This is a genomic window from Lacrimispora sp. 210928-DFI.3.58, from assembly GCF_020554865.1.
GTDB lineage: Bacteria > Bacillota > Clostridia > Lachnospirales > Lachnospiraceae > Enterocloster.
The window spans coordinates 1-46,646 of sequence record NZ_JAJCIC010000036.1 but is presented as its reverse complement, the minus strand read 5'-3'; the positions used below and the strand labels follow the sequence as shown (position 1 = coordinate 46,646).

At 50.6% G+C, this 46,646-nt stretch carries 36 protein-coding genes; 16 read left to right on the top strand and 20 right to left on the bottom strand.

Annotated features, from left to right (window positions below; genetic code table 11):
- Positions 1-130 precede the first annotated feature (130 nt).
- The 4 genes from LIZ87_RS18125 to LIZ87_RS18110 form a co-directional block, all read right to left on the bottom strand.
- On the bottom strand, positions 131-1,294 hold the full coding sequence (locus LIZ87_RS18125; protein WP_227148726.1) for a class I SAM-dependent methyltransferase: 1,164 nt from the start codon (positions 1,292-1,294) through the stop codon (positions 131-133).
- Positions 1,295-1,409: 115 nt separating this feature from the next.
- A complete protein-coding gene (locus tag LIZ87_RS18120; RefSeq protein WP_178316714.1) occupies positions 1,410-2,168 on the bottom strand; it encodes a pectinesterase family protein in 759 nt (252 codons plus the stop codon).
- A 465-nt stretch (positions 2,169-2,633) separates the two neighbouring features.
- A complete protein-coding gene (nifJ, locus tag LIZ87_RS18115; protein ID WP_227148723.1) occupies positions 2,634-6,170 on the bottom strand; it encodes a pyruvate:ferredoxin (flavodoxin) oxidoreductase in 3,537 nt (1,178 codons plus the stop codon).
- A 307-nt stretch (positions 6,171-6,477) separates the two neighbouring features.
- Positions 6,478-8,331 (bottom strand): VanW family protein, encoded by a 1,854-nt coding sequence (locus tag LIZ87_RS18110; RefSeq protein ID WP_227148722.1) that lies wholly within the window; start codon positions 8,329-8,331, stop codon positions 6,478-6,480.
- A 239-nt stretch (positions 8,332-8,570) separates the two neighbouring features.
- On the opposite strand from LIZ87_RS18110, the gene LIZ87_RS18105 reads away from it, so the two are divergent.
- Together LIZ87_RS18105 and LIZ87_RS18100 are read left to right on the top strand one after the other, a co-directional pair.
- The gene (locus LIZ87_RS18105; RefSeq protein WP_227148721.1) at positions 8,571-9,434 is read left to right on the top strand and encodes a PHP domain-containing protein; all 864 of its coding nucleotides are present in this window, start codon (positions 8,571-8,573) and stop codon (positions 9,432-9,434) included.
- Between the two features lie 111 nt (positions 9,435-9,545).
- Positions 9,546-9,782, top strand: coding sequence for a polya polymerase (locus LIZ87_RS18100; RefSeq protein ID WP_227148720.1), 237 nt, complete (start codon positions 9,546-9,548; stop codon positions 9,780-9,782).
- A gap of 38 nt (positions 9,783-9,820) precedes the next feature.
- On the opposite strand, the gene LIZ87_RS18095 is transcribed toward LIZ87_RS18100, so the two are convergent.
- Both LIZ87_RS18095 and LIZ87_RS18090 read right to left on the bottom strand, forming a co-directional pair.
- Positions 9,821-10,960, bottom strand: a complete 1,140-nt coding sequence (locus LIZ87_RS18095) for an AI-2E family transporter (RefSeq protein ID WP_227148719.1) — start codon at positions 10,958-10,960, stop codon at positions 9,821-9,823.
- Positions 10,961-10,996: 36 nt separating this feature from the next.
- Positions 10,997-12,172: an alanyl-tRNA editing protein gene (locus LIZ87_RS18090; protein ID WP_227148718.1), complete on the bottom strand. Its 1,176-nt coding sequence runs from the start codon at positions 12,170-12,172 to the stop codon at positions 10,997-10,999.
- 156 nt (positions 12,173-12,328) lie between these two features.
- On the opposite strand from LIZ87_RS18090, the gene LIZ87_RS18085 reads away from it, so the two are divergent.
- Positions 12,329-12,580 (top strand): hypothetical protein, encoded by a 252-nt coding sequence (locus LIZ87_RS18085; protein WP_227148717.1) that lies wholly within the window; start codon positions 12,329-12,331, stop codon positions 12,578-12,580.
- A gap of 122 nt (positions 12,581-12,702) precedes the next feature.
- Here the strand turns inward: LIZ87_RS18085 and LIZ87_RS18080 are convergent, their stop codons facing one another.
- The 7 genes from LIZ87_RS18080 to LIZ87_RS18050 are packed head-to-tail and all read right to left on the bottom strand — an operon-like array spanning position 12,703 to position 20,166.
- Positions 12,703-13,650 (bottom strand): FAD:protein FMN transferase, encoded by a 948-nt coding sequence (locus tag LIZ87_RS18080; protein WP_227148716.1) that lies wholly within the window; start codon positions 13,648-13,650, stop codon positions 12,703-12,705.
- 34 nt (positions 13,651-13,684) lie between these two features.
- On the bottom strand, positions 13,685-14,701 hold the full coding sequence (locus tag LIZ87_RS18075) for a hypothetical protein (protein ID WP_227148715.1): 1,017 nt from the start codon (positions 14,699-14,701) through the stop codon (positions 13,685-13,687).
- Between the two features lie 34 nt (positions 14,702-14,735).
- On the bottom strand, positions 14,736-15,710 hold the full coding sequence (locus LIZ87_RS18070; protein WP_442912249.1) for an ABC transporter ATP-binding protein: 975 nt from the start codon (positions 15,708-15,710) through the stop codon (positions 14,736-14,738).
- On the bottom strand, positions 15,691-16,713 hold the full coding sequence (locus LIZ87_RS18065; protein ID WP_178316052.1) for an ABC transporter ATP-binding protein: 1,023 nt from the start codon (positions 16,711-16,713) through the stop codon (positions 15,691-15,693). Before LIZ87_RS18065 ends, LIZ87_RS18070 begins: the two co-directional genes overlap by 20 nt.
- 11 nt (positions 16,714-16,724) lie before the next feature.
- Positions 16,725-17,606 (bottom strand): ABC transporter permease, encoded by an 882-nt coding sequence (locus tag LIZ87_RS18060; protein WP_227148713.1) that lies wholly within the window; start codon positions 17,604-17,606, stop codon positions 16,725-16,727.
- Position 17,607: 1 nt separating this feature from the next.
- A complete protein-coding gene (locus LIZ87_RS18055) occupies positions 17,608-18,555 on the bottom strand; it encodes an ABC transporter permease (RefSeq protein ID WP_178316051.1) in 948 nt (315 codons plus the stop codon).
- A 33-nt stretch (positions 18,556-18,588) separates the two neighbouring features.
- Positions 18,589-20,166, bottom strand: coding sequence for an ABC transporter substrate-binding protein (locus LIZ87_RS18050; protein ID WP_227148712.1), 1,578 nt, complete (start codon positions 20,164-20,166; stop codon positions 18,589-18,591).
- A gap of 55 nt (positions 20,167-20,221) precedes the next feature.
- Between LIZ87_RS18050 and LIZ87_RS18045 the strand changes: the two genes are divergently transcribed.
- Entirely contained in the window at positions 20,222-21,307 is a 1,086-nt protein-coding gene (locus tag LIZ87_RS18045; RefSeq protein ID WP_227148711.1) for a LysR family transcriptional regulator, read from the top strand.
- A gap of 79 nt (positions 21,308-21,386) precedes the next feature.
- Here LIZ87_RS18045 and LIZ87_RS18040 read toward each other — a convergent pair whose 3' ends face one another.
- A complete protein-coding gene (locus tag LIZ87_RS18040) occupies positions 21,387-21,539 on the bottom strand; it encodes a hypothetical protein (protein WP_227148710.1) in 153 nt (50 codons plus the stop codon).
- A 245-nt stretch (positions 21,540-21,784) separates the two neighbouring features.
- On the opposite strand from LIZ87_RS18040, the gene LIZ87_RS18035 reads away from it, so the two are divergent.
- Together LIZ87_RS18035 and LIZ87_RS18030 are read left to right on the top strand one after the other, a co-directional pair.
- Entirely contained in the window at positions 21,785-22,201 is a 417-nt protein-coding gene (locus LIZ87_RS18035) for a hypothetical protein (RefSeq protein ID WP_227148725.1), read from the top strand.
- Between the two features lie 39 nt (positions 22,202-22,240).
- Positions 22,241-22,522, top strand: a complete 282-nt coding sequence (locus LIZ87_RS18030) for a hypothetical protein (RefSeq protein WP_227148709.1) — start codon at positions 22,241-22,243, stop codon at positions 22,520-22,522.
- A gap of 44 nt (positions 22,523-22,566) precedes the next feature.
- Here the strand turns inward: LIZ87_RS18030 and LIZ87_RS18025 are convergent, their stop codons facing one another.
- Both LIZ87_RS18025 and leuS read right to left on the bottom strand, forming a co-directional pair.
- Complete coding sequence (locus tag LIZ87_RS18025; RefSeq protein ID WP_227148724.1) at positions 22,567-23,451, bottom strand: L,D-transpeptidase family protein; 885 nt, start codon at positions 23,449-23,451, stop codon at positions 22,567-22,569.
- Positions 23,452-23,611: 160 nt separating this feature from the next.
- Complete coding sequence (gene leuS, locus LIZ87_RS18020) at positions 23,612-26,014, bottom strand: leucine--tRNA ligase (RefSeq protein WP_227148708.1); 2,403 nt, start codon at positions 26,012-26,014, stop codon at positions 23,612-23,614.
- 264 nt (positions 26,015-26,278) lie between these two features.
- Between leuS and LIZ87_RS18015 the strand changes: the two genes are divergently transcribed.
- Both LIZ87_RS18015 and LIZ87_RS18010 read left to right on the top strand, forming a co-directional pair.
- Positions 26,279-26,917, top strand: a complete 639-nt coding sequence (locus tag LIZ87_RS18015; protein ID WP_227148707.1) for an orotate phosphoribosyltransferase — start codon at positions 26,279-26,281, stop codon at positions 26,915-26,917.
- A gap of 275 nt (positions 26,918-27,192) precedes the next feature.
- Positions 27,193-30,552, top strand: coding sequence for a UvrD-helicase domain-containing protein (locus LIZ87_RS18010; RefSeq protein WP_227148706.1), 3,360 nt, complete (start codon positions 27,193-27,195; stop codon positions 30,550-30,552).
- A 78-nt stretch (positions 30,553-30,630) separates the two neighbouring features.
- Here LIZ87_RS18010 and LIZ87_RS18005 read toward each other — a convergent pair whose 3' ends face one another.
- The 3 genes from LIZ87_RS18005 to LIZ87_RS17995 are packed head-to-tail and all read right to left on the bottom strand — an operon-like array spanning position 30,631 to position 35,310.
- Entirely contained in the window at positions 30,631-31,629 is a 999-nt protein-coding gene (locus LIZ87_RS18005; protein WP_178315493.1) for an isocitrate/isopropylmalate dehydrogenase family protein, read from the bottom strand.
- A 2-nt stretch (positions 31,630-31,631) separates the two neighbouring features.
- Positions 31,632-32,972, bottom strand: coding sequence for a citrate synthase (locus LIZ87_RS18000; protein ID WP_227148705.1), 1,341 nt, complete (start codon positions 32,970-32,972; stop codon positions 31,632-31,634).
- A 31-nt stretch (positions 32,973-33,003) separates the two neighbouring features.
- Positions 33,004-35,310: a hydratase gene (locus tag LIZ87_RS17995; protein ID WP_227148704.1), complete on the bottom strand. Its 2,307-nt coding sequence runs from the start codon at positions 35,308-35,310 to the stop codon at positions 33,004-33,006.
- Positions 35,311-35,670: 360 nt separating this feature from the next.
- Here LIZ87_RS17995 and LIZ87_RS17990 point away from each other — a divergent pair, with 360 nt between their 5' ends.
- The 8 genes from LIZ87_RS17990 to xdh all read left to right on the top strand — a co-directional run bounded on the left by LIZ87_RS17990 (position 35,671) and on the right by xdh (position 45,673).
- The gene (locus tag LIZ87_RS17990; RefSeq protein WP_178314036.1) at positions 35,671-36,321 is read left to right on the top strand and encodes a Crp/Fnr family transcriptional regulator; all 651 of its coding nucleotides are present in this window, start codon (positions 35,671-35,673) and stop codon (positions 36,319-36,321) included.
- Positions 36,322-36,416: 95 nt separating this feature from the next.
- On the top strand, positions 36,417-37,346 hold the full coding sequence (locus LIZ87_RS17985) for an NTP transferase domain-containing protein (RefSeq protein WP_227148703.1): 930 nt from the start codon (positions 36,417-36,419) through the stop codon (positions 37,344-37,346).
- Between the two features lie 106 nt (positions 37,347-37,452).
- Positions 37,453-38,076 (top strand): nucleotidyltransferase family protein, encoded by a 624-nt coding sequence (locus LIZ87_RS17980; protein ID WP_227148702.1) that lies wholly within the window; start codon positions 37,453-37,455, stop codon positions 38,074-38,076.
- A gap of 28 nt (positions 38,077-38,104) precedes the next feature.
- Complete coding sequence (locus LIZ87_RS17975) at positions 38,105-39,442, top strand: uracil-xanthine permease family protein (protein WP_227148701.1); 1,338 nt, start codon at positions 38,105-38,107, stop codon at positions 39,440-39,442.
- 238 nt (positions 39,443-39,680) lie between these two features.
- The gene (locus LIZ87_RS17970) at positions 39,681-41,807 is read left to right on the top strand and encodes a xanthine dehydrogenase family protein molybdopterin-binding subunit (protein WP_227148700.1); all 2,127 of its coding nucleotides are present in this window, start codon (positions 39,681-39,683) and stop codon (positions 41,805-41,807) included.
- Entirely contained in the window at positions 41,807-42,280 is a 474-nt protein-coding gene (locus tag LIZ87_RS17965; protein WP_227148699.1) for a (2Fe-2S)-binding protein, read from the top strand. Before LIZ87_RS17970 ends, LIZ87_RS17965 begins: the two co-directional genes overlap by 1 nt.
- On the top strand, positions 42,274-43,095 hold the full coding sequence (locus tag LIZ87_RS17960) for an FAD binding domain-containing protein (protein WP_227148698.1): 822 nt from the start codon (positions 42,274-42,276) through the stop codon (positions 43,093-43,095). The genes LIZ87_RS17965 and LIZ87_RS17960 overlap by 7 nt, the downstream gene beginning before the upstream one ends.
- 10 nt (positions 43,096-43,105) lie before the next feature.
- The gene (gene xdh, locus LIZ87_RS17955; protein WP_227148697.1) at positions 43,106-45,673 is read left to right on the top strand and encodes a selenium-dependent xanthine dehydrogenase; all 2,568 of its coding nucleotides are present in this window, start codon (positions 43,106-43,108) and stop codon (positions 45,671-45,673) included.
- A 131-nt stretch (positions 45,674-45,804) separates the two neighbouring features.
- Here xdh and LIZ87_RS17950 read toward each other — a convergent pair whose 3' ends face one another.
- Positions 45,805-46,506 (bottom strand): hypothetical protein, encoded by a 702-nt coding sequence (locus tag LIZ87_RS17950; protein ID WP_227148696.1) that lies wholly within the window; start codon positions 46,504-46,506, stop codon positions 45,805-45,807.
- Positions 46,507-46,646: the final 140 nt, after the last annotated feature.

Genomic DNA, 46,646 nt, shown 5'->3' with positions numbered 1-46,646 from the left:
GGTGCTAAAGAATTATTTGCAGTCAGTGTAACAAATGTTTGACAAACCTACATTTATCCTATAAAAATGAATAGGCTGTGGGGGCTCTCCTGTTTCTCATGACATGATCTGCAGAAGCAAAAGCTGCCTGTCAGTACCACCTCACCCGCGGCAGCTCATTGTTCACTCCTTTGGTGGCCAGGATCTGGTGCAGGTCGATGATGCCGTTGTGGAAGGTGGCTGCGCAGGAGCACAGATAGAGCTCCCACATGCGCACAAATTCCTCATCAAACATCTGGCATATCTCCTCCCTGTGAGCCTTGAAATTCTCCTCCCAGCAAAGCAGGGTTTTGTTGTAGTGGCTGCGCAGGTTTTCCACGTCCAGAATATGATAATCCCTGTCGCCCATCAGAGAGACGATCTCCCTCAGGCTGGGGATGACGCCGCCTGGGAAGATATATTTCTTGATCCAGGGATCTCCGTCATGTTCCTTTAGGCTACTGATAAAATGCAGCAGAAACACGCCGCCCGGCTTTAACACCTTATCTGCCCGGTCGAGAAACAGGCCGTAATTCTCCCTGCCCACATGCTCCACCATTCCCACGCTGACAATGCGGTCAAACTGGCGGCCGCAGCCTGCAAGATCCCGGTAATCAAGAAGCTTTACCTCCAGAAGATGCTCCAGCCCTTCCTCCTCGATCCTGGCCCGGAATCCGTCATACTGCTCCTTGCTCAGAGTAATGCCGGTTCCCTTGACCTTATATTCCTTTACAGCCCGTATCAACAGATACCCCCAGCCGCAGCCGATGTCAAGAAGGCTCATTCCCTCCTTTAAGGCCAGCTTTTTTAAGATATAGTTTGTCTTATTTTCCTGGGCTTCCTTTAAAGTATCCGTATCCGTCCTAAAATAGCCGCAGGAATAGTTCATAGTATCGTCCAGCCACAGCTTATAGAAGTCATTGCCCAGATCGTAGTGGGAGCATACCTCCTTTTTCTGGTTCTTCTTCGAGTTGGAAGGGTGGAGCAGCCCCTTTAGCCGCAGCTTGTTCACGGAAAATTTTCCCATCTGTCCTAAAAAGCAGTCCAGCGCATGGTAAAGGTCTCCTTCTACTTCAAGCTTCCCCTGCATATAGGCCTCTCCCAGTGCAAGGGAGGTGCTGTCCGCCAGCTTTCTTACCGGGATCATTTCCTTCACATTGACTGCAAATGCCGGACTGCCCTGTCCGATCTTGTCCTCATGTCCGTTCCATTTTACCAAAAAGGGGAATTCCCCAAACCTGCTCAGGAAATGCACCATTGCCCGCTCTTCCATCATCATACACACGTCCTCTCTGCTCCTTTAGGCAGTTTACAGCTCTGCCCGGGAGCTGGTGATTCTGTGTTCAGTATTCCCGTTGGAAGGGTGGATTATGCATCACTTCTGCTCTCTGTCAGCACACCTTTACATACTCAGGCCGCCCTTCCGGGCAGGCCCCCGGTCCATAGGATCCCTTTTCAATAAACTCCACCGTACTGTGTGCCTCTGATTTCCCCCAGTCATCCCAGCCAGCGCGGTTGATATGGGGCCCCAGATAGCAGTGTTCCAGCCGTACCTTCCCATGACTGCGCCAGGGCCTCCCAATATAGCACGATCCCGCTGGAACCTTTTCATCTGAGGTAAAACGGCAGTTTCTCGCCACAAATCCCTCCTCGACTCCCTCCGGTGTGCAGGGAGCGAACACATAGCCCGGCTCCACATTCCGGAACTCACAATTTTCAAAATAGGCCGTGGCTCCTCCAAAGATAAAGTCAATACTGCCCTCGATCAGGCAGTTTTTTACCCACACTTTCCTCTCTGCCCTGGGAAAGAACTGCTTTGGCCCCAGAAAACCATCCGGCTCCATCTCCTTTAGCGGCAAAGGTGCCAAAAACAGCGTATCCTGGTGTCCCTTAAGGATGCAGTCCTCCAGACGGATGTCCTCGCCGTCCAGATACAGTGCTACCGCCTGACCTACCTTTTCTCCTGAACCTGCCGTATTCTCAAAGAGGCAGTCTTTAAATACCAGATGGCTTCCCTCCGCCAGAAGGGTGTAGCTTCGGAAGGTATGGTAAGGCCTTCCATCGGGATGGATCTCCCTTGCATAGTGGGAGCCTGTAAAATGTTCTCCCTGTATGATCTCATTGTCTCCGTTTATGCGGATGCCTTCCATCCTGTTCCTCCTTCTCTCCCGCCTGGGCCCTACCCCTAAACGCAGGCTGCTTTTTGCTCAGGCACAGCGCAGAATACCAAAGCTTACGGTATTTCACGCCCTGCTGCTTTCCTTCTCCAAGGTTTCCAGGCTCTGCCCCTTCAGGACCCTCTCCAGCATTTCCGGCTGGCCGTCTCCGCCATGTCGGCAAGGGCAGCAGCATCCACTGCCAATCCCTACAGCACCCCCAGCGCATGGACGGCTGCTTCCGGCATCCCGCAGAGGAAGGCATCCACAAAAATGGCGGCTGCTCCTTCTATAGTATCTCCCAAAAGGGCAGATTCTAAACATACTTTACAGCGGCTTTTGACATCCTGATCCTATAATGCCAAAAAAACCAGGGATGTCCATTGAACACCCCTGGTCTGTCAGCAATGCTTTTAGACTTATCTTGTCTTATATTACATCACTTGTTCCCTATAAGAATTAGTCATTGCCGTATAAAGCAACCAGCTTGGACAGGTACTCGTAACGCTCCTTAGCCTCAGCCTCGTTGCGTGCGAACAGCTCTGCTGCTCTGGTTGGGTTCTTCATTGTCAGAGACAGGTAACGAACCTCGCCCTTTAAGAAGTCCTGATATCCTTCCATCTTAGGTGGCTTGGAATCCAGAGTAAACTTCTTCTCAGCTGCTGGGTTGTAACGGAAGTTGTTCCAGTAACCGCACTCAAGTGCCAGCTTCTCCTCTGTCTGAGCCTTGTCCATGCCCTTCTTGATACCATGATTGATACATGGAGCATAAGCAATGATCAGGGAGGGTCCCGGATATGCCTCTGCCTCGGAGATAGCCTTTACAGTCTGAGCCATGTCGCCGCCCATACAGATCTGAGCAACATATACATAGCCGTAGCTCATAGCGATACCAGCAAGGTCTTTCTTCTTAACGTCCTTACCGCCTGCTGCGAACTGTGCAACTGCACCGGTCTTTGTAGCCTTGGAGGACTGGCCGCCTGTATTGGAGTAAACCTCGGTATCATATACCATGATGTTGATATCCTTACCGGATGCCAGAACATGGTCTACACCGCCGAAGCCGATATCATAAGCCCATCCATCGCCGCCGAAGATCCACTGGGACTTCTTAGCCAGGAAATCTTTGTTCGCTACGATATCCTTGCAGGTTGGGCAGTCAATGCCGTCTAATGCCTTAACCAGCTTATCGGTAGCAGCGCCGTTTAATGCGCCAACATTGTAGGTATCAAGCCATTCCTTGCAAGCTGCCTTGATCTCATCGGTAGCATTCTCACTTGCAGCAACAGTCTCAACCTCAGCCTTTAAGCCGTCTCTTAATGCTCTCTGAGCCAGTAACATACCATAACCGAACTCAGCGTTATCCTCGAACAGGGAGTTGTCCCATGCAGGACCCTGGCCCTTAGCATTTACAGTGTATGGTGTGGATGGTGAGGAGTTACCCCAGATGGAGGAGCATCCTGTTGCGTTTGCAATGTACATCCTGTCACCGAACAGCTGAGTGATCAGCTTTGCATATGGAGTCTCGCCGCATCCTGCGCAAGCGCCGGAGAATTCAAGGAGAGGCTGCTTGAACTGGCTGCCCTTAACAGTGTTCTCTTTGAACTTAGCGATAACTTCGTCCTTGATCGGCAGGGTCTGACCAAAGTCATAGATAGCCTGCTCGCCAAGAGTCTTCTCAAGAGGCTCCATGGTAAGAGCCTTGTTGCCCTTCATGCCTGGGCAAACATTTGCACAGGAACCACATCCGGTACAATCCAGGGAAGAAACAGTCATAGCGAACTTGTAGCCCGGCATACCTGTCATATCCTTCATCTTCATATCAGAAGGAGCTGCAGCTGCCTCATCAGCAGTCATAGCTACCGGACGGATAACAGCATGCGGACATACATAGGAACAGAAGTTACACTGGATACAATTATCAGGATTCCATACAGGAACCTTAACTGCAATACCGCGCTTCTCATATGCGGAGGAACCGGATGGTGTGGAACCGTCTACATAATCCTTGAATGCGGATACTGGCAGGGAGTTACCTTCCTGAGCGCTTACCTTTGTCTGGATGTTGTTTACGAAGTCAACAACGTCCTTTCTGCCCTCAGTTACTACCTTATAATCAAGGCCTTCGTCCTCGCAGTCAGCCCAGCTTGCCGGAACCTCAACCTTGTGAACGCCCTTAGCGCCTGCATCGATAGCTGCCCAGTTCTTCATAACAACGTCTTCGCCCTTACGGCCGTAGGTTGCCTTTGCAGCAGCCTTCATCAGCTCGTTTGCCTTCTCAGCCGGGATGATGCCTGTCAGCTCAAAGAATGCGGACTGAAGGATGGTGTTGATACGTGTTGGGCCCATGCCGGTCTCGATACCGATCTTAACGCCGTCGATGGTGTAGAAGTTGATCTTATGGTCAGCAATGAACTTCTTAACCTGGCCTGGTAAATGCTTTTCAAGGCCTTCCATATCCCATGCGCAGTTCAGCAGGAAGGTACCGCCGTCAACCAGCTCCTGTACCATGTTGTACTTACGTACATAGGACGGATTGTGGCATGCAACGAAGTTTGCCTTGTGGATCAGGTAGGTGGACTTGATCGGGCTGTGTCCGAAACGCAGGTGAGACATTGTAACACCGCCGGACTTCTTGGAGTCGTAATCAAAGTATGCCTGAGCATACATGTCTGTGTTGTCACCAATGATCTTGATGGAGTTCTTGTTAGCACCTACAGTACCGTCTGCGCCCAGACCCCAGAACTTACAGTTGGTTGTACCCTCTGGTGTGGTTACTAATGGAGCGCCGATCTCCAGAGACAGGTTGGTAACATCGTCTACGATACCCAGAGTAAATGGAGACTTTGTCTCGTTCTCATATACTGCAACGATCTGTGCAGGTGTGGTATCCTTAGAACCTAAGCCGTAACGTCCGGTGAGAACCTTAACCTGGTCGAACTTGCTTCCCTTAAGAGCAGCAACAACATCCAGATACAGAGGCTCGCCCATAGCGCCTGGCTCTTTTGTTCTGTCTAATACGGTGATAACCTTTACAGTATCAGGAATAGCATCGATCAAAGCCTGTGCACAGAATGGTCTGTACAGACGAACCTTAACAACGCCTACCTTCTGTCCCTGCTTCACCATGTAGTCGATGGTCTCCTCGATGGTGTCATTGACAGAACCCATAGCAACGATCACGCGCTCAGCATCAGCTGCGCCATAGTAGTTGAACAGCTTGTAGTCAGTACCGATCTTCTCGTTAACCTTGTCCATGTATTCCTGAACGATTGCAGGAAGTGCATCATAGTATGGGTTGCAGGCCTCTCTTGCCTGGAAGAAGATGTCTGGGTTCTGAGCGGAACCTCTCTGGCATGGATGATTTGGATTCAGAGCGTTCTTACGGAAAGCTGCGATTGCTTCCATATCAGCCATTTCCTTCAGATCCTCGTAATCCCAGGTCTCGATCTTCTGGATCTCATGGGAGGTACGGAAACCGTCGAAGAAGTTGATGAATGGAACCTTGCCCTTGATAGCTGCCAGATGAGCAACCGGGGTTAAGTCCATAACTTCCTGTACGCTGGACTCACACAGCATAGCGCAGCCGGTCTGACGACATGCGTATACGTCGGAGTGATCACCGAAAATAGATAATGCGTGGCTTGCAAGAGCACGTGCGGAAACGTTGATAACGCCTGGCAGCTGCTCGCCTGCGATTTTGTAAAGGTTTGGAATCATCAGTAACAGACCCTGGGAAGCTGTGTAGGTGGTGGTCAGCGCACCTGCTGCCAGAGAACCGTGTACAGCACCTGCTGCACCAGCCTCAGACTGCATCTCTGTAATCTGCACTTCACGACCGAAGATGTTGGTTCTTCCGTCTGTGGCCCACTCATCTGTAGCTTCAGCCATAGGTGAGGATGGGGTAATCGGATAAATAGCCGCTACATCAGTATACGCATAAGACGCATGGGCTGCTGCATGGTTACCATCCATGGTTTTCATTTTTCTTGCCATTTTGATTTCCTCCTGCAATAGTGAATATGTATAGTAATGGTATACATTGAGCCTGTCCGGGCTGTAAAGCCCAAACAGACTGACCTGTATATTATTATATCAATTATTTAACAAATTGCAAATGCTTAATTACAATTACTCCAAAAAATACAATGCTTTCACTAAAAAACTATGGAACCCCCACAAAATCCCCCTGAGCCCCTTATCAGGCCCCTGCAGGAGTTTCCTGTGCAATGAAAAACAGGCAGGCTCCCCGGACATTCTCCCGAAAAGCTCCTGCCTGTTATTATTCCTTTATCTTATACTCTTATTCCGGCTTAAGCGGCGCTATCACTGCCCCTCCTCCGTCCGGTCCCTGACCTGCGGGTACCACAGCTCCCGGACTGTCCGGACCTGCATTTTCAGCCTCTGAGGGCTTCACTGCTGCAGAGGATGCTGAGACAGAAGGTTCTGCAGAAGGAGCCGGCGCACTGGTGCTCACTCCAGGTCCCTGGCTTCCTGTCCCTCCTTCTACCGGCAGAGTGGTGATCACATCACCCGGTACATAGCCCTCCGGCATTCCGTCTACTGTCGGTACTGGTGTCTCTGCGGATGTGGTGGTCTCCTCCGGTGCCAGCACAATGCCTGTGGTATTGCGCCTGATCACAGGTGCATGCCCCTTGTAGGTGGTCTTATGATCCAGCTCTCTGGAGATCTCCTTGCCATCCTTGTAAACGACCTTGTAGGTCTGCCAGCGGCTGCCCTTTGTACCAGCGCTCTTGATCTCCTCCACTCCCGGCTGCAGAGTCTGATCCTCCTCATAGGTCGGCGCAGGAGGATCCAGCTCCTCCACCTTCTCTGATACCAGATCCCACTTTATCCCCTCTTCCAGGATCGGGATCCCGTAGATAGAAACGGTTGCCTTCTGGTCTGCATAGCTTGCCCTGATGCCAATGGCTGTGCTGGAATTGTTGATGAATTTGAAATCCGGCTGCTCCCAGCTCACGGTCGCATCCTGGCCTGGTGTGATGTAGTTGGGCTCAAAGGTATGGGAGCGCCTGAAGCTGATCTCCAGTCCGGCGCGGTAAACTGCATTGTACAGTGTAGTGGATATCTGGCACACGCCGCCGCCGATCTCCTGGACCACTTCGCCGTTGTTATAGGCAGCGGCTCCCTTGTAACCCTTTGCCTCTGTGCGCTGCCCTACCACGCCGTTAAAGGAGAATTCCTCACCGGGCTGGAGGACTGTTCCATTGATAGCCTCTGCGGCCAGGCGCACATTGGTATTACGGTTTTTATTGGCCGTTGTATTCGTGGTAACACTGCTGATAGTCTTGTATTTTTCCTTTGCAGAGGCTGCTGTGATCTCAGGAGACACAACAGCTCCCGCTGCCTCTATGGAAGCGTCAAAATCCTTTTTCTCCACTGCTGCCAGGATATCAGAAGCCAGCTTCTCCTGATCAATGGCAAAGCCGTTCTCCTCTCCTGCAAATACGAACTGGTTCTTCTCCTTGTCAAAGCTGCTGATAGAACCGTTCTTGGCCTTCTTGTCCCATTTGGCTGCGCAGGCTGCCGCCTCGGCTGCTGCCTGCTCCTCAAGGCCTGTTGTATCCAAAGTATAGTCTTCTTCCGGCTCACCGCTGTAAATCTCATCTAACAAGGCGTCTACCTTCGCTGCCATGAGGTCCGTTACCTGGTAGGTATCCTCTCCATAGGAAACAGTCATGCTCCAGGGGAATTCTGCCAAAACAGCTTCCCTTGCCTGGCTCCTTGACATTCCGGTGATGGTAATGCCGTCTACCCGTACTTCCTTCTGCATCTCTGTCTCCACAGCCTCGGTGGTGACCGCCTCCGTCTCCTCCGGCGATGGTTTCCTGCCCTTTAATGCAAGGGCAATGCATGTGATAACTACGATCAGTATCACGCCGATCAGGGCAATCTTCGTGTAATCAGGCCCCTTCCTTCTCCGGTGGGTGGTTCCCCTCCGTGAGGACTGGTAGGAATTCCCCCTTCCGCTCTGGCTGCTGCGGTATGAGGAAGTGTTTCTGGAACGGCTGCCGGAAGCACCGCCTCTGGCTGCCGTACTTCTGGCCGCCGGGCGGCTCCCGCTTTTATCGGAAACCCTGCGGCCGTTTCTGGACGCAGAGGAATTTCGTCTGCTGTTGTTTTCTAATTGATTCATTCTTTTTCACCTGTCAATTTATTTTGAAAGTGTTGACCGGCAGCTGCTAGAGTGCCGAAGGCATGGCGCAGCTGACTTTCATGATTTGCCACAGATTGTAGTATAGCATACTTTATTTAAAATGGAACTCTCTTTTTCATTTTTTTCTTCCCAATTTTACTTATTGTGAATTTCGTGTTACTATATATAAAGTAAGTATTATTAAAGTATGAATAAAATGTTTCACAGGAGGTTTTCATATGGGATTTGTGGATCTGCATGTTCATTCTAATGCGTCTGACGGCACCCTCTCCCCAGCAGAGGTGGTGATCCTGGCAAAGGAGGCCGGGCTTGCGGCTATCGCCCTGACAGATCACGACACAACAGCCGGAGTCCCTGAGGCTATGGAGCAGGGAAAAGCATCTGCGGTGGAGGTCATACCCGGCATTGAGGTATCCAGCACCTATGAGGGCCATGAGATCCACATCCTGGGGCTTTTTGTGGATATCAAGGCTCCCGCCCTCCATGAATTTCTGGAGGAGATGAGAAAGCGGCGCAGCCGCAGAAATGAAGAGATGCTTGCGCGCTTTGAGGCAAAGGGCATCACCTTTACCGACAGGGAGCTGAAGGGCGATAACCCCGCCACTGTAGTCACCAGGGCTCATGTGGCAAAGGCCCTCGTCTTAAAAGGGATATGCTCCTCCATGGACCAGGCCTTTAAAAAATATTTAAAGTATGGCGGGCCCTACTGCCCTATGAAGGAGCATTTTCCTCCTGAGGAGGTCGTGGCTGCCCTGAAGGCCAACGGCGCCTTCATCTCCTTAGCCCACCCCTTCCAGTACAAGCTGGGGGACAAGGGAACAGAAAACCTGATCTCGCTTATGGCCTCCCTGGGCATGGAAGGCCTGGAGGTGTACCATTCCTCCCACAATTCTCTGGAAAAGATGAAGCTTCAGGAGATCGCTGCCCGCTATCACCTGCTTCCCACCGGGGGCTCTGATTTCCACGGTGCAAATAAACCGGATATTTCCATTGGAACCGGCCGCGGCGGCTTAAAAGTGTCCTCTTTACTGCTAGACGCCATAAAAAGCAAGCGTCAATCCTCTGTTTTTTATGAAAAATGATAATTGTTTTCCCCCTTGTCTTCTGATATAATCTTAATTGTTAAATGATTAACCAACTTTTTTCTGAAAAGGAAATCTATTCAAACAAAAGAAAGGACAGGAGGAATTGCCATGAAGGTTCAGAATATCACAGATGTTGAAAAGTTTTTCAAGGTAATTGATGAGTGCAAGGGAACAGTTGAGCTGGTATCTCCCGAAGGTGACCGCATCAACTTAAAGTCCAAGCTGTCACAGTATGTTTCAATGGCTGCTATCTTCTCCAATGGATATATTAAAGAATTAGATCTCATCGCACATGAGAAGGAAGATATTGAACGTCTGATCAAATACATGTATCAGGGTGAATAACCTATACATGTATGAAAACCGGAAAGCGGAGTCCTGCCCTAAGGCATTGGCTCCGCTTTTTCTTTTTCTCTGAGCCTGGCTCTGACCTCACCCTTAAGAAGGGAATAGAGCACAGAGCACAACGGAATGAAGACCAGCATTCCCACGATCCCCATCATGCTGCCGCCCACAGTGACAGCCACCAGCACCCAGATGGAGGGAAGGCCCACAGATCCGCCTACCACATGGGGATAGATCAGGTTCCCCTCGATCTGCTGCAGCACAAAGAAAACAATGGTAAAAACCAGTGCATCCACAGGAGACTCCATCAGCATGAGGAAAACTCCCACTCCCAGACCGATAAAGGCGCCAAAAATGGGGATCAGCGCGGTAAAGGCGATCAGCACCCCTATGAGAAGGGCGTAAGGAAGCCTGAGGACACTCATGGTCACTAAAAACATGGCTCCCAGTATCACTGCCTCCATGCACTGCCCTGTCAGAAAGCTTGAAAATGTCCGCTCCGTCAGCTGTGCGATCCTTTGCACTCTCTCCACCTCCCCCTCCGGCAGGAAGGCCTTTAATACATTTCCCGCCTGGCGGCTCAAGGTTTCCTTCTGAAGAAGGATGTAGATTGCAAAAATAAAACCAATAGCAAAGTTAGACACCCCGCTTACAAGGGACGCTGTGGCTGAAAATGCGGAATTCAGCATGGATCCGGCTCCATTTTTCAAAAATTCTGCAAAGTCACCTAACAGCTTTGGCCAGTCGATCTCCAGCCGGCTTATATATTCCACAAGCTCCGGGGTATTGGCAAACATGTGCTCTGCCTCCTTCTGGAGTCCCGCAAAAAACAGGGGAATGCTTTTTTGCAGGCTTAAAAATGTCCGAAGCAGCTGGGGCGCAACCACAAATACCACCAAAAACAAGGCTCCTGAGACCAGGAGGATGGTGAGCGCCAGGCTCAAGGGACGTTTCAGTCTTTTCCCCTTTTTCCATGTGACCATATGGCTCTCAATATTACGCATGGGTACATTGAGGACAAAGGCAATGGCTGCTCCCAATAGAAAGGGAGAAGCGATATGGAGCAGGTCTGCAAGAAGTCCCAAAAGCACCCTGTAATTGATCCCTGCCACCACTACTGCCACAGTAAAGAGGATCAGGCCCCTTAATTTTTTCATTGTTTCAGAATTTAATTCCATCTCATCATCCTTTTGCCTGCAGATCAGCCTGGATGGCTAATCGTTTTTTGTTTCTTCCCGGAAGGCAGTCTCGATCTCCTCCCTGGCAGCCTGAAAGGTTCCCTGAGCCATAAGGCTGCTGCCGCCGCCCCTTCCGTGAAGGCGCCTATTCATGGCCTTGCTGAAGGCCCTCATGTCTGCACTGCTGCTTCCCAGGGCGTACTGATACTCATCCTTTTTCCCGTTCCCTGAAAGCACGCCCACAATGCTTCCCTTTTTCTGCTCATAGAGGAGTGTTGCAAGCTGTCTGAGCTGTACAGGGGCCAGTTCCTCCTCAAACACCAGCAGAGGCCGGCTGCTTTCGGGATACCGGGCCGCCTTTTGTTCAAACAGGCTTTGATAGAGCCTGCCTATGAGAGCTCCCTTTTCCTGGCTCTCATTTTTCAGCTTCTCCACTGCCTCAGGAACAAGGTCCAGCTTTGCCGATAAAAGGACGGAGACGGCCGCCTCATCCTTTAAGCGCTGCCTGTAATCCAGCAGGGCCCTTCTTCCGCAGAGCATGGACACCCGCACTCCGCCCTTATAATGTATCATGCTCCTGATCTTAATGATACCCACTTCTCCTGTGGTCTCTACATGGGTTCCGCAGCAGGCGCAGATATCCCCTCCCGGTATCTCCACGATCCTCACCTGGCCGGAAAGCTCCTTTTTGCTCCTGTAATCGATCTCTTTTAACTCCTCCTCTGTCGGATAGAGGACCTTTACCCTCCTGTTTTCATAGATCAGCTGGTTGGCTTCATCCTCCAGACAATCCAGCTCATCCGGGCTCAGGGGACCGTTAAAATCTACCGTCACCTCGTCAGAACCCATGTGAAAGCCCACATTGTCGTATCCAAAATGCTTATGTACCAGACCTGACAATATATGCTCTCCTGTATGCTGCTGCATATTGTCATACCGCCTCTGCCAGTCCAGGATCCCCTCTGCCTGGGTCCCCGGCTCCAGCGGACTCTCCAGCTCATGGAATATCTGGCTGCCCTTTTCCTGGACATGGAGCACCGGAATGCCATTTAACGTACCGGTATCCGACGGCTGGCCTCCTCCCTCCGGGTAAAATCCCGTCTGATCCAGAGTCACCAGCCAGGTGCCCTTTTTGCTTTCCTCACAGCTCGCCACCGTGCACCGGAAGGTCCTGACATATGGCGTCTGGTAATATAATCTGTTTTGGTCCATGTTTTATGCCTCTTTTTCAAATTTTATTACGATTCTATCATATTTGTCCTGTATGTACTATAAAAAAATTTTAAAATTTCCCTGAAATCGTGGAAACATGAGCAAGCTGCCTCACATATGATACAGTGTAATGAAAATTTATTTGGAGGAACTAATATGAGTGATGTAGCAGCAACAAACTGCGGATGCGACTGTGGATGTGGGTGCCAGACAGGAGGAAGCGGCTGCAACTTTATCTGGCTGATCCTGATTCTTTGCTGCTGTGGAGGAGGCAGCGGGTTCGGCTGCTTTGAACATAACAACTGCAACAGCGGCTGTGGCTTTGGATGCGGATGCAGTGAGATCATCTGGATCCTCCTGATCCTCTGCTGCTGCGGCGGCGGCAATGGCGGCGGCTTCTGCTGCTAAATCAAGGAGCTGCCGCACTAAGGAATTAGTGCGCAGCTCTTTTTTGTTAAAAAACGAGCTGGGCTTCGAAAAGTCCAGCTCATACAATACCTATTACTCTGCAGGAAGACTATACCGCACTTTTAGGATAATAAGCAAGCTCCTTTTGATGCCAACAGCCTTCCGTCCTTCTTTAGAACAACATAGTCCACATCAATGCCTTTTCTATCCCTTATGTGTGTTGCTAATTTACATCCAGCCTCAAAGCCCATGACAAAAAAGGCTGTGGATAGAAAATCCGTGTATACTGCTTTGGAAGATATAATTGATACACTGCTTATATCCATCTCCTGAGGCCTTCCTGTAAGGGGATCCAGCAAGTGATGATATATACGCCCTCCCTTCCGAAAACAATGCTCATACCAGGAGGAAGTAGCAATCCCACGATCCGAAAGGTTCACTGCCCCTATCATGCTTTTTTTATCAGGACAGCGGATCCCAACGCTCCAGGGTTCCTCTTTTCCTTCCGTCGAAGGTTTGCTGCCCAGCACAAACAGGTTGCCCCCAAAATCCAAAACACCTTTTTTGACACCACTCTCTTTCAAAAAATCTGATACCAGCTGAAGTGCATACCCCTTTCCGGAAGCCCCAGGATCCAGCATCATATCTGCTGCATCAAAGACAACCTCCTGACGTGCACTGCTTAAATGGACATGATGAAAACCTACTCTTTTCTTTACCCGTTCCAGATCCTGATCTCCGGGAATCTGCGGATGATCCCCAAGAAAATCCCACAATTTCACAAGAGGGCCCACTGTAAAATCAAAAGCTCCATCCGTTTGCTGTGAAAATTCCAAATTCAGTTTTATAAAATCATACAGCATTTTGGAAACCACAGCCGGCTTTCCAAATGTATAAGAAGCGCAAAGTTTGCTAAGCTCCGAATCAGGATCATACATGCTCAACGTATTATGTACCAAAAGCGCAAGCCTTTTCGCCTTTTCTAACAGCAGACGGCTGCTCTCCTCTGTTGGCCCTGAAATGCAGATCGTGCAGATCGTGTCATACGCGACAAATGTGATTTTGTTCATCTCTTGCATGACCATGATATCTCTATTCCTCTTTTCAGACTCTTTCTTTCAAAACGCCGTCCTTTTTCAATTCTTCATCAATATGCCTTGCAATCTGCAGGTAATTATTATAAGAAGGATGTCTCGGCCGCGGAGGAAGATCCAGCTTGCTCTTAATATGGACGATTCCCCCGTCCGGCCTGGATTCGCGGTCCCACATTCTTCCGCAGTCTTCGCCATCCGTATGAGGCAGGCCTTCAATATCCAACAGATCCTGCGTCTCACATACGCGTGCATTCAGGGTATCGCTTAGAGTCTTAAAGTCTACAAGCCACGTTTCTCTGTCCCATCCTGCTGCAAACGGCTCTTCAAATCCCTGGGCATGGTATTTACTCAGCCTATAAAATTCTTTCAGTTCGTCATACATGATTTCCGAAGAGTGATCTGCCATGATCTCATCATAAAAGCAATCTATGATCTCTCCATCTTTCACACGGACCTGAAGCCAGCCAGTAATACCATAACCAAAGTTTTCTGCATAGCCATAATATAAGGTGTCAGATTCTTTCCTCTTTATTTTTCCGTCCAGTTCTTTCGTCAGGTGAAGCATATTTTTCACCGAGAAGGAAGCACCTGAGATCAAATCATACTGTCCGTCCAAGCGCTGACTCTTCAGGATCTGCTGCTCGACATGTGCACAGCACTTTGCTGTAACAGCCCCGGACTTTGCACTGCGTATTTTATCATGAAAGTTCTGGAAAAACCCGTATTCGGAACGGCGCTTCCATACTCCCTGGAAATATCGCACATAATAGTTTTCCATTGTTTTCTCATTAAATTCTACAAAAACGATCCTGTCATTATCATCAACCACAACTTCCAACAGGCCTGTATGTCCGTGATGTCCCCAACGGCCGCTAAAATGTGTGGTGCCGCTGTAATAATGTCCTTTTACAAGCCCCTGATATTGAGGCTGGGCTGACCAGTCTAACAGCTCGTCTTCAATATCGCGCGCCCACGGCATACATCCCAGCCAATGCGTTTTTCCGTGCCATTTCATTACATTTTCCATTGTTTGTTACCTCCAAATAGATAAAATATATTATTTAAACTTCTAACTCTTTTGCCCTTACACATGAACAGTAATGTCCCTCTTCTATGCACACAAGGGCCGGATCACCATGCCCCGTACAGCGCTCATCCGCATATAAACAACGCTTTGCAAAACGGCATCCTGGTTCCGGATCAATAGGGCTTGTAAGTTCTCCGATCAGCTTCACCCGCTGCATCTTCTTATGAACATTCGGAATGGGGATGGCGGACAAAAGCGCTTTGGAATACGGATGGGTGGTATTGCGAAACAGCTCCTGGGAAGAGGCTGTTTCTACCAGCTGTCCCAAATACATCACTGCAATCTTATTGGAAAAGAATTTCACTACAGATAAGTCGTGAGTAATAAACAGAAATGACAGCTTATACTCTTCCTGCAATTCCTTCAGCAGATTAAGGATCTGTGCCTGAATGGATACATCCAGGGAGGAGACGGGTTCGTCACACACGATAAATTGCGGATTCAATGCCAATGCGCGGGCAATGCCTACACGCTGCCGCCTGCCGCCATCCATCTCATGGGGATAGGCATTGGCAAATCTCCTGCTGATGCCGACAATGTCCATTAAATGATCCACATGTGCTGTCCGTTCTGCGCTTGTTTTAAACCTCTTATGGATGATGAGGGGCTCAGAGATCGTCTCGCTTACTGTTTTTCTGGGATCAAGGGAAGAAAAAGGATCCTGAAAAACCATCTGCATTTCACGCCTGTATTCGTGCAGCTGTTTTTTATTCATTTTACAGACATCCTGACCATTAAATAAGATCTGGCCGCCGGTAGCTGTATGCAATCCGGCAATAAGCCTTCCGATGGTGGACTTTCCACAGCCGGATTCTCCCACAAGTCCAAGAGTCGTACCGCGCTCAACAGAGAAGCTGACATTATCTACGGCATGTAATGTACCTGTAGGTGTTTTGAAATATTTCTTTAGATTTTTGACCTCCAAAATATTATCTGGCATTACATGAATCCTCTCTTCCTTTTATCTCACCTGCTGATTTCTCCGCCCGAAAGCAGCGCACCTTATGTTTGTCATTTAAGTGTACCATATTGGGAGCTTCTCTTTTGCATTGCTCCTGCACATATGGACATCTGGGCCAAAAAGAACAACCCTCAGGCAAATTGGCAGGATCCGGCATCTGTCCCTTGATGGGTTTCAGCTTTTCTACGTTTTCCTCCAACGATGGTATGGATTCAAACAAGCCAATGGTATATGGATGCCTTGGATTTTCATAAATTTCTTCAATATCACCGCTCTCAACAATCTCGCCGGCATACATAATGGCAATCCTGTCACAGACCTGCGCCACAACGCCCAGGTCGTGTGTGATCAAAAGCATGGAGGTCTTAAGCTTTTCTTTTAATTCATTCATAAGCTCAAGAACCTGCGCCTGGATCGTCACATCCAACGCTGTAGTAGGCTCATCTGCAAGGATCAGACGCGGCTCACAGGCAATGCTCATTGCGATCACTACACGCTGTTTCATACCGCCGGAAAATTGATGGGGATACTCATCATACCTCTCCTTCGGAATCCCTACCATCTCCAGCATCTCCATCGCCCGTGCCTTTGCTTCGGCATTGCTGCAGCTGTTATGTGATTTTATAACCTCTGCGATCTGCGCCCCCACTGTGTAGACCGGATTCAGGCTTGTCATTGGATCCTGAAAGATCATAGAAATCTCATTGCCCCGGTAACGGCGCATCGTTTTCTTGTCCGCTTTCAAAAGGTCTGTACCCTCAAATAGGATCTTTCCGCTTGTAATTTCGCCGGGCGGATCTGCCACAAGCTGCAGGATGGACAATGCTGTCGTTGTCTTCCCTGCACCGGTTTCCCCTACCAGGCCAAGGCTCTCCCCATGAGAAATATCCAAGTCCAGAGAATTGACTGCATGTATCACCTCATCATCTGTGCGGTAGACCACCGTCAGACCTGAAATTTCCAACATTTTTTTATCTTTATCCACTGTCATATGATAATCCTCTAATTCTTAAGTTTTGGATCAAGTGCATCCCGCAGTCCATCGCCGAACAGGTTCAGAGAGAGGATCGAAATCATGATTGCAAGGCCCGGAAATGCGCATACCCACCAGGCATGACGGATAAACTGCCGCCCTGTACTCAGCATGGATCCCCACTCAGGAGTAGGCGGCTGGATGCCAAGACCTATAAAGCTCAGCCCTGCAATCGCCAGGATCGAACCTGCAATGCAGGTCGTTGCCTGAACAATAATAGGTGCTAATGCATTGGGAATCACGTGAAGAAAGATAATGCGCAGGTCAGAAGCACCGATCGATCTTTCTGCCTCAATGTATTCTTCATTTTTTATGGTGATAACTGCTGCGCGGACGATCCTGGCAAAGGGCGGTATATTAGATACAGCGATAGCGATCATCAGATTCAATATGCTGTTGCCCAGTGCTGCTACAATAGCCATAGCCATAAGGATACTGGGAACTGCCAGGAAAATGTCCATGATCCGCATAATGATATTATCTATTTTCCTACTCCCGTATCCAGCGATAGCTCCCAGCGTTCCCCCTACTGCACATGCCATAGCGATCGTGCCTACTGCAACAGGGAGTGATACTCTGGTTCCATAAATCACACGTGCCATGATATCGCGTCCTGCCTCATCTGTCCCCATCCAGTGTTCCATTGACGGCGGCTGTAAACGCTGCCCTGCATTCTGCCGGATCACCTCTGCATCATAATCAAACAAAAACCCTGCCGAAATGATCAGGAAACAGAGAAAAGCCAAGATAACCAAGCCTGCCACTGCTGTTTTATTTTTCTTCAAACGTTTCCAAACCATGGCAATCTGCGATTTTTTGCGGTTCTTTGCATTCATCTGTTCTGTCGCCATCTCATCCCACCTTCACTTTCATCCTTCTATACTCCGTTTTGATACGCGGATCAAAGAAGGCATACAAAATATCGATTGCCAGATTGATGATAGAAAAAAGTGTTGCAAGGATTACAACGATCGCAAGAACAATCGGCGTATTCTTCACCCGGATAGCCTCTACCAGCAGAGAACCTATGCCCGGCCATGCAAATACAGTCTCTACCAGCACTGCGCCCCCTAAAGAAAATCCAAACTGCAGGCCCACTGTGGTAATGATCGGGATCATTGCATTGCGCAGCCCATGTTTGATAATGACAACGCTTTCCTTAAGTCCTTTTGCCCTGGCAGTACGGATATAATCCTGCCGTATCGTTTCCAGAAGCGAAGATCTGGTCATACGCATCACCACAGCCAGCGTGTTTGCACTCAGTGTAACAGCTGGCAGAACCAGGGCTTTCCAGCTGTCAATGTAAGAGGATGGAAACCACCCCAGCTTTGCCGCAAAAATCAATATCAGCATGATCCCCAGCCAAAAGCTCGGCACAGACACTCCAGCCAGAGCTACCAGAGAGGCAGCGGAATCAAGAGCGGAATTCTGTTTCACTGCAGATATGATCCCTAATGGCATACCAATAGTTACAGCAAACAGCATAGCTGCAAATGAAAGCTGGATCGTCTTTGGCAATCGCGGTATTAATTCATTGATCACAGGCTGCCGTGTACTATAGCTGATACCGAAATCCCCTCTCACTGCATCAAGTACGAATTTCCCGTACCGGATCAAAAAGGGCTGGTCCAGTCCTAATTCATGGGAGATACTCCTGTATGCCTCTTCTGTATAGCTGGCGCCAAGGTACATCGTTACCGGATCCCCTGGCGTCAGTTCCATGATCGTGAATACTAAAAGACTCACTCCAAGAAGTACAGGTATCAGCATCAGCAGCCTGCGAAGCGTATAATTTATCATCTTTTATTCCCTCCTGTCATCCATCTGAATGGATCAATCAGCAACAGAAGTACCATAGATGCTGTGGCAGTTGGTTGGATGGACCTTTAATCCTGCAACATCGGCCTGAGTGCCAATATACAGATATGGGATAGCAAGAGGATATAACGGCACTGCATCCGCAACGATCGTCTGGATTTCTGTATAAAGCTCCTGTCTTTCATTATCATCCAGGGAACTGGATGCCTTGTCCAGCATATTATCAACCTCTGGATCCGTCCAATGGTGACGGTTGCCGCCTAAACCCAAAGAATCTGTGTGATACTGGGTACGAAGCATGCTGTCTGTATCGCTGGCCACCTTTTCATACATAAAAAGCGCCTGTTTTCCTTCTGCAACATATTGCAGGAAAGATGCATTGTCCATAGACTCCACTGTAACATTGATGCCGATTTCCTTTAACTGGGACTGGATCACAACAGCTGCAGTACGGTATTCCTGGGTATCCATTACAGTCAATGTAATATCGAAACCATCCGGATATCCGGCCTCGGTCATAAGCTGCCGTGCTTTATCTAAATCCGTATCATAAGAAACTGTATCCGGCATATAACCAAACAGCATATTACAAAGCATCGTGTTGCAGGCGATATCTGCATCTCCTCCGAACACAATATTGATGTAGTCCGATTTGTTTACTGCATAGGCGATCGCTTTACGAACTTTCACATCGGAAAGAATCTCATTTTTCACACAGCTCCCAAGGTATATCACGCGGCAGCTCGGACTGGCAAGAAGCCTCAAATCAGCATTTTCCTCAATCGTTGCTTTATCAATGGGATCAATATCGTATGCAATATCTACCTCGCCGGTTTCAAGACCTATGGTCCGGTTGATCGCTTCCGGTATGGTGCGGAAGGTTAATGTCTTGATCGGCGAAGGGCCTGCCCAGTAATCTTCGTTTGCCACCAAAACGCAGTCTCCTCCAATTCCCCAGGAAGAGAGTTTGAACGGGCCGCTTCCGACAGGATGGATGTTGAAGTCATCCCCATACTCCTCCACTGCTTTTTTCGATACAATAGAAGCTGCGTCCAAGGACAAACGTGTCGGCATTGCATTAAACGGCGTCTTTGTTTTAACAACTACTGTCATATCATCCACAATTTCTACGCTTTCAATGATCTTATAATTGTAATTCACGCCATCACTGGCCATACAGCGCTCTAAACTGAATTTTACATCCTCTGCATTCATTGTCTCTCCATTGTGGAACTTTACTCCCGGGCGGAGATGGAACTGCGTTGTATACTCATCCACCACATCCCAGCTCTCTGCCAGCATCGGAATGATCTGCAGGTTTTCATCCATCTGGGTCAGGCGGTCATAAATTTGAGTTGTGACGCGGAAAGTCGCAGTAGAAGTCTGGATATGAGGATCCAGATAAACCGGCGGCTCCGGAACCGCCACAACAAGGGAATCTCTTACACTGCCAGACCCCGCTCCGCCATTTGCGGTCACTTCACTCTGAACATTCGTTTCAGCAGAAGTATTGCTGCTGTCCTGACTGCTACATCCTGCCAGCATCCCCATCGTCAATGCTGCAGCTAACAACATAAATAAGCTCTTTTTCATTGTTTTATCCTTCCTTTTTTTATTAAACATAGCAGAACCATCACCCTGATATTTTTTGAATGATATCGTCCGCAAGGTTTTCAAATTTTATGCGGTTTTTATAAAAATATTGAATTTTTCTTCCTTTTTATATTATAATTATAACATCATTATTCCAACTATGTTATTACATTTCGGACTAAGTATATGGCTTATAGTGATAATTTTTTCCGTGGTCATCGATATGGAGGCGTTTATGAACATTGAACATTTAGAATATTTATTGGAGGTCTATAACTGCGGCTCCATCAATAAAGCCGCAAAATACCACTACATTTCCCAGTCCCATCTGAGCAAAATAATTAAAAATTTAGAGAATGAATTGGGCTATACTTTGATCATACGCAGCAAGTCCGGCCTTACCTTTACCCATGCCGGGACAGTATTTATTAAGTCCGCAGAAAAAATCGTTCAGGAGAGCAATAATATACGAAAAATCCCCGAACAGCTTGAAAAAGACGAAGCGTTAAGTATTGTTTGCTCCTCCGATCCCTTCTTACTCAATACTTTTTTTGATTTCAGGCGTATGGCATCAAAAATCCATTCCAATGAAACATTGGAAGAGGCCGGACTGCGTATTATATTACAGCGTCTGATCTCCAAAGAACGTAATCTGGGAATTATGGCAATGTTTGAACAAAAAGCAGAAAAATACCGAAAATTAGCAGAAAAGTATGGTTTAGGTTTCGAGACCCTGCAAACCCATATTCCTATGATCGTAGTAATGAATCCAAGGCACCCTTTAGCAAAAAAAGAAGCCATACGGCTGGAAGATATGGCAAAATATGACTTCATTGTAGACTCAAATGTGGATAACGATGATACAAAAACTGTGCTCCAGATCAACTCTGAACAAAATGTGCTCCATGTCTCCAGCCTCGCCTGCACTGTTATGGCATTAAAAAAGAGCAATTATATTGCTGTGAAAAATCAGACTCTCATGCAGCATGTGATTGAAAACGGGCTGATCACACGGGAGATCGAGGGCTTTGAAGAATATTCTGGTATATATCTGCTCCATCAAAAAAACAAGCCCGTTCCTGCCCGCGAAAAGCAGTTTATCGCTTATCTGAAAAAGCAGCTTTGCATACAATTCCGTTAAAAGACCACACCACATTTTACATTTTTCTAAAACAGCGGGGCAGGTTTTCCTGCTCCGCCTTTTTCCATTCCGGTTTCCCTTAGTTTTCTTCCCCCTCCTGCTGTGCCGAAGTCAGAATGCCTCTTCCCTCCCGCCTCTTTCCTCCATACCCTCTTGTACCCTGCTTTCTCTTTGCACACTCCTCATCTATTTCATACACTGCATTGCCTTCGATTACTAACCGGCTATACATGAATGCTGACCTCCTTTTTTCGAGGCCCCGGCCCGGACCCGGTGCCGGGACCGCTCATTTAGAATATTGTGGCGGCTGCCTGCAGGCTGCATATTCTGGCCGGCAGCACAGCTTCCATATATTTAATATATGCAGTGTCCAGGCATTGGCGCTTTTCCTTTGCCAGTGATTCCAAAATCCCGGCATGAACAGAAGGGCTTCTGCATATGATAGGAGCAAAGAAACAAAAGGCTGGTGGAAGAACTGTGAATCCATCTGATGATTATAAACTGACAGACCTGGATTACCTCATAGGAGATCACCACTTACAGATGATAAAGGCGGCCCTGCCCTATCTCAATGTGCCCGAACAGCGGGCCGTGTCTGTGTTTGTAAAATTTCAGGAGCTGAAAAAGACCTTTGAGCTGTTTGAGACAGAGGAAGTGGCCTCCATGGGGATCTGCTCCTTAGAGCAAAGCGAGGGCGGCAGGACTATGCGCGATCTTTTAAAGGCCATACGCCCCTACGGAAACCCGGCGGAACGTGACATCATTGATATGGCCCAGAATTTCATGGACGGCCAGACTCCCATGGAGCAGCTGCGCAGGTTTCTCACGCCGGAGCAGCAGTCCCGGTTTGAGACCATGCAGATGGTGATCACTGCCATACAGGCCATGGCATAACCCCGGTCTCTATTAATAACAAAGAAAGGATACATAGCAATGGATAATAGCTGGAAACAGGATCCCCGCCTCAAGTCCATGAGCAAGGAAAAGCTGGAGCTTTTGACAGAGTTTTCCGACCGCATCGGACGTACAGAAAAAAATAAGCTGATGGAAGCCTTTCTATCCATTAACCTGGAAGCCAGACAGCGCGGTATCCAATTCAATGACAAGGAAACCGCTCTGCTGGTAAATATTTTAAGCGCCCACATGGCCCCGTCCGAGCGGAAAAAACTGGATCTGCTGAAAATGCTCTCAAAAAAACTGGCAGGCCAGCGCTGACCTCTAGCGCCCCTGCCAGTTTTTTTCATCCTTTTCATTTCTTCTTATCTTGACGTCTGCCCGGCACTCTCCCAATCCGCGAAAATGGCGATCCTTGTGCTCTCTGTCACCGAACAGAGAAGCTCCTTCACGCGCCCCTCAGGAAGGCATACGCATCCTGAGGAGGGCTGGTCCGGTATCTCCTTAAAGCAGTGCAGGAAAATGGCAGAGCCCTTTCCCGGTACGCCCTCTATGTTATAATCCAGGCTCAGTCCATAATCATAGTAGGGGACTGCGGCTATCAGGTTCTCAGCGGACTTCCAATCCTGTGCCGCAGAAGCCGTATTTACCAGACGGTTGTAATGGGAGCTTTCCGGATCATCCACCCAGAAATCCCCTTCCACGATCTGATGGTAGGGAAGAAGGCTGCCGGGATCTTCCTTCAGGCCAAAGGCCAGATGAAAGCCATAGACTCCAGCCGGAGTCGCCCCATCGCCCTCTGCCTTCTCTGCAGTAATGCCGCTGCGCCCTACATATCCCTGCTCCTTCCACACAGGCTGCCATCCATTCTCATCCTTCCTATAATAGAGGATATCCGCTTTGTATCCCCCTGTGCCCACCACTGCGATCAGCTGGTCTGTCTCTGTGGCTGTCTCAAGCCTGGACGGCAGGCTGCGCTCCTCCTGGGAGAATACTCCTGCCTCTCCTGCTCCCGGCCCGCCATCCTCTGGCTTTTCCAACGCCCTGTGGCCTGCCGCCTGGGAGGTCATAGCCATCCATCCTCCCGCTGATAATATTCCTGCCAATGCGATCACTGACAGCGTTTTCCTTACTCTGCTGAAATATCCCTTCATCTCTGTCTCCTCGTTGTATCTCTCTCTTCTGTCCTGCGCTTTTTCACTACAGACATATAACCTATCACTGCTGCTGTCCGCCCCTATCTGTTCCATCACCTTCTGTTCTCTTCCTTGTAACAGTTCATGCGGTTGCCTTCCTTCTTCTATTCTACCATGCAGTTCCTGGATGTTCTTTACATTTTTCCTAATATTTACTAAAAAAGACACAGACAATGTTTCTTTTCACTGTCTGTGTCCTCTCTTTTGCCGCAATTTATTTGCACACAATATTTACAATACGTCCCGGTACATAGATTTCTTTTACAATATTCTTTCCTTCCAGGAAGCCTGCTGCCTTTTCATCTGCCTTAGCCGCTGCAATGACCTCGTCCTTTGGAGCATCCGTAGGAACCACGATGGTTGAGCGGAGCTTTCCGTTGATCTGCACTGCGATCTCTATGTGAGAATCAATGGTCTTGCTCTCCTCATACACCGGCCAGCTCTGAAGTGCCAGAAGCCCTTCTCCTCCTGTCATCTCCCAGATCTCCTCACATACATGAGGTGCAATCGGGTTCAGCAGCTTAATGAAGGTATGAAGCTGCTCCCTGCTGATCTTTCCTACCGCATAGATATCATTTGTCAATGCCATGAGCGCTGCGATGGCAGTGTTGAACTTCATATCCTCCAGGTCAGAAGAGACCTTCTTAATCGTCTTATGGAGAGGTGTCTCCAGCTTCTTTGTCTCAGGATCCTCCGAAACCATATCCGTGAAGCCACATACACGCTCCAGGAATCGCTTACAGCCCTTCACGGAGTTATCGTTCCAGGGGGCTGCTGCGGAGTAATCTCCCATGAACAGCACATAGGTCCTCAGGGTATCTGCGCCGTAATCCTTCACGATATCAAGGGGATCCACGACATTTCCCTTAGACTTACTCATCTTCTCGCCATCCGGTCCCAGGATCAGGCCCTGGATGGAACGCTTCGCGTAAGGCTCAGGAGTATTCACCACACCGATATCATACAGGAAATGATGCCAGAAGCGGGAATAGATCACATGCCTTGTCACATGCTCCATGCCGCCGTTGTACCAGTCAACAGGCATCCAGTATTTTAACTTCTCCGGGTCAGCCAGCGCCTGGTCGTTGTGGGGATCCACATAGCGCAGGAAATACCAGGAGGAGCCTGCCCACTGCGGCATGGTATCTGTCTCGCGCTTTGCAGCGCCGCCGCACTTGGGACAGGTGCAGTTCACATAGGAATCAATCTTTGCAAGAGGTGATTCGCCATCGGAGCCCGGCTCAAAATTCTCAACAGCCGGAAGACGCAGCGGAAGCTCCTGATAGGGAACAGCTACAACACCGCACTTTGGGCAGTGAATCAGCGGAATAGGCTCGCCCCAATATCTCTGGCGGTTGAATGCCCAGTCCTTCATCTTATACTGAACGCCGCGGCGGCCCTGCCCCAGCTTCTCCAGCTCTGTAATGATCCGCTCGATCGCGTCCTTCTTGCTGCTGTATTCATTCAGATATCCGGAATTGATGTAGGGTCCTTCACCTGTGTAAGCTTCCTTTTCCACATCTCCTCCCTGGATGACCGGGATGATATCAATGCCGAATTTCTTTGCAAAATCATAGTCTCTGGTATCATGAGCAGGCACACCCATAACGGCGCCGGTACCATAGCCCATCATGACATAGTCGGTGATAAAGATCGGCATCAGCTTTCCGGTAATGGGATTCACTGCGGTGAGTCCGTTGATCTTAACGCCTGTTTTATCCTTCACCAGCTGTGTGCGCTCAAACTCTGTCTTCTTTGCACACTGTTCTCTGTAGCCTTCAATCTCATCCATATTGGAAATGCGGTCCGCATATTTGTCAATAAACGGATGCTCCGGAGCGATTACCATAAAGGTGGTTCCGAAGATCGTGTCCGGACGGGTAGTGTAGATCTCCAGCTTCTCCTCAATACCCTGGATCTTAAAGTTCACAAAGGCACCTGTGGATTTGCCGATCCAGTTCTGCTGCTGCTGTTTTACGTTTGCAGGATAGTCCACATCCTTTAAGCCTTCCAGAAGCTTGTCCGCATACTCTGTGATCCGCAGATACCAAACGCTCTTTTCCTTCTGTACAACATCGCTGTGGCAGATATCGCACTTTCCTCCCTGGCTGTCCTCATTGGAAAGGACTACCTTACAGGATGGGCAGTAATTTACCAGGGCTGTATCACGGAAAACAAGACCTTTTTCAAACAGCTTCAGGAAAATCCACTGCGTCCATTTGTAATAATCCTCATCCGTAGTATCGATCACGCGGTCCCAGTCAAAGGAAAAGCCCACCTTCTTTAACTGTTCGGAGAATTTCTTGATATTGTCGTCTGTGATCTTTCTCGGATGTGTACCTGTCTTGATGGCATAGTTTTCTGTAGGCAGGCCGAAGGCATCAAAGCCAATAGGGAACAGGACATTGTATCCCTCCATACGGCGTTTTCTGGAAATGACCTCCAGGCTGGAATATGCCTTGATGTGTCCCACATGCATGCCGGCACCACTGGGGTAAGGAAATTCCACAAGCCCATAGAATTTTGGCTTATCACTGCCGTCCACAGCCTTGAACGCACTGGCTTCCTCCCATTTCTGCTGCCATTTTGGTTCTATTTTTCTAAAATTGTGCTTCATGATCACACGTCCTCCTGGCTGCCGGATTTGAAATGGTTGACAGCCTATACGAAATTAAAATATAGCATAATTATAATAGAATGTCAAACCGCCAGTAAGGATTTTTCTTGGAGAAAATCCCTGTAAACTGTCACAGATTTACAATAATTCCGCTTGTGCTCTTTTGACCATTTTCGTATAATAAAATTAGATACAAAAAGATGGCATTTGACTGTTCGGCTGACGAACGGTCACATTTGCTCTTGCTTGGAAAGGAGGCATTTCATGGAAAATACCTATACGAAGATTTTTACCACCGGGACCAGTGCTGCTCTGAAGGTGACTCCGGGACATTATGCCACCAATCACGCTCATATTAATTATTATCTGGATATAACCACCCTGAAAGCCAGGACGAATGAGGCGCAACAGACGGCCAGAAGCCTGGCCGGAATGTATCTGTATGATACGGTCGTTGATACGATTGTCTGCATGGAGGGAACAGAGATCATCGGGGCCTTCATGTCAGAGGAGCTTACGAAAAGCGGCCTCCATTCCATGAACATGCACCAGACCATCTATGTGACGCGCCCGGAATTCAATAACAACAGCCAGCTCATCTTCCGCGAAAATCTGGTGCCGATGATCCGCAATAAGCATGTGATCATCCTGATGGCCACTGTTACCACCGGACTGTCGGTAAATAAAGCAATTGAGTGTATCCAATACTACGGCGGGCTGCTGCAGGGAGTATCTGCTGTATTCAGCGCCGTGGATGAGGTGAGCGGGGTTCCGATCCGCTCCGTATTTGGGAAAAGGGATGTGCCGGACTATGCTTACTATGATTACCGTTCCTGCCCCTTATGCAAGGCAGGAAGAAAGCTGGATGCTTTGGTAAATGCATTTGGATACTCGAAACTGTAAGGACATGCAGCTGATGCGATCATAACACAATGTATATTTCATGATACGGACAGCAATTGAAATGGGAAAATTCCTTCGCTGAATGCAGATGGTATTTTCCCGTTTCAATTGCTGTCCGGCTCTTTTCTGCCTCTTTTCTTCCAAAAAATCCCCATGACAGCAGAGTTTCTGCCATGTATAATGAATATGACGCCTGCCGGAAATGTATCTGTGGCAGGATATATGGATGTGTATCCATTGAAGGCAAATGACGATTTTAAAAGAAGGTGTATGATATGTATATAGGTGATTTTCATATCCATTCCCGCTACTCCAGAGCTACCAGCCGTGAGCTGAACCCCAGCCAGCTGGATCTGTGGGCAAGAAAGAAAGGAATCGATATTTTGGGAACCGGCGATTTTACTCATCCGGCATGGAGAAAGGAGCTTTCAGAAGCACTTGTTCCTGCGGAGCCCGGGCTTTATATATTAAAGGAGGAGCTGCGGATAACAGAGGGAGCCCCGTCTTCCTCCAGGACTCCCCGGTTCGTGATCAGCGGCGAGATCAGCTCTATTTACAAGAAAAATGGACGGACACGCAAGGTCCACAGCTTGATCCTTCTTCCAGGTCTTAAGGAGGCGGAGGAGTTAAGCCGCCGTCTGGAAGCCATTGGAAATATCCATTCGGACGGAAGGCCCATACTGGGGCTGGACTGCCACGACCTGCTGGCACTGACTTTGGAGGTATGTCCGGAGGCCATCTATGTGCCTGCCCACATCTGGACGCCCCACTTTTCCCTCTTTGGGGCATTTTCCGGCTTTGACACCATCGAGGAGTGCTTTGAAGAGCTCACGCCTGAGATCCACGCTCTGGAAACAGGCCTGTCCTCTGATCCGGCCATGAACTGGAGGCTTTCTGCACTGGACGGTTTTCATCTGATCTCCAACTCAGACGCCCACTCCCCTGCTAAACTTGGACGGGAAGCCAACCTGCTGGACATCGACATGTCCTATCAGGGGCTTTACAGGGCCATCCAGCGGGGACAGGGGCTTATGGGCACCATTGAGTTCTTCCCGGAGGAGGGAAAATACCATTTTGACGGCCATAGAAAATGCCATCTCTGCTTAACTCCGTCGGAAGCCGAACGCTTAAAGGGCATCTGCCCGGTATGCGGGAAAAAGCTTACCACAGGAGTGCTCCACCGGATCGAACAGCTGGCTGACAGGAAGGAGGGCTTTGCCCTTTCCTCCGGACGGCCTTATGAAAACCTGATCCCCCTGCCGGAAGTCATAGGAGCTGCCCTGGGCACATCTGCTGCCAGCGTGAAGACAGCGCGCCATTACGAGCAGGGCCTTAATGAGCTGGGAAATGAATTTTATATCCTGCGCCAGGCGCCTCTGGGTGATATCCAGGATGTGCTGGGCCGCCTGACCGCCGAGGGCGTCCGCCATCTCCGGGAGGGCCATGTGGAATGGAGACCCGGCTATGACGGGGAATACGGGACTATGAAGCTGTTTCAGTCAGCGGAGCTGGAGGATGTGGAGGGGCAGCTGTCCCTGTTTGGGGATAGCGGGCTGGAGGGATCAGCTTCCGGGGCTGTCCCCGCACAAACAGAAGCAGCAGCGGAAACATCGGCAGCAGCTGCCTCTGCCTGTGCTGCAGGTACAGGATCCGATGGAGCTCTGCTTTCTGCATCAGCCAAAGCATCACCCGCCGCCACCCCCGCTCCAGCGCCTCTGCCATTTTCTTCTGTTGGCACAAAGGCGGCAGCCGGCCCTGCCTTTTCAGACTTAAACCCCAACCAGCTCCAGGCCGTCGCCTCCATTCTCCCGGTGACAGCCGTCATTGCCGGTCCCGGCACAGGCAAGACGAAAACGCTGGTAGCCCGATTGGCCTGGCTCATGGGTGAACGCGGTGTCAAGCCCTCAGAGATCACAGCAGTTACCTTTACCAGCAAGGCGGCTGGTGAATTAAAGGAGCGCATACGGAGCCAGCTTCCAGGCAAGCGCAGCATCGGACAAATGCAGATCGGCACCTTCCATTCCCTGTGCTACCGCATGCTAAAGGAGACTGGACTTTCCCTTGAACTGGCAGACGATGCCCAGAAGGAGGCGGCGGCTGCCCAGACCATCGAAGCCCTGGACCTGCCCTGCTCTGTGAAGCAGTTTCTCACAGAGCTGTCCCTTGAAAAATCAGGGATCCATATTCTCTCAGAGGAAGCATCCTCCTACTACAACGGCCTTCTGAAAGCCCAGGGCCTTATGGATTTTGACGACCTGCTGCTTTATACCATAAAGCTTCTGGAGGAAGAGAAAAGGACAGAATACAGAAAGCAGCATTTTTCCTACCTTCTGGTAGATGAATTCCAGGATATCAGCCCCATGCAGTACCGCCTGATCCAGGCATGGAATAAAGGGATGAAGGAGATCTTTGTGATCGGTGACCCGGATCAGTCCATCTATGGCTTCCGCGGCTCCGACAGCCAGTGCTTTGACCGCCTGTTGGAGGACTACCCCCAGACCGCTGTCATCCGCCTGTTATCCAACTACCGCTCCAGCCCCCAGATCCTGGGCGCTGCCCTGCCTCTCATCTCCTGCAATCCCGGCGGAGAGCGCCGGCTTTCCCCCGTTCTTCCTGACCGCGGCCCTGTCCGCCTTGTCACAGCGGAAAGCGGCCTGTCAGAGGCCATCTTTATTGCAAAGGAGATCAACCGGATGGTGGGCGGCATGGATATGCTGGATGCCCATAACAGGGATTTTCGCCCGGATGAACGCACCTACAGCTTTTCTGAGATCGCCATCCTCTACCGCACCAACCATCAGGCAAGGCTTTTGGAGCAGTGCCTGCAGAAGGAAGATATCCCTTATACGGTGGCTGGACGGGAGGAGTATCTGGATGATATGGCTGTGCGTGGTATCCTCACATTTTTCCATGGCCTGATCCTCCGCAGCCAGCAGGCAGAGGACACTCCACAAGGCTCCCCCTCTCCCGCTCTCCCTGATGAGCGGTCAGCCCCATCTGCGTACGCAAAGCAGCTGCCCACTGCTTTGGCCCCTGTCCGGCCAGATGCCCTTCTTTGCCAGGCGAGACAGCTTCTCTTAAAAGCAGGCTCCTCCATCACGGCCTCCATGACAGATGAGCTTGCAGCCGCCTTTCTGCCCTGCCTGAAAAAGGAGCGGCCCTGGAAAATGCTGGAGGAGATCGCATCCGCTTCCGGATTTTCCTCCCATAAGCCGGTGGAACAGCTGATCTGCATGTCCTACTTCCATAAGACCATGGCGGACATGCTCTATACACTGTCCTTTGGAAGTGAAGGCGATCTGCAGAGAAAGGGCCGCCCCTCCTATTCCTCTGATGCCGTAAGGCTTATGACCTTCCACGCCTCCAAGGGCCTGGAATTTCCTGCCGTCTTCCTCTATGGGTTAAAGCAGGGCATCCTCCCCTTAAGCTCCTCCAAAGGATCCGTAGATACAGAGGAGGAACGCCGTCTTTTCTATGTGGCAATGACAAGGGCAAAGGAAGAGCTGATCCTAAGCTGCTCGGAGGAGCCATCTCCCTTTATGGCTGATATCCCGGAAAGTTCCTATATCAGGGAACAGGCCAAAGGAAGCGGGCCAAAGATAAAGCAGCTGAGCCTCTTTGATATGGGGCTGTGAACCAGGTGAAGAAGGACATAAAAAGGCAGTACCAGCGCACCGTTTTCCCCGGCGTCTGATACTGCCTGTCTTTTGTCTCTACAGCCTGTCGATGATGGCCCTCTGATATTCTGCTGTGGTGGCTGTTCCACCCAGGTCGGGAGTCATAACACTTCCTTCTGCCAGTACCTCATCCACTGCCTTTCGGATCCTTGCTGCACACTCATTCTTTCCCATGTGCTCCAGCATCATGCAGGCTGACCACAGGAAGGCTGTGGGATTTGCGATCCCCTTTCCTGCAATATCAGGCGCGCTTCCGTGTACAGCCTCAAACATGGCGTAGCCGCAGCCTAAGTTGCTGGAGGGCAGAAGGCCCAGGCCGCCGATCAGGCCGCTTGTCAGGTCAGACAGGATATCTCCGTAAAGATTCTCTGTCACGACCACATCAAACTGCTGGGGCCTCATCACCAGCTGCATTGCCACGTTGTCAACGATCTTATCCTCAGCCTCGATCTGGGGATATTCCCTGCTGACCTCGTAGAACACATCGCGGAACAGGCCGTCTGACAGCTTCATAATGTTGGCCTTGTGAACGCAGGTCACCTTCTTTCTTCCCTGGCGCACAGCGTATTCAAAGGCATCCCTCACGATCCTCTCGCTGCATTTTCTGGTGATGATCTTGATGGAGTGAGCCGTATCCTTGTCGATCATCTCCTCCACTCCTGCATACAGATCCTCTGTATTTTCCCTGAACATCACAATGTCCACATTGTCAAATGCGGTCTTCACGGCCTTGTTGGACTTTGCCGGGCGGATATTGGCGTACAGGTCATATTTCTTCCGCATCATAACATTTAAGGAGCGGAAGCCCTTGCCCACAGGAGTGGTGATGGGGGATTTTAAAAGCACTTTATTTCTCTCAAAGGAGGCAAAGGCCTCCTCCGGAATGAGCGCCCCATGAGCCTCATACTCTGCCTCGCCCACATTGAAGATCTCATACTCCAGTCCGGCTCCGGCTGCATCCAGGATAGCCAGCACAGCATCTGTGATCTCCGGTCCGATTCCATCGCCTTTAAATACTGTAATCTTATCGCTCATTGTTATCTCTCCTCCATTGGAACATATTCATGGTTCTCGCCCACATACTTCGTTGCCGGACGCATGATGCGGCCGTCATACAGCTTATTCTCAATATTGTGTGCCACCCAGCCCACGATACGGCTGCACATGAACAGCGGTGTATAGAGATCTCTTGGGATGCCTAACATCTCATAGGCAAAGCCGCTGTAGTAGTCCACATTTGTCGGAAGGGAACGGCCCTTCTTCTCCTCCATGACCTCCTTTGCAATGCGCTCAAACCGCATGCGGAAATCCAGCTCTGTCATCAGGTTCTTTTCCTTTGCCACCGCAATGCAGCACTCTCTCAGCATCTCCGCACGGGGATCGGAAATAGTATAGACCGCATGGCCGAAGCCGTAGACAAGGCCGGACTGGTCGTAGAGCTTCCCTGCCATGAGCTTTTCCACTGCCTGACGGATGCGGGCGTCGTCAGCCTCATAGCCGCCTGCCTCCTCCAGCACGGCATCCATCATCTCGGCCACCTTGATATTGGCTCCTCCGTGGCGCGGTCCCTTTAAGGAACCGATGCTGCCGGACACGGTGGAGTAGATATCCGTTCCCGTGGAGGAGATCACCACATTGGTAAAGGTAGAGTTGTTACCGCCGCCGTGGTCTGCGTGGAGCATAAGTATGGTATCTAACAGCCCGGCTTCCTTCACGGAGAATTTCTGATCCTTTCTCAAAAGGCTTAAGAAATTCTCTGCAATGGAGTATTCCGGATTTGCATAGTGGATAAATAAGCTGTCCCTGTTATAATAATGCACCTTGCTCTGATATGCATAGCAGGCAATGGAGGGCAGCTTTGCCAGAAGGTTGATTCCCTTTACCAGGGTCTCATACACCTCTGTGTTATCCGGGTCCTCATCATAATTGTAGAGGGTAAGCACCGCATCCTGGAGCTTATTCATCAAGTTCCTGCCCGGCATGCGCAGAAGGTTCATTTCCACGAATTCATCCGGTATCTCATAGCAGTCCCTGATAATGCTGCAGAAGCTGTCTAACTCCTTCTCCTTTGGCAGATAGCCAAAAAGCAGCAGGAAGCATACCTCCTCGTATCCAAAATGGCTGCCTCTCTTGCCCATGACCAGATCATTGACATCAATTCCCCTGTAGAACAGCTTACCGGGTATGGCTTTGATCCCTTCTTCCGTCTCCTCATAGCCCACAACGTCTGCCACTCTCGTCAATCCGATGCGCACGCCTGTTCCGTCTTCATTGCGCAGGCCCTTCTTTACATTGTACTCTTTGTACCATTTATTCGGAATATCCGTATAGTTCTGAGATTTTCCATAGAATTGTGCCAGATAGCTTTCTTTTACCAATGTTGATCTTCCTTTCTGCATTTCCTGGTTGTCAGTGACGGTTCTTATTATAATTGATCAGGCAGCCTGCCTTTACGATCTCACGCTCTTCTGCTGTCATATCGGCAATGTACAGCGTAAGCTCCTTTATGCCATCCTCAGTTCCCTTGCCCAGCACGTAGGCCTTGATGTCCTTTAAGTCGCCGTCTAAGGCTGCCTTAATGCCCGGCACATAAATGTAGTCGCCTACTTCAAACTCCGGCTCTGCCTCCATCTGGAATGGAACCATCCCCCAGTTCATCACATTGGAGCGGTAACGCTTTGTGGCGTACTCCCTGCAGATATTTGCCAGCCCGCCGATCACTCTCTGACAGCTGGCAGCCTGCTCTCTGGCAGAGCCGTCACCCGGCTTCACAGCATAGACCATGCTTCCGATTTCTGTCTCTCCTGCGCGGACATTCTCATTTCCCGGAATGGTGCGGATCTTTTCAAAGATACCGGCCAGTACCGGCTCCAGGGCAAGCTCCTCTGCCTCTCCGGCCTTTGTTCTGGCCTTTTCCAGCTTATCCACTTCCTTTGCCCTTCCTACGTACTCAGGATCTCTTCTGGAAAGGGTAAACTCCGCCAGTCCCAGAGGATTGGAGCGGTAGGAGGAGGTCTCTCCGGAAGGTATCAGCTCATCTGTTGTGGTAACAGGGTCCATGATCTTAGAACATACCTTTAAAAGGATATTATCCGCCAACGGACTCATCTCCGGCCAGTCCTTGATATTTGGGCCATATACGAGGGACTTTTCAGCCTCTCCCTTTCCATAACCCATGTATACACGGTTCTTATAGGAAATATCGTCAAATTCATATTCAGGCACATTGTCCCAGCCGTCCATCTCCCATGCGGAGGTCAGCCGTCCGCCGTTTGCAGCAGTAGCTGCGATGGAACGGGCATCCATAAGGGCCACCGCCGCCATCTGTCCATTTCCCGGCTTGGAGCCCTCCCTGTTTGGGAAGTTCCTGGTGGTGTGGCGGATGCTTAAGCCATTGTTGCAGGGCGTATCTCCTGCGCCGAAGCAGGGGCCGCAGAAGGCTGTGCGGATGATCGCACCTGCATCCATCAGGTCAGATACCGCTCCCTTCTTTACCAGATCTGCAAATACCGGCTGGGAGGATGGATAAACTGCCAGTGAAAATTCATCGCAGCCGCAGTTTCTGCCCTTTAACGCCTGGGCTGCTTCCATTACATTAGAGTAGGTACCGCCTGCACAGCCTGCGATCACAGCCTGCTGCACGAAAAGCTCTCCTCCCTTTACCTTGTCAAGGAGGGTAAACTGTGCCTTGCCTCCGGACACCTTGGCCGCCTCTGCCTCCACAGAGCCCAGGATATCGGTCAGATTTGCCTTTAACTCATCGATCTCATATGTATTGCTGGGATGGAAGGGAAGAGCGATCATGGGCTTTACGGTAGATAAGTCTACATACACGCAGCCGTCATAGTATGCCACATCTGCAGGCGCCAGCTCCTTATATGCATCCTCCCTGTGATGCTTTGCAAGATAAGCCCTTGTATCCTCATCCGTCTTCCAGATGGAGGAAAGGCAGGTCGTCTCCGTTGTCATAACATCTACGCCATTGCGGTAATCGGTCGTCATGGATGCAACGCCTGGGCCTACAAACTCCATTACCTTATTCTTTACATATCCATTCTTAAATACGGCTCCGATGATCGCCAGGGCAATATCCTGAGGACCTGTGCCCGGCCTTGGCGCGCCGTCCAGATATACGGCAACCACTCCCGGATAAGCCACATCATAGGTGTCACAAAGAAGCTGCTTTACCAGCTCTCCGCCGCCCTCTCCCACAGCCATGGTTCCCAGAGCGCCGTAGCGGGTATGGCTGTCGGAACCTAAGATCATCCTTCCGCAGCCTGCCATCATCTCCCTCATATACTGATGAATGACCGCAATATGGGGAGGAACATAGATACCGCCGTATTTTTTTGCAGCGGAAAGGCCGAACATGTGATCGTCTTCATTGATGGTTCCGCCCACTGCACAGAGCGTATTATGACAATTTGTCAATACATAAGGGATTGGGAATTGTTCCATGCCCGATGCCTTGGCTGTCTGCACGATTCCTACAAAGGTAATATCGTGAGATGCCATGCTGTCGAATTTGAGCTTCAGATGCTCCATGTTGTCGGATGTGTTGTGAGCCTTCAGAATGGAATACGCGATGGTTCCCTTCCTGGCAGATTCCTTTTCTGCATCTTTTCCTGTCAGTGCTTTTACCTTTGCACCCTCCTTCTCCGGAACGATTTCTGTTCCATTTACCAGATAGATGCCGCCTTCATATAGTGATACCATATTATCTACCTCCTAATTTTTAGCCCCCTTTAGGGTTGCGATCCTGCAGACCGGGCTTTTTCATATAGGGAAGTCCGGAGAACTTTCTTATATGATGAAAAGATGAAAAGGGCAAGCTGTACTCCTATGCCTGCCCCCTTGCCTTCATTGGTTTATACTATAAAACAAAATATCTCATTTGTCCAGTTAATTTGTTGTGGTTTTCACAACTTTTTAGTTGTGTCCCATTCTCTCTTTCATCCAGCCTGCACTGTTGTCAGCCATCACGTTAATGTGCCGCATCATCATAATAGTTGCATTTGCAACACAAACGTATTATGATAGAAGTGATCACATTGCAAGAAGCAAGAGGAGTACCATATGACCGAATATTTTCAGAAAAACCTGTTTAAGGACATTTCCATGGAAGAATACAAACGCCTTCTGTCATGTCTGGGGGCCAGGACAAAATCCTTTGAGAGCGGGGAGACCATCTGCTGCTACAGCAGCAGCTTCCAGGAGATCGGCATCATTGGCAGCGGGACTGCCTCTGTTGTCCGCTATGAATACAATGGAGCAAGGACTATTCTGGAACGCCTTGGCCCACAGGATCTGTTTGGGCAGATGCTGTCCTATGACTGCAGCGAACAGGCCGGTGTCCATGTCATCTGCGACACCCCCTGCACTGTCCTGTTCCTCCAATACTGCAAAGTCAGCGCTTCCTGCACAAAGGCCTGTCCTCACCACCACCAGCTGACCCAGAACCTGCTGAACCTCATATCAGAGCGCGCCCTAAGCTTAAGCCGCCGGGTGGAGGTCTTGTCCCAGCGCACCATCCGCGAAAAGCTCATGTGCTATTTTTCCCAGCTGGCAGCCCAGGCAAAGGCACCTACCTTCTGTCTGCCCTTTACCATGGTGGACCTGGCCGACTATCTCTCTATTGACCGCAGTGCCATGACCAGAGAATTAAAGCGCATGAAAGAGGAAGAGCTGATTGAAATGGATAAAAAATGCGTCCATCTGCTCTCCTGACCTCCTCTCCAGAAGAACTTGCTCTTTCCAAAATCTCGTGATACCATATAGAGAATAACGGATCAAGCGATTCAATTTAAGGAGGCAACGGTAAAATGAAGATCAACCGTATAGGCGGGATCATTGCAGCCGCCAGCAAGAAAACGGCCCTGCCATTGCTGCAGATCGGGTCTATTTCGATCATCAAGAGACTGGTTCTGTCCTTTCAGCAGGCAGGCATTTTTCCTATTGTCATTGTCACCGGCACAGAAGAATTTGAGGTAAAATATCAGCTTTCCGGCTATGGTGTTATCTTTGTCCGCAATGATGACTGCGAGGAGCCGGAGCTTTTTGAGTCTGTCAAAATAGGCCTGCGCTACCTTCAGGGCAAATGTGACCGCATGGTCTTCACTCCGGTGAATGTGCCCATGTTCACTTCCAACACCATCCGCCAGCTCCTGGCTGCGGACAGCGACATCATCACGCCATCCTACAACGGCACCGGCGGTCATCCCATTGTGCTGTCAGAAGCGGTTGTCCCTGATATTCTGGACTTTCAGGGGGAAGGGGGGCTGCGCTCTGCCATTGCCTCCTTAGAACACAGGCGGCTTGTCGTCCCTGTGGATGATCCCGGTATCTCCATCAGCATCCGTGACAGCGGGCAGCTCAAAGAGCGTCTCGCCGAACACAACCAGGCCCTTCTGCATCCCACGGTACAGCTGAGCCTTCAGAAGGAGCATGCCTTTTTCAATACCCGCATCAAGCTCCTTCTCTACCTGATCTATGACACCCATTCTGTGCGCAGCGCCTGTACCGCCATGGCCCTCTCCTATGGAAAGGCCTGGGATATGCTCAATAAACTGGAGGCGGAGACGGGCTTTCCTATTGTAGACCGAAGGCACGGCGGGAGCCGGGGCGGTAATACGACCCTTACCAGCCAGGGCCTGCTGTTCCTGCGCACCTGGATGCAGTTTGAGGATGAGGTGTTCCGGTACGCCCAATCCCGCTTTTCCACCCTGTTCCACGAGAACGGGATGCTGCCTTAACGCATTCATGCGTTCGAGTTCTTTTCAGGAATAACTTGAAATACCATGCCCCCCTTTCTATAATGGCACTATATACAAGATACCATTATGAAAAGGGGGCTTTTTTATGCAAATAGACAATATCTGTCCTGTAAATGGCCTCATTCTGGCTGCCGGACTCTCCTCTCGCATGGGAGCCTTCAAGCCGCTGCTCCCCTTTGGCTCCAAAACCCTGATCGAAGCTTCCATAGACAGTATGCTCTCTGCCCATGTACGTCAGGTCATTGTTGTCCTGGGCTTTCGCGGACCGGAGCTGGAGGCTGTCCTGAAAAAGCGGTATGGCTCCGAGGTCATCTGTGCCTGGAACCTTCAGTATGGATCAACTGATATGCTGGAGTCTGTGAAGTGCGGGCTGCGCGCCATGCCGGAATGCCAGTCTTTTTTCCTGCTGCCCGGTGATATGCCTGTGGTGAGCAGAAGCACCTTTTCCCATCTGCTGAATGCCCGGCCTAAACAGGGCTCTTTTTTGCTTTTCCCCACCCTGGAGGGCCATCCAAAGCATCCTCCTCTGATACACAAAAGCCTTATCCCGCATATACTGGAGTATCAGGGAGAAGGCGGGCTGCGGCGCATATGGACACAGTACGAGGCAATCAGCCGCTATGTTCCCGTGGATGATCCGGGCGTATGGATCGATCTGGATACCAGAAGTGAATATGAATCTTGTGTCAGCCGTTTTGCTCCGGTATGACAACAACATATAGAAGGAGGGTTACATAATGAGCAATCAATCCAATTGCAGCATCAAAAACATCTATCAGCTGGACGGCAGGGTTCCTGTGGGGAAGGCAGTTCCCTTTGGCCTCCAGCACATCCTGGCCATGTTTGTCTCCAACCTGGCTCCCATCACCATCATTGCAGGAGCAGCCCAGCCTGCCCTGACCCAGGCCCAGATAGCCATTCTCCTGCAGAATGCCATGTTCGTGGCAGGCATCGCCACCCTGATCCAGCTGTATCCTGTCTGGCGGATCGGCTCCAGGCTTCCTGTTGTCATGGGTGTCAGCTTTACCTTCGTGACTGTCTTAAGCACCATTGCCGCAAATTACGGCTACCCCTCTGTGATCGGCGCCGTGCTCATCGGCGGCCTGTTTGAGGGTACCTTAGGACTCCTGGCAAAATACTGGAGAAAGCTCATAACGCCTGTTGTGGCTGCCTCTGTGGTGACAGCCATTGGCTTTTCCCTTTTTACCGTGGGGGCCCGCTCCTTTGGCGGAGGCTATGCAGAGGATTTCGGCTCTCCCGCCAATCTCGCACTGGGTTCCATCACCCTTTTCACCTGCCTTCTGTGGAATATTTTTGCAAAGGGCTATCTAAAGCAGCTCTCTGTGCTGGCGGGATTGGTGGTAGTATATGTTGTTGCCATCTTTATGGGCAAGGTGGATTTAAGCCTGATCTTCTCCGGCGGCTTTATCTCCTTCCCAAAGCTTCTTCCCTTTATGCCTGAATTCCATGCAGGGGCCATCATTTCCGCCTGCATCATTTTCCTGGTATCCGCAGCAGAGACCATCGGGGACACCTCTGCTCTTGTGTCAGGAGGCTTAAACCGGGATATCACGGGAAAAGAGATCTCCGGCTCCTTAGGCTGTGACGGCTACGCCTCTGCCATCTCCTCCCTGTTCGGATGCCCGCCCGTCACTTCCTTCTCACAGAATGTAGGACTCGTGGCAATGACAAAGGTAGTGAACCGCTTCACCATCATGACCGGCGCTGTGTGCATGATCTTAGCAGGCCTGCTGCCCCCTATCGGCAACTTTTTTGCCTCCCTTCCGGAAGCCGTACTGGGAGGATGTACCATTATGATGTTCGGCTCCATCCTGACCTCCGGCATCCAGATGATCGCAAACTGCGGCTTCTCCCAGCGCAACATCGTGATCGCCTCCCTCTCCATGTCCATTGGCATAGGCTTCACTGCTTCCACTGAAGTAGGGATCTGGGATAACTTCCCTCCTCTCATCCAGTCTGTGTTTGCCTCCAACGTGGTGGCTGTGGTATTCGTCATCTCCATCGTCTTAAGCCTTGTGCTTCCTAAGGACATGGATATCAAGACCCTGGATTAAACCTATCTGCTGTTTTTGCAAACGCGGCCCGCCCTATCCGGCAGCCGCGTTTTTTGTATCATAGGAAACTCCTGCGGAGCAGGATTCTTTTTTATTGCGAAGTATCCGAGTTCTTCCGAAGAAGAATTTGAATCATATTTTAACTCCTCTTATAATAACATTATAAACAATAGGCTATGGTAAAATTTAATTTCTTTTATGCAAAACAGCAACACAGACAAGGAGGGAATACTTTTTTATGCGACCAATCAGCCAATCCGTTGTAAAAAAAGACCATGAACCAAAGATAACCGGCACATCCCTGTATGTAGGCGACTATGACAATGAGGGAGTTCTGACCGGAAAGTTCCTGCGCTCAAAGGTTGCCAGGGCAAAGCTCATCTCGGTCAAGGTTCCGCCTCTTCCGGAGGGCTACTTCTACATTGACAGGAACGATGTTCCAGGAGACAACAATGTCAATATCGTCATGGACGACACCCCGGTATATGCCAGAGAGACCGTAGAATACATCGGCGAACCCATTGCCATGGTGGCTGGTCCTGATGGAAAAAAGGTGGATGAGATCCTCTCTTCCATCGAAGTGACCTACGAAGAGCTCACGCCTGTACTGGATATCCGGAAGTCAGAGACCGTATTCTTTGACTACGAGTTCGGCAAGGGAGATATGGAAAAGGCATTTGCCGAGGCCGACAAGATCTATACCGAGGAATTCACCACAGGCTATCAGGACCAGACCTACTTAGAGACCCAGGGCATGATGGCAGTGCCGGAAAAGGACGGCAAAATGTTCGTCCATGGATCCCTGCAGTGCGCCTACTACGTACATGGAGCCGTCATGCGGGCCTTAGGCTGCGGACCGGCAGACGTACATATCCTTCAGGATGTCACAGGAGGCGGCTTTGGAGGAAAAGAAGCATTCCCTTCCATTCTGGGCTGTCAGGTGGCTGTAGCTGCCAAAAAAGCCAACGCGCCTGTGCGCATCATCTTTGACAGGCGGGAGGACTTAGAGTTCACCTCCAAGCGCCATCCCTCTCTCTGCACCTACAAGGTAGCAGTAAAGGACGGCAAAGTGACAGCCATGGACATTGATGTCAAATTCAACAGCGGTGCTTACACCACTCTGTCCGCTGTTGTGCTCCAGCGCGGCATTATCTGTGCCAACGGCATTTACAATGTGGAAAACCTTCATGTGAGAGGACGGGCATTAAAGACCAATACCACTCCCACCGGCGCATACCGCGGCTTTGGTGCGCCTCAGACCTTCTTTGCCGTGGAAATGATGATGGATCACATTGCAAAGGACTTAGGGGAGGACAGCTTAGAGTTTAAGGAGAAGCACCTTGTAAAGCAGGGAGACGGCACCTCCACCTCCGGCATCTACCATTTCCCGGTTCCGGTGCCTGATATGATCAATGAGATCGATGCTGTCTGTGATTTCCGGCGCAAGCACAAGGAATACGCCCTTCCCCAGACAGGACGCTACCGCAAGGGCATCGGCATGTCCATGTACTTCCACGGCGCCGGCTTTACCGGCTCCGGTGAACGGGACATAATCAAGGCTGTATGCCGCCTCCACAAGTATCCTGACGGCACCGTAGAGATCCTTGCCTCCAACGGCGAGATCGGCCAGGGCCTGCGCACCACCTTCCCCAAGATCGTGGCAAAGGAGCTGAACCTGCCTCTGGAAAAGGTCTACTACAATCATCCTGACACTGCCCGTGTTCCTGACTCCGGCCCAACCGTTGCCTCCCGCTCCCTGATGGTGGTTGGCGAGCTGCTGCGCCGCTGTGCCATCAAGCTCAGGGAATCCTGGATCGACGGGGAGGACCAGATTGCCGAGGAGCATTTCAAGGAGCCCGATTTCGTAATTCCCTTCTATCTGGACAAATTCCAGGGAGATGCTTATCCCACCTATGCCTGGGGCGTCAATGCGATCGAGGTAGAGATAGATACTTATACCGGCCTGACAAAGATACTGGGGGCTTACGGCTCCTTTGATGTAGGTACTCCTATGGACTACAACATTGTGATGGGACAGATGGAGGGCGGCTTCCTCCAGGGAATCGGCTATGCCTCCATGGAATATATGGACTATGACAGCAAGGGACGCATCCGCAACAATTCCTTCTCCGACTACCTGATCCCTACTGCTGCTGACGTACCCAATTTAAAATGCATGCTGCACGTAGAAGAATACCCGGACGGCCCTTACGGTGCAAAGGGTGCAGGTGAGCTTCCTCTGGTAGGCGCTCCCAGCGCTTATGTGGAGGCGATGGAGCAGGCTCTCGGCGGAAAGGTTTCCCTGAACCATGCCCCGTTTACCCCTGAGGATACAATGAAGGTTATTATGAAGGAGGGAATCTGATGGATGGAATACAGTTTTGTTTAAATGGAACAGAAGTGATATATGAAGGAAGCGCAGCCGACCGCCTGTTAGATGTGCTGAGGGATACCTACCGCATGACAAGCGTGAAATGCGGCTGCAAGGAGGGAGAATGCGGAGCCTGCTCCGTACTTATGGACGGGATCCTTGTAAACTCCTGCTGCGTGGCAATGGGGGCTGTGGACGGCTCTGATATTACCACCCTGGAGGGCTTCCGTCAGACAGAGCGCTTTGAGGTGTTAAGCAACGCTTTCGGAGAAGTCTCCGCAGTCCAGTGCGGCTTCTGCATCCCAGGCATGGTGCTGGCGGCAGAGGCACTTCTCCGCAAGACGCCTCACCCCACAGAGGAGGAGATCCGCACAGGTCTTTCCGGCAACTTATGCCGCTGCACAGGCTACAATTCTATCGTAAATGCGATCAATAACGCCGCAAAGGAGGGAAATGGATTATGGTAAATGGTTATAAGCCTTCCTCACTTCAGGAAGCATTGGAAATCCGCGCTGCAAAGGACGTCGTCCCCTATGCCGGGGGCACTGACCTGATGGTAGAAAACAGGCAGGGCGTATCCTATCTGTTCCTCAGCAAGATACCGGAGTTGAAGGAGATCCGTCTGGATGATGAGTATGTCCGCATCGGCGCTGCTGTCACTTTTACCCAGGCTCTGGAATCCAGCCTGATCCCGCCTCTCATGAAAGAAGCCGTATCAAGGATCGCTGCTCCTGCTATCCGCAATGCCGGCACCTTTGGCGGCAACATCGGAAATGGCTCTGCAAAGGCTGATTCCGTTCTCATCCATTTTGTGGCGGATGCAAAGGTGCGCCTTGTGTCCTTGAGGGGTGAGCGTATTGTAGATATCGGCCAGTTCTATAAGGGCCGGAAAGCTCTGGACCTGGCTTCCGATGAGCTCATTGCAGAGGTTCTGCTGCCCCGCACAGGCCTTGAGAACTACTACTATAAAAAGGTAGGAGGCCGCAACGCCCTTGCCATCTCCCGCGTCTCCTTTGCCGGACTGATCGTAATGGATGGGGATGTGATCCGCCATATCGCTGCTGCCTTTGGCGCTGTGTCCGGTACTGTCCTGCGCATGAGGGATCTGGAAAAGATGTTTGAGGGAAAAACCCTGGCAGAGGCAAAGGCATGTAAGGATGAGATCCTCTCCCTCTATGCCAGCCGCATGGAGCTTACCAGAGGACGTGTTTCTGCTGAGTACAGAAAGGCAGTATGCATGAATCTTTTAAAAGACTTTTTAGAAGAAAAAGGAATATCATAAAGGAGTGCTTATGTATACACTGAATATCAACGGAACTCTCTATGAGTCCGCCCATGACAAAAAGCTTCTGCGCTTTTTAAGAGACGATCTTCACCTGACCGCCACAAAGGACGGCTGCAGCGAAGGCGCCTGCGGTACATGTACCGTACTCATTGACGGAAAAAAGGTCAAGGCCTGCGTCCCGAAGATCAGCACATTGGAAGGCAAGCAGATCCTTACGGTGGAGGGCATACCGGAGGAAGAAATGAACATCTATAAGCACTGCTTTGCAGAGGCAGGAGCCGTTCAGTGCGGCTTCTGCATTCCCGGTATGATCATTTCCGCCAAAAGCCTGCTGGATGTAAATCTTTCTCCCACCAGGAAGGATGTAAAGCAGGCGATCCGCGGCAATCTCTGCCGCTGTACAGGCTATAAGAAGATCGAGGACGCCATCCTTATGGCGGCTGACTTTTTCCGGGAAAAACGGCCCATTCCCGCTGCCCCTGATACCCTGCAGATGAACCAGCGCTTTAAGAGGATCGACGCAGATGAAAAGGTGGACGGCACCGGCATTTTCGCGGACGATATCTATATGCCCGGCATGCTCTACGCGAAATGCCTCTACTCCAAATACCCCAGGGCTCTCATCAATCGCATTGATGTATCAAAGGCCTTAGAGCACCCGGACTGCGTGGAGATCCTTACCAAAAAGGATGTGCCCTGCAACAAGATCGGCCACATTAAGCAGGACTGGGATGTGCTGATGGGCGAGGGAGATATCACCCGCTATGTAGGAAACGCCCTGGCCGTGGTTGCCACGAACCGTCAGGAATCTCTGGAGGAGATCCTCTCTCTCATTGAAGTTGATTACACAGAGCTCACCCCTATCACCAGCCCTTATGAAGCCTTAAAAGGTGATGCTCCTCTGATCCACGAGGACGGCAACATCATGAGCCGCGCCACCCTGGTGCGCGGAAATGCAGATGAAGCCATCAAGAACTCCAAATATGTGGTGACCCGCAAATATAAGACCTCCTGGCAGGAACACGGCTTCATGGAGCCGGAGTGCTGCGTGGCTCTTCCTGAGGGCGATGACGGCCTTCTCATCTACACCACCAGCCAGTCCGTCTACGACGTACAGCGCGAATGTGCCCAGATGCTGGGCCTGCCGCGGGAAAAGGTACACTGCCACGCTCCTTTGGTCGGCGGCGGCTTTGGCGGCAAGGAGGATATGTCTGTGCAGCAGTATGCTGCCCTCATGGCCTGGTACACAAAGAAGCCTGTCAAGGTAAAATACAGCCGCCAGGATTCCTTAAATTACCATGTAAAGCGCCATCCCATGGAAATGGAATTTACCACAGCCTGCGATGAAAACGGCCACCTCACTGCCATGAAGGGCGTTATCATCGCTGATACCGGAGCCTATGCCTCCTTAGGGGGTCCTGTGCTCCACCGGGCCTGCACCCATGCAGCGGGGCCTTACAATTATCAGAACATCGACATTTTCGGAATGTCTGTCTATACAAACAACGTTGTCTCCGGAGCCTACCGCGGCTTTGGTGTGACGCAGAGCTGCTTTGCCACAGAGATGAACATCAACCTGTTAGCAGAGATGGCCGGACTTGACCCATGGGAGTTCCGGCGCCGCAATGCCATCAAGCCGGGAGACATCCTGCCAAACGGCCAGACAGCGGATCCCAACACCAACATGGAGGCCTGCTTAGATGCCGTAAAGGATGTCTTCTACGCCAATCCATACGCCGGGATCGCCTGCGGCTTCAAGAATGCAGGCACAGGCATGGGCAAGATGGACGTGGGCCGCGTACTCCTCTCTGTGGAGCAGGGCAGGATCCACATCCGCACCTCCGCCTCCTGTATGGGACAGGGCATCGGTCAAATGGTACTGACAGAGATCTGCCATGTGACTGGCTTAAACCCGGCGCTGTTCATCCACGAGCACGCAGACACTGTGCGCACCCCGGACTCCGGCACCTCCACAGCTTCCCGCCAGACAGTAGTTACCGGTGAAGCTGCAAGAAGAGCCGGCGAAAAGCTCAAATGTGCTCTGGACTGCGGGAAAACCATCGCGGACTTAGAGGGCCAGGAATTCTATGGGGAATACTCCGTCAAGACAGACCCCTTAGGAGCCATCAAGGAAAATCCTGTCAGCCACGTGTCCTACTCCTACGGAACACAGGTGATCATCCTCAATGAGGAAGGAAAGATCACGAAGGCTGTCTCTGCCTTTGACGTGGGAACGCCGGTAAATATCCAGTCTGTAGAGGGCCAGATCGAGGGCGGCATGATCATGGGCATCGGCTATGGAGTTACCGAGGAATTCAAGTGTGAAAATGGCATTCCAAAAAGCCGCTTCGGAACCATCGGCTTTATGCGCGCTGACGAGGCGCCGGAGCTGGAGGTCATCCTCTGCGAGCCAAAGGAGGAGGATAAGCTTCTATACTCCCTGGGTGCCAAGGGCTGCGGCGAGCTGTGCATGATCCCTACTGCTCCTGCCTGCGCCCATGCATATTACAGGCTGGACGGCAAATTCCGCCAGAGCCTGCCTTTACAGGATACGTATTATAGAAAGAAAAAGTAATGTATTACTGATGGAAAGAAAAGGAGGATTGCAGCCCAAAACCTGCAATCCTCTTTTTCTGACTCAATGTACTCTCGGAGTCTCTTTGTACCTGCTTCTGTGAGATCCTTTTTTGCCAGCTGTGCACAAATTCACATTACCAGCAGCCTTGCATAAAAGGCTGTATCATTCTGATAGCGCATGATCTCTGCAGCCCTGCACACATCCTGGAAGCTCTCCTTCTGTTCTTCCCTGCTCTGCCACAACGGCTCTGTACAATGTCCTGCATTGACAAAGGACATGCCGCAGGGAAGGGACGTGGTAACGCATTTGGCTGTCTCATAGCACCTGCGGTAGTGTCTTCCCAGCTCTTTTCCCCGAAAGCTGGAAATGTCGCCTTCTATGAAGCAGCCCCTGACGGAAATGTTCTGAAGCTTTCTGAACTCCCTGGCCAGTGCCCCCAGTGCGGAGGCCTTAAAGCCCGTCTGTTTTCCGTCATAATATTCATCCGGTATCACACGTATCCCTATGACCTCCAGATGCCCCGGAAGCTGGCGCAGAGCGCTGATCCTGTCGATCTCCTGCATTTCCTCCAGGCTTCCTGACACGAACCTGCATTTTCCGAAGCTGGACTCAATCTGACCAGGCCTCTTCTCCCTTCCTGCGTAATAGATATCCATGGGAGACATCCCTGCCAGCCAGGCAGCCTCCACCTCCTCTACGCCTTCCGCACATAAGCCCCATCCCATTTTTAGGAGACGGGGAATAACCTCTCTGCTGCCGCCCCCGCTGTACAGATACTGAAAGCCGGGTACCAGCTGCGCCATCTCTTCTGCCCTCTCAAATGCGTCCATGTTATGCCCTCCCTTATTTCCTTTTTACGAAACCTTCATGCGCCTGGCAGTCGGCGCGCCACCGCACCATGAAAACCTGACAGGTGCATTTGGCATACCTGAATACATGCCGCCTATCCGGCGGCAGGACTTTCATAGTA

Bases quoted from the DNA above. Each gene is read 5' to 3' on its own strand.
- LIZ87_RS18015 (WP_227148707.1), top strand. From the start codon at position 26,279: ATGGAAAATACCTATACGAAGATTTTTACCACCGGGACCAGTGCTGCT.
- LIZ87_RS17960 (WP_227148698.1), top strand. From the start codon at position 42,274: ATGGTAAATGGTTATAAGCCTTCCTCACTTCAGGAAGCATTGGAAATC.
- LIZ87_RS18050 (WP_227148712.1), bottom strand. From the start codon at position 20,166: ATGAAAAAGAGCTTATTTATGTTGTTAGCTGCAGCATTGACGATGGGG.
- LIZ87_RS18065 (WP_178316052.1), bottom strand. From the start codon at position 16,713: ATGACAGTGGATAAAGATAAAAAAATGTTGGAAATTTCAGGTCTGACG.
- nifJ (WP_227148723.1), bottom strand. From the start codon at position 6,170: ATGGCAAGAAAAATGAAAACCATGGATGGTAACCATGCAGCAGCCCAT.
- LIZ87_RS18085 (WP_227148717.1), top strand. From the start codon at position 12,329: ATGAGTGATGTAGCAGCAACAAACTGCGGATGCGACTGTGGATGTGGG.
- LIZ87_RS18110 (WP_227148722.1), bottom strand. From the start codon at position 8,331: ATGAATCAATTAGAAAACAACAGCAGACGAAATTCCTCTGCGTCCAGA.
- LIZ87_RS18080 (WP_227148716.1), bottom strand. From the start codon at position 13,650: ATGAACAAAATCACATTTGTCGCGTATGACACGATCTGCACGATCTGC.
- LIZ87_RS18075 (WP_227148715.1), bottom strand. From the start codon at position 14,701: ATGGAAAATGTAATGAAATGGCACGGAAAAACGCATTGGCTGGGATGT.
- xdh (WP_227148697.1), top strand. From the start codon at position 43,106: ATGTATACACTGAATATCAACGGAACTCTCTATGAGTCCGCCCATGAC.
- LIZ87_RS18025 (WP_227148724.1), bottom strand. From the start codon at position 23,451: ATGGAACAGATAGGGGCGGACAGCAGCAGTGATAGGTTATATGTCTGT.
- LIZ87_RS17980 (WP_227148702.1), top strand. From the start codon at position 37,453: ATGCAAATAGACAATATCTGTCCTGTAAATGGCCTCATTCTGGCTGCC.
- LIZ87_RS17950 (WP_227148696.1), bottom strand. From the start codon at position 46,506: ATGGACGCATTTGAGAGGGCAGAAGAGATGGCGCAGCTGGTACCCGGC.
- LIZ87_RS18010 (WP_227148706.1), top strand. From the start codon at position 27,193: ATGTATATAGGTGATTTTCATATCCATTCCCGCTACTCCAGAGCTACC.
- LIZ87_RS18060 (WP_227148713.1), bottom strand. From the start codon at position 17,606: ATGGCGACAGAACAGATGAATGCAAAGAACCGCAAAAAATCGCAGATT.
- LIZ87_RS18030 (WP_227148709.1), top strand. From the start codon at position 22,241: ATGGATAATAGCTGGAAACAGGATCCCCGCCTCAAGTCCATGAGCAAG.
- LIZ87_RS18105 (WP_227148721.1), top strand. From the start codon at position 8,571: ATGGGATTTGTGGATCTGCATGTTCATTCTAATGCGTCTGACGGCACC.
- LIZ87_RS17965 (WP_227148699.1), top strand. From the start codon at position 41,807: ATGGATGGAATACAGTTTTGTTTAAATGGAACAGAAGTGATATATGAA.
- LIZ87_RS17975 (WP_227148701.1), top strand. From the start codon at position 38,105: ATGAGCAATCAATCCAATTGCAGCATCAAAAACATCTATCAGCTGGAC.
- LIZ87_RS18125 (WP_227148726.1), bottom strand. From the start codon at position 1,294: ATGATGGAAGAGCGGGCAATGGTGCATTTCCTGAGCAGGTTTGGGGAA.
- LIZ87_RS17990 (WP_178314036.1), top strand. From the start codon at position 35,671: ATGACCGAATATTTTCAGAAAAACCTGTTTAAGGACATTTCCATGGAA.
- LIZ87_RS18095 (WP_227148719.1), bottom strand. From the start codon at position 10,960: ATGGAATTAAATTCTGAAACAATGAAAAAATTAAGGGGCCTGATCCTC.
- LIZ87_RS17970 (WP_227148700.1), top strand. From the start codon at position 39,681: ATGCGACCAATCAGCCAATCCGTTGTAAAAAAAGACCATGAACCAAAG.
- leuS (WP_227148708.1), bottom strand. From the start codon at position 26,014: ATGAAGCACAATTTTAGAAAAATAGAACCAAAATGGCAGCAGAAATGG.
- LIZ87_RS18055 (WP_178316051.1), bottom strand. From the start codon at position 18,555: ATGATAAATTATACGCTTCGCAGGCTGCTGATGCTGATACCTGTACTT.
- LIZ87_RS18040 (WP_227148710.1), bottom strand. From the start codon at position 21,539: ATGTATAGCCGGTTAGTAATCGAAGGCAATGCAGTGTATGAAATAGAT.
- LIZ87_RS18120 (WP_178316714.1), bottom strand. From the start codon at position 2,168: ATGGAAGGCATCCGCATAAACGGAGACAATGAGATCATACAGGGAGAA.
- LIZ87_RS17995 (WP_227148704.1), bottom strand. From the start codon at position 35,310: ATGGTATCACTATATGAAGGCGGCATCTATCTGGTAAATGGAACAGAA.
- LIZ87_RS18090 (WP_227148718.1), bottom strand. From the start codon at position 12,172: ATGGACCAAAACAGATTATATTACCAGACGCCATATGTCAGGACCTTC.
- LIZ87_RS18005 (WP_178315493.1), bottom strand. From the start codon at position 31,629: ATGAGCGATAAGATTACAGTATTTAAAGGCGATGGAATCGGACCGGAG.
- LIZ87_RS17985 (WP_227148703.1), top strand. From the start codon at position 36,417: ATGAAGATCAACCGTATAGGCGGGATCATTGCAGCCGCCAGCAAGAAA.
- LIZ87_RS18100 (WP_227148720.1), top strand. From the start codon at position 9,546: ATGAAGGTTCAGAATATCACAGATGTTGAAAAGTTTTTCAAGGTAATT.